Consider the following 56582-nt stretch of genomic DNA (forward strand, 5'->3'; position numbering starts at 1 on the left):
GTCAACTCGCCGGTCGCCGTCGTGGCGGGGCGGGCCGGCGCGGTGGCGGGCCGACCGGTGGGGGTGCCGGGGGGCGCTCCCGCCGGGCGGGCGGCCGCCGCGGCCCGGACCGGGGGGAACCGGGCCGGCCGGCGGGCGCGGGGGCGCCTCGGGCTGTTCCCGGGGCTCGTCGACGCGTTACCGGGCGGCCCGGCGACCGGGTCGGTGGGCCAGGTCCGACCGGTGGGCGGGCGACCGCCGGCCGTCGGGCCACCGCGTCCGCCGCACGGCGCCCGGGCGCGGCTCGACACCGCGCCAGCTCCGGCCCGACCACGCCGGGCCGTCGGGGCCGGCGCGACCGCCGCCTGAAACGCGACGTCCGGGCCGGAGCGGGCACGGGGCCACTCCGACCCGGACGTCGTCCGGGCCACCGCGTCGCGGGCGGCCATGGCCACGGGCGCGCCGGCCGGGAGACGACGCCGCGCCGAAGCGCGGCCGGGAGACGGCGCCGCGCCGAGGCGTGCCGCCGGTCGGGTCAGCGGCCGGCGAGGAACGCCAGGACACGGTCCCAGGTGAGCGCGGCGGCCGGCGCGTCGTGGTCGGGCGTGCCGGGATCGGTGAAGAGGTGCCCGGCGCCCGGGTAACGGTGCACGGTCAGCTCCGCGCCGGCCGCCGTCATCGCCCGCTGCCACTCGTCCACCTCGTCCGACGTCTCGTACTCGTCGGGGTCGGCCAGGTGCAGCCGGACCGGCAGGCCGGGGCGTACCGAGCCGGGGTCGCCGCCGGTGCCGTGCAGCAGGAGCAGCGCCGACGCCTCCGGCCGCTCGGCGAGCAGCGCCCCGGCGACGCCGGCGCCCATCGAGAAGCCGGCCAGCACGGTCTCGGCGGGCAGGTCGGCCGCCGCCGCCCGGGCCCGGTCGAGGACCGCGTCCTGGCCGATCTTCTCGAACAGCGCGAAGCCGGCCTCGACGGTCTCCGCGGCCGGCACCTCGTACAGGTCGGGGGTGGCGACCCGGTGCCCGGCGGCGCGCAGCCGGTCGGCGGCGGCCAGCACGGCGGGCCGCAGCCCGTAGACGGAGTGCAGGAGCAGGATGTGTGCCATCGCCCCATCCTGGTCCGCACCCCGGCCGGCGGACCGGCCGGCGCGCCGGTCAGTCCCGGGCGATGGTGCGGCTGCGGCCGCGGAACTCGGCGACCACCTCGCCGTCCCGCCACACCGTGACGTCGTAGATGCCGCTGCGGCCGTAGCGGACGCGCTCGGTGGCCCGGGCCTCCAGCAGGTCGCCCTCGCGGACCGGGCGGAGGAAGCTGATCTCGCCGCCGGCGGCCACGGTGGCCGGGCCGTGGCTGTTGCAGGCCAGCGCGAACGCGGTGTCGGCGAGCAGGAAGACGAAGCCGCCGTGGCCGATGGCGTGGCCGTTGAGCATGCCGGCGGTGACCCGCATCCGGGCCACCGCCGCGCCGTCGCCGGCCGACACCAGCTCGATGCCGAGCCCCTTGGACGCCACGTCGGCGTCGAACATGTCGTGGGCCGCGGTGCGGCCGTCGTCGCCCGGCACGTCAGCGCCCCTGCCGCTGGTCGACGATCCGGCGCATCTTGCCCATCGAGCGCTCCACCCCGTCCGGCTCGATGACCTGCACCGCCACGCTCACCCCGATGGTGTTCTTGACCTGCTCGACCAGGGCCTTCCCGGCCCGTTCGGCCTCGTCGGCGGCCACCCCGGCCCGCCGCTCCACCTTGACGGTGAGGGTGTCCATCCGGCCCTGCCGGTCCAGCACGCACTGGAAGTGCGGCGAGAGCGCGGGCGTACGCAGGATCAGCTCCTCGATCTGGGTCGGGAAGACGTTGACCCCGCGCACGATCATCATGTCGTCGGTCCGGCCGGTGATCTTCTCGATCCGGCGCATGGTGCGGGCGGTGCCGGGCAGCAGCCGGGTGAGGTCGCGGGTGCGGTAGCGGACCACCGGCATGGCCTCCTTGGTGAGCGAGGTGAGCACCAGCTCGCCCCGCTCGCCGTCGGGCAGCACCTCGCCGGTCACCGGGTCGATGATCTCCGGGTAGAAGTGGTCCTCCCAGAGGTGCAGGCCGTCCTTCGTCTCCACGCACTCGACGGCCACCCCGGGGCCCATCACCTCGGAGAGGCCGTAGATGTCGACGGCGTGCATGTCGAGGCGCTGCTCCATCTCCCGGCGCATGTCCTCGGTCCACGGCTCGGCGCCGAAGATGCCCACCTGGAGCGAGGTGGACCTCGGGTCGACGCCCTGGCGCTCCATCTCGTCGACGATGGCCAGCATGTAGCTGGGGGTGACCATGATGACCTCGGGCGCGAAGTCGCGGATCAGCATGACCTGCCGCTCGGTCATGCCACCGGAGACCGGGATGACCGTGCAGCCCAGCTCCTCGGCGCCGTAGTGCGCGCCGAGCCCGCCGGTGAAGAGCCCGTAGCCGTACGCCACGTGCACCCGGTCGCCGGGGCGGCCGCCGGAGGCCCGGATGGAGCGGGCCATGAGCTTCGCCCAGGTGTCCAGGTCCGCACGGGTGTAGCCGACCACGGTGGGGCGGCCCGTGGTGCCCGACGAGGCGTGCAGCCGGGCGATGCGCTCGCGGGGCACGGCGAACATGCCGAACGGGTAGTTCTCCCGCAGCTCGGCCTTGCCGGTGAACGGGAAGCGGGCCAGGTCGGCCAGGTCGCGCAGGTCGTCGGGGTGCACGCCGGCCGCCGCGAAGGCGCGCCGGTAGTGCGGCACGTTGTCGTACGCGTGCCGCAGCGACCAGCGCAACCGGTCCAGTTGCAGCGCCCGCAGCTCGTCGACGCCGGCCCGCTCGACGGGTTCCAGCTCGTCCGGACGAGGGGTGCGGTCCTGCACGGTGGCCTCCTGCGCGACGGGTCCGCCGACGCCGCGTCGCGCCGGGCGGGTGCCGATCACCGTACGCCCGTACGGCCCGTCCTGCCAGGTCAGCCCGGTCGGCATCGCCGCTCGCCGATGCGGCGGCCGGGTCGGGTCCCCCTCACGCACCCGGTCGGCCGACGCGCTCCGGCTGGAACCGCGGGACAGCGGATCAGTGGGCGGCGGGGAGCCGGTGCAGCGCGTCGACCAGCGGGGCCAGTTCGGGGGTGCGCTCGGCCTCGGCGAGCGCGTCGGCGAGCACCCGGTCGTGGGTGGGGCGGGCCCGGCCGAGCAGCTCCGAGCCGGCCGGGGTCAGCTCGGTGTAGATGCCGCGCCGGTCGTCCGCGCAGAGGACGCGGGTGAGCAGGCCGCGCTCCTCCAGCCGGGTGACCAGGCGGGTGGTGGCGCTGCCGGAGAGCGCCGCAGCCCGGGCGAGCTGCCGCATCCGCATGTGCCAGCCGTGCTGCCGGGAGAGCGCGTCGAGCACCGTGTACTCGACGACGGAGAGGTCGTGCTCGGCCTGGAGCGCGCGTTCCAGGGCGGTCTCGATCAGGCCGTGCAGCGCGGCGAGCGTACGCCAGCCCTGCGCGCGGATCTCGACTGCGTCGTCGGCGATCCCCATGGCGCCTCCTCCGGTGTGACCTGGCCGTCGCCCAGGTTACCACCCTTGCGCCGATATAAAGCGCGTGCAACCATCTCGTTGTCGGCGCGTGTAGTTGCACGCGCTTGTTGTTTTCGGACACATGGATTGGGTACGTCATGGCACACCGCACCTCGGCCCTCCCCGGCGGCCTGATCGCCCTCGCGATCGGGGCGTTCGGCATCGGGCTGACCGAGTTCGTGATCATGGGGCTGCTTCCCCAGGTAGCCGCCGACTTCGCGGTCAGCGAGTCGGTCGCCGGCTGGTTGATCTCCGGCTACGCCCTCAGCGTCGCCGTGGGCGGGGTGGCGCTCACCGCCGCCGTCACCCGGCTGCGCCGCAAGCCGGTGCTGCTCGGGCTCATGGTGCTCTTCATCGCCGGCAACCTGCTCTCCGCCCTGGCCGGCGACTACGGGACCATGCTGGCCGGCCGGATCGTCGCGGCGCTCTGCCACGGCGCGTTCTTCGGCATCGGCGCGGTGGTGGCGGCCGGTCTGGTTCCGCCGGCCCGCCGGGCCGGCGCGATCGCCCTGATGTTCACCGGCCTGACCGCCGCCAACGTCCTCGGCGTGCCGTTCGGCACCTTCCTCGGCCAGCACCTCGGCTGGCGCGCCACGTTCTGGGCGATCACCGGCATCGGGCTGGTCGCGCTCGTCGGCCTCGCCCTCCTGGTGCCCGGACGCGGCCCGGCCACCGACGCCGCCCCCACCGGCGGGCTGCGCGGCGAGCTGCGGGCGTTCACCCACACCCAGGTCTGGTTCTCGCTGGTGGTCACCGTGCTCGGGTTCGGCGGGATGTTCGGCGCGTTCACCTACATCGCGTACACGCTGACCGAGGTGAGCGGCTTCGCCGCCGGCACCGTGCCCTGGCTGCTGGTGCTCTTCGGCGTCGGGCTCTTCGCCGGCAACCTGGCCGGCGGCCGGGCCGCCGACGTGTCGCTGTCCCGGACCCTGGTCACCGTCCTCGCGGTGCTCACCCTGGTGCTGGTCGCTTTCGCGCTGACCGCCGCGAGCCCGGCGCTGACCGTGTGCTCGCTGGTGCTGATGGGCGCGTTCGGCTTCGCCACCGTGCCGCCGCTGCAGATGCGGATCATGAAGTACGCCCGCCGGGCGCCGACGCTGGCCTCCGGAGCGAACATCGCCGCGTTCAACGTCGGCAACGCGCTCGGCGCCTGGCTCGGCGGGCTGACCATCGACGCCGGCCTCGGCTTCACCGCCCCGATCTGGGCCGGCGCCGGGCTCACCCTGCTCGGCCTCGCGGTGCTGCTGGTGGCCGAGCGGCGCGCCCGGCGGACCCCGGCGGACCCGGGGGCCGCCCGCGAGCTGGCCGACGTCGCGGCCTGACGGTGTGACGGCGGCCGGCGAGGCGGGCGGCGTTATGCTCGGCGCGGCGGTGGGGCCCGCCGTCCCGGAACGCGCCGGGAGAACCGCGACACGCTCGCCAACGGTCCCTGCCAGTGATGCCCGTCCTGGTGGGAGGCACCGTGACCGGACCGTCCGAGTTCCGCGTCGACCCCGACGTCGACCTGCACGTCCCCGCCGACCGGCGGGAGCTGGCCGCGCACCCGGCGGCCGTGCTCGGCGTCATCGCGGCCGGCGGGGTGCTCGGCGCGCTGGCCCGGGCCGGGCTCCAGGCCGCGTTCCCGCACCCGCCGACCGGTTTCCCGTGGGCCACCTTCGGCGTCAACCTGAGCGGCTGCCTGCTGATCGGCGCGCTCATGGCGGTGCTCACGGCCCGCCCGCAGGGCCCGCTGGTCCGGCCGTTCCTCGGCGTCGGCGTGCTCGGCGGCTTCACCACTTTCTCCACCTACGCGGTGGACGCCCAGCGGGCGATCGCCGCCGGGGCGCCCGGCACGGCGCTGGCGTACCTGGCGGCGACCCTGGCCGGGGCGCTGCTGGCGGTGTGGACCGGGGACGCGGTGGCCGGCCGGCTGCTGGACCGGGCCGGGGTGGGGGCGGCCCGGTGACCGTCCTGCTGATCGCGCTCGGGGCGGCGCTCGGCGCGCCGCTGCGCTACCTGACCGACCGGGCCGTGCAGGCCCGCCACGACTCCCCCTTCCCCTGGGGCACCCTGACCGTCAACGTCGCCGGGTCGCTGCTGCTCGGCGCGGTGGCCGCGGCGCCCGCCCCGCCCGCGGTGACCGCCCTGGTGGGCACCGGCTTCTGCGGCGCGCTGACCACCTGGTCCACGCTCAGCTACGAGACGCTGCGGCTGCACCGCGCGGGCGCCCGCGGGTACGCCCTGGCCAACGCGCTGGGCAGCCTCGCCGCCGGCCTCGGCGCGGCCACCGTCGGCTACGCACTGGCCCGCGCCGTCACCGGCTGATCCTCCCGACCGCCGCGTTCACCCCCGCACGGGGACGGCCGCGGGCGCCGGCTCGGCCGCCACGGGCGCGGGATCGGCGGCGAGCGCCACCACCGGTCCGACCACGAACACCGCCGGTGGCCGGACCTCGTCGCGTTCCGCGAGTGCGCCGACCTCGTCCAGCCGGCACCGGGCCGTCCACTGGTCGGGGTGGCCGGCGTCCCGGACCACGAGCACCGGCGTCTCGGCCGCCCGGCCGTGGGCGAGCAGCTCGGCGGCGATCCGCCCGACCGTGTCCACCGCCATGAGCAGCACCAGCGTGCCCCGGGCCCGGGCCAGGGCGGCCCAGTCGACCAGGGAGTCCGGGTGCCCGGGCGGCAGGTGCCCGGAGACCACGGTGACCTCGTGCGCCACGCCGCGGTGGGTCACCGGCACGCCGGCCAGGGCGGGTGCGGCCACCGCGCTGCTCACCCCGGGCACCAGCACCGTCTCCACCCCGGCCGCCGCGCAGGCGAGGACCTCCTCGTGGCCGCGACCGAAGACGTACGGGTCGCCGCCCTTGAGCCGGACCACCCGTCTGCCGGCGCGGGCGTGCGCCACGAGCGTGTCGTTGATGGTGTCCTGGGCCATCGACGGGCCCCGGGGCACCTTGGCCGCGTCCACCACGAGCACGCCGGGGCGGAGGCTCCGCAGCAGTCCGGCCGGGGCGAGCCGGTCGGCCACCACCACGTCGGCGGCGTCGAGCAGCGCCCTTCCGCGTACCGTGATCAGGTCGTCCGGGCCGGGCCCACCGCCCACCACGGCGACCTGGCCGGGGCGCAACGCCGGCTCGTGGTGGTGGTCGGCGTGGTGGTGATGGTGGTCGTGGCCGTGGGCCGGGTCGTCGGGGTGGTGGTGCGGGGTCTGCGGCCGCCCCACCTTGTCGGCGAACCCGGGCAGCGCCACCCGGTACGCGCAGGTGTCGCAGTTCATCCGGATGTCCCCGCGCAGCGCCTCGGCGTGCCGTTCGAGAACCAGGTCCGCGAGGGCGTCGCAGTCGCCGATCACCTCGGCGACCCGCACGTCCAGGTCGGTACGGTCGGCGGCGAACTCCCGGCTCTGCGCCACGATCCGGTCGGGCAGCACCCCGGCGAAGAGGAAGTACGGGGCGACCACGATCCGCCGGGCGCCGAGCCGGCGCAGCCGCTCCAGCACGGCCGGCACGGACGGCTCCGCGAGGGAGACGAAGCCGGGTTCCACGCCGGCGTAGCCGCGGCCCTCCCAGAGCAGCCGGGCCACCTTTGTCACCTCGGCGTTGGCGTCCGGGTCGGTGGAGCCGCGCCCGATCAGGGCGACCCAGGTGCCGGCCCGGCCGGCGCCGTCCAGGGCGGTGTCGATGCGCTCCGCCAGCACCTCCTGGAGCAGCGGGTGCGGCCCGAGGGGCCGGCCGTAGGCGTACCGCAGGCCGGGGTGGCGCCGCTTCTCCCGGGCGAGGGCGGCCGGGATGTCACCCTTGCCGTGCCCGGCGGCGGCCAGCACCAGCGGCAGCGCCACCAGGCGGCGGTGGCCCCGCCCGGCCAGGGCGCCGACCGCGTCGGTCAGCGGCGGGCGGGACAGTTCGATGAAGCCGCCCTCGACGTCGGCGACGGCCTCCCGGCGGCGGATCCGCTCGACGAGCGCGGCGAACTGGCCGACGCCGGCGGCGCTGCGGGTGCCGTGCCCGACGATCAGCAGGGGGGTACGGTCCTTCACTTGTCCTCCAGGTACAGCAGGGCGTTGAGGGCGGCGGCGGCCACCGCGGAGCCGCCCTTCTCCCCCACGTTGGACACGGCGGGCAGGCCGCTGGCCCGCAGCGCCGCCTTGGACTCGGCCGCGCCGACGAAGCCGACCGGCAGCCCGACCACCAGCGCCGGGGCCGCGTCGAGGCCGATCAGCTCGACCAGCGCGGTGGGGGCGCAGCCGACCACCCAGACCGCGCCCGGGCCGACCCGGTCGTACGCGATCCGCACCGCGGCGGCCGAGCGGGTGATGCCGGCGGCGCGGCCCAGGTCGGCGGCGGCCGGCTCGGCGACCGGGCAGACGATCTCCCGCCCGGCCCGGGTGATGCCGGCGGCGACCATCCACACGTCGGTGACGACCGGCGCGCCGGCCCGCAGCGCGGCCAGTCCGGCGGCCAGGGCGTCCTCGTCGCAGACCAGGTCGGTGACGTAGTCGAGGTCGGCGCTGGCGTGGACCACCCGCTCGGTGACCGCCCGGGTCAGCGGCGGCAGGTGGGACAGGTCGACCCGGTCGCGCAGGATGCGGTAGGACTCCGCCTCGATGGGGTGCACCGCCCGGGTCATGAGCCGATCTCCGTTCGCGACCGCGGGGCTCGCAGACCCGGCGCACTCCTCGCGCTCACGATTCCGCCCGGCCGTAGCGGCGGTCGTGGCCGCGCAGCCGCCAGAGCAGCACGGCGCCGCCCCAGGCGAGCGCGAAGAGGCCCACCACGGCGTAGCCGAGCTGCTCGAAGTGGTCGGCGATCGAGGCGTACCCGGCCAGGGCCGTGACGCCGAGGTGGTCGGCGAGCAGCCCGGCCAGGTAGACGCTGGCGACCAGGCCGCCCACCAGCACGGTCATGGTGGTGGTGGCCAGGTTGTACCAGAGCCGCCGGGCCGGCTGCCGGTACGCCCACGAGTAGGCGCGGCTCATCAGCAGGCTGTCCGCGGTGTCCATGGCGGACATCCCGGCGGCGAAGAGCAGCGGCAGGGTGAGCAGGGCCAGCACCGGCAGCCCGCCGGCGGCGGCGGTGCTCGCCGAGAGCGCCAGCAGGGTCACCTCGCTGGCCGTCTCCAGGCCCAGCCCGAACAGGAAGCCGACCGGGGCCATGTGCCAGGAGGAGCGGACCAGGGTGCGGGCCCGGGCCCCGAGGATCCGGTGCATGAGGCCCCGGTTGAGCAGCAGGAGGTCCAGCTCGGTCTCGTCCAGCGCGCCGGCGCGCAGCCGCCGCCAGAGCCGGGCCAGTCCGGCCAGCACCGCCGCGTTGAGGGCCGCCACCAGCAGCAGGAAGCCGGTGGCCGTGACGATCGCGAAGGTGGCGCCGACCTCGCGGACACCGGCCATCCGGGCGCCGGTCAGCCGGGTGGAGGCGAGCCCCACCACCAGGGCGAGCAGCAGCACCACGGCGCTGTGCCCGAGGGCGAAGAAGAAGCCGACGCCGACCGGTCGCCGGCCCCGCAGCAGCATGAGCCGGGTCGTGTCGTCGATGGCGGCGATGTGGTCGGCGTCGAAGGCGTGCCGCACCCCCAGCACGTACGCCAGGGTGCCGGCGCCGGCCAGCCCGCCGGCCGCCACCGGCTGGTGGTTCCAGTACAGGTACAGGGTGACGCCGGCGACGTGCAACGCGGCGACCGCGCAGACGATGCCGCCGAGGCGGGCCCGCTCGGCGCGGCTCCAGCGGCCGACGGGCGGGGCGGCGGTCGGGGTCGAGGTCATCGCTTCCCTCCGGGTTCGGGGTCGACGCGGATGGCGTCCACGGGGCAGATCTCCAGGCATTCGAGGCAGCCGGTGCAGCGGTCGGTGACCCGCAGGCCGGCGGGGGTGGGGCGGATGGCGTGCGCCGGGCAGGTGAGCAGGCAGGCGCCGCAGCCCTGGCAGGGGCCGATGGTCACGACCGCCACCGGTACCCCCGGGGCGTGACCATCCGGCCGGCGACCACCCGGGTCTGCGAGCTGCCGACCACCACGACGCTGTACATGTCGACAAGCGCCGGGTCGAGGGTGGCCAGGGTGGCCAGGTGCACCCGCTCGCCGGGGCGGCTGGCGTTGCGCACCACGCCGACCGGGGTGTCCGGAGGGCGGTGCGCCGCGAAGGTCTCCAGGGCGGCGCCGAGCTGCCAGTCCCGGGTCCGGCTGCGCGGGTTGTAGAGCAGCGCCACCAGGTCGCCCTCCGCCGCCGCGGCGATCCGGCACGCGATCACCTCCCACGGGGTGTGCAGGTCGGACAGGCTCAGGTAGACGTGGTCGTGCCCGAGCGGCGCGCCGAGCAGCGCGGACGCGGCGAGGCCGGCCGTCACCCCGGGCACACCGACCACGTCGATCCGGTCGTCGGCGTACTCCAGGGCGGGGCTGGCCATCGCGTACACCCCGGCGTCACCGGAACCGACCAGGGCGACGGCGTGGCCGGCGGTGGCCTCGGCGACGGCGGCCCGGGCCCGCGCCTCCTCCGCGCCGAGCCCGCTGGCCAGCACCCGGGTGCCGGGGCGGAGCAGGTCGCGGACCTGGTCGAGGTACTGGTCCAGGCCCACCACCACGGCGGCCCGGCGCAGCTCGGCCACCGCGCGCGGGGTACGCAGGTCGGCCGCGCCGGGGCCGAGGCCGACCAGCGCGAGCCGGCCGCGCGGGGCCCGCCGGGCCACCGCCACGGTGGCCATGGCCGAGGCGGTCTTCGGCACCAGCAGCGCGCCGCCGCGGCGCAGCGCCGCGGCCTCCGCGACGCTCGGCGTGCCGACCGCGGCGCGGACCACCTCGCTGGGGTGCGGCACGTCGACCGCCGCCAGGTCCGCCGCCGGCCAGGTCTCCAGCGGTACGCCGTACGCGTCGGCGGTCGCCCGGATGCCCGCCTCGTCGGCCTTCAGGTCCACGCTGGCCAGGCAGCGCAGGCTGGCCGGGCTGAGGCCGGCGTCGGCGAGCGCCCGGCGCAGCAGGCCGGTCACCTCGGCGGCGGGCACGCCCCGGCTGGAGCCGATCCCGGCGACCAGGGACGGCGGGCGGAGCACCACGGTCCGCCCGTCGAGCGGCACGACCCGGTCGGTGACCAGGATCCGCCAGCCCTCCGCGCTCCCGCCCGTCCCGGCGGTGGCCGCTCCCCCGGCCGGCGTCGAGGTCGCCGGTCCGCCGGTGGACGCCGGGGTGGCGTCCGGGATGGTGGCCGGCGGGGGTGCGATCTCGACGCGGACGTGCGCCGGCAGGGCGGGCAGCGGCCAGGTGGCGTCGGCGACCAGCCGGACCGGCTCGCCGTCGAGGATCGCCCGGGACACGGCGGCCACCGCGCCCTCCACGGGCCAGCCGAGGGTGTCCAGACCGGGCAGGCCGACCGCGTCGGTGGCGGTGGTGACCACCGGCCGGGCGTCGAGCAGCGCGCCGACCTCGGCGGCGAGGGCGTTGGCGCCGCCGGCGTGCCCGCCGAGCAGCGCCACCGCGTGGCGGGCCGCCTCGTCGACCACCACCACGGCCGGGTCGGTCCGCTTGTCGGCGAGCAGCGGGGCGAGGATCCGGACCACCGCGCCGGTGGCCAGGAAGGCGACCACCGCGTCGTACTCCCGCCAGGCCGCCCGCAGCGCGTCGGCGACGCTCTCCGCCTCCACGAGCCGGGCGTGCGGCCAGGCCGCCGCGAGGCGGTGCGCGTGTCCGCGGCCGGCGGCGGTCGCCGCCACGAGTCCGACATGGCGGGGCCCCTTCCTGCCGCCTGCGGTGGCGAGGGGGTCCCCGGTCGACGGGTCCGAGGGTGTGGTCACGACTTCCTCCGGGTGGGCGGTCACGGGAGTTCCCCGGTGAGCAGGACGACCGGGTTGGTGGCGGCCAGGCGCAGGGAGCCGCCGGGCAGGTCGGCGAGGCGGGCGGCGGCGAGCTGGCAGCCGTCGACCGCGTAGCCGGCGGCGCGCAGCAGGTGCACGGCCGGCGCGACGCGGTCGAGGGCGGCCAGGGTGACCACCACCCGGGGCGGGCGGCGGTCGGCCACCGCGGCGAGCACGTCCGGGCCGCCCCCGCCGACGAAGACCGCGTCCGGGTCGGGCAGCCCGCCCAGGGCGCCCGGGGCCGCCCCGGTCACCACCCGGACGTCGACGCCGTGCCGGGCGGCGTTGGCCCGGATCGGCGCGTCCGGGTCGCGTTCGACGGCGAGCACCGCGGCGCCGAGCAGCGCGCACTCGATGCCGACCGAGCCGCTGCCGGCGCCGACGTCCCAGACCAGCCGGCCCAGACGGGGCCGCAACCGGGCCACCGCAAGGGCCCGCACCTCGGCCTTGGTGATCATCGAGTCCCGGTGGGCGTAGTCGGACTCGGGCAGCGCCCAACCCCCGGCGGGCGCGGCGGCGGGCTGATCGTCCGCGCGCATCGTGTCGGAGCCAGCGGTGGGCGGCCTGGCGGCGGCCGGGCGGTCGCCGGCGCGGGTTCCGTCGGCGCCGGCCGCCGGCGGCCCGGGAAGCCCGCGCGCCGCGCCCTCGGCCGGTTTCCGGGCCGTCGAGACGGTGCTCGAAGAACGGGGCGCGAGGTCGACGCGGCCTGGGACGGTTTCCGGGGCGAGGCTGAGCATCACGTGCGGATCGGCCCAGGTCCGTGCGGCGGCCTCGGCGGGGGTGGTCCAGGTGACCCGTTCGTCCGGGGTGCCGAGGTGCTCGGCGACGACCAGGCGGCGGTCCCAGCCGGCCAGGCCGGCGGCCAGTTCGGCCGCGCCCGCGCCGGGGGCGGTGAGCACCGCGACGGCGGGCAGCGCCCGGCAGGCGTTGAGCGCGGGGCGCGGGTCCCGGCCGTGCGCGGTGACCACGGCCGCGCCGTCCCAGGACAGCCCGGCGCGGGCGAACGCGGCGGCGACGCTGGAGACGGCGGGCAGCACCCGCACCGGCAGGCCGGCCGCCCGGAGCCGGCGGACGATGCCGAAGAAGCCGGGGTCGCCACTGGCCAACACCACCGCGGGGGTGCCGGCGGCGACGGCGGCGGCGAGCCGGTCCAGGGCGGGGGCGAGCGGGCCGAGCACGACCGTGGCGCAGCCCGGGGGCACCGGCACGGCGGCCAGGTGCCGGGCCGCGCCGACGACCAGCCCGGCGCCGGCCAGGGCCTCCGCGAGCGCGGGGTGCGCCGGCCGGCCGGCCGCGTCGATCCCCGCCACGAGCACGGTGGGGGTCACGCGGCCCACCGCCGCGATGGGGCGACCAGCCCGGGCGCGGTCACGCGGCCCACCGCCCGGAGGAGGCGACCACCCGGGCGCCCGCGAAGTCCACCATGGCCACGTCGACGGTGACCGCGTGGCCCGCGAAGCGGCGCAGCACCTGCCGGACCCGCCGGCAGAGCAGGTCCCCGGCGGGGCCGAGCAGGCCGGCGGCCGCCCACAGCTCGTACGCGTGCCGGCCGGTGTTGGCCGCCGCCACCGCGGCCACCAGGTCCGGGTCGCCGCCGGCCTCGGCGGTGACCGCGCCGAGCAGCGACAGGTCCACCTTGGACCGGGTGTAGTGGGTCATGAGGATGCCGGCGGCCAGCTTGGCCAGTTTGCCCGCCATGCCGACGAAGACGACCCCGGTCATCCCGTCGCCGACGGCGGCGGTGACCGCCGCGCCGGTGAAGTCGCCGACCTCGACGAAGCACACCTCGGGCAGCTCCGGCAGGAGAGCCCGGGCGGCCCGCTCGGTACGCCCACCGGTGCACAGCACCACGGTCCGCTCGCCCTGGGCGGCCATCACGTGCACGGCCTGCACCACGCTGGCCCGCCACGAGGCGGTGGAGAACGGCCGGACGATCCCGGTGGTGCCGAGGATGGAGATGCCGCCGAGGATGCCGAGGCGCCGGTTGGTGGTCTTGCGGGCCATGATCTCGCCGCGGGGCACGCTGATCACCACGCGTACCCCGGTCTCGCCGAGGTCGACCACCTCGGCGACGGCCTGGCCGATCATGCGGCGCGGGGTCTCGTTGATGGCCGGGCCGCCCACCGCCAGGCCGAGCCCCGGCCGGGTGACCGTGCCGACGCCCGGCCCGCCGTCGAGGCGCAGCCCCGGCTCGTCCCGCCAGGTGACGGTGGCGGTCAGCTCGGCGCCGTGGGTGACGTCCGGGTCGTCACCGGCGTCCTTGACCACCACGGCCTCGGCCCGCCGGGCCGGTTCCAGGTTGCAGCGGGCCACCGCGAAGCTGACCCGCCGGCCGGCGGGCAGGCCGATCTCCACCTGGCGCTGCGGCTCGCCCGTGACCAGCGCGGTCAGCGCCGCCTTGGTGGCCGCCGTGGCGCACGCGCCGGTGGTCCAGCCGGTGCGCAGCGCGGTGGGCCGGACCTTCGCCGTACGCGGCAGGTCCGGCTCCCGCAGCGGCGGCTCGGCGTACGTCACCGGCCGTCCCCGCCCGGATCGGCGCCGGGCCGGTCGACGTCGGGCCGATCGGTGCGGGCGCGGCGTAGCGCGACGCGGGCGGCCGGCTCGGCCCGGCGGTGGGTGTGGAAGTGGCCGGGGTGGTAGAGGTGCGAGCGGGTGCCGGTGGCGGCGAGCGCCGGTCCGACGAGGAACAGCGTGTGCTTCCAGAGCTTGTGCGCCTTGACCGTGGCCTCCAGCTCGCCCAGCGCGCACCGGACCACCAGCTCGTCCGGCCAGGTCGCCTGGTAGGCGACCACCACCGGGGTCTCCGGCGGGTAGCCGCCAGCCAGCAGCTCCGCCTGCGCCTGCCCGGAGCGGGCGGCGGAGAGGAACAGCGCCATGGTGGTGCCGTGCCGGGCGAACTCGCGGACCCGCTCGCCGGGCGGCATCGGCGTCTTCCCGCCTTCGAGGCGGGTGAGGATCACCGACTGGGCGACCTCGGGGATGGTCAGCTCCCGGCCGACCAGCGCGGCGACCGCGGTGAACGAGGACACCCCGGGCACCACCTCCACGGCCAGGCCGAGGGCGCGGCACAGATCGAGCTGCTCCTGCACGGCGCCCCACAGGGCCGGGTCGCCGGAGTGGATCCGGGCCACGGTGAGCCCGTCGGCGGCGGCCCGCTCGTAGAGCGGCCGGATCCCCTCGATGGGCAGCCGGGAGGAGTCGACGATCTCGGCGTCGGGGCGGGCGTGGGCGAGCACGTCGGCGTGCACCAGGCTCGCGGCCCAGATCACCACGTCGGCCTCGGCGATGACCCGGGCGGCGCGCAGGGTGAGCAGGTCGGCGGCGCCGGGTCCGGCCCCGACGAACCAGACCTTGCCGGTGGTGGTCACAGTTTTCCTCCCCGGCCGTCCCGGCGGGCCGGGACCAGCAGCGTCGACAGGTAGGGCAGGTCGCTGGCGGTGGCGTCCACCGGCCCGATCCGCTCGCCGGGCAGGCCCAGCGCCCGGCCCAGCACGGCGTCGGCGAGCCGGCCCTGCCGGCGCAGCTCGTCGACCAGGTCGGGGTGGCGGCGCCAGCCCTTGTAGACGACGACGGTGCCGGGGCCGGCGAGCGCGTCGGCGACCGGCGTGAGCCCGGCGGTGGCGGGCAGCAGGGTGAGCGGTTCGCGGCCCTCGCAGAGCGGCACACCGGCGCGGGAGGCCAGCTCCTGCATGGCGGTGATGCCGGGCACCGTGCGCACCTCGACTCCGGTCCGCCGGGCCCGGACGCCGTCGGCCAGGTAGCCGAAGGTGGAGTAGACGTTGGGGTCGCCGATGGTGGCGAAGGCGACCGATCGCGCGCCCGCGTCGACGGCGGCCACCACGGCCGCCGCCGCGGCGTCCCAGGCGCGCTCCCGGCGGGCGGTCACCCCGCCCCGGTCGTCCAGGGCGAACGGCAGCCGGCGCAACCGGTCCGCGGACACGTGCGCCCGCACGGTGGTCTCGGCCCGGCCGGGGGGCGCGGCGTGCCGGTCCAGCACGGGTACGAACACCAGGTCGGCCTCGCCCAGCAGCCGCACGGCCTTGAGCGTCAGCAGTTCGGGGTCGCCGGGTCCGACCCCGACCCCGGTCAGCACGGCACCAGGTGGGTTCACCGGCTCGCCGCCTCGACGAGCCGGCGGGCCGCGGCCGGGTGCCCGGCCCAGTGGGTGTGCAGGTAGGACGCGTGCACCCGGCCGGCCACGAAGCCGTGCGCGGCGCCGTCCCAACGCCAGGCGGGGCGGTCGCCGTGCCCGGGGTCGGTGACGGTGCGGTGGAACTCGTGCCCGCGTACCGGGTCGCCGGTCCGGTGTGCCGGGGAGTCGGCGGCGGCCACGGCGTCGCGGTAGCCGAGGGTGAGCCGGCCGGTCATCCGCGCGGTGTGGTCGAGCCGCCCGCACATCGGCACACCGTCGAGGGCGCGGCCGAGGTAGAGCAGCCCGGCGCACTCGGCGACCACCGGGCCGTCGAAGCCGGCCAGCTCGGCGCGCAGCGCGGTGTTGCCGGCCAGGGCGTCGGCGTGCAGCTCGGGGAAGCCGCCGCCGATCACCACGGCCCGGGTGCCGGGCGGCAGGGCCTCGTCGCGGAGCGGGTCGAGGGTCACCACCCGGGCGCCGGCCGCGGTGAGCAGCTCGGCGGTCTCCGCGTACGAGAAGGTGAACGCCGCCCCGCCGGCGACCGCGACGACCGGGCGGGCGGTGCCGGCGGGACCGCCGACGGCGGCAACCGGATCCCAGGCGGTCGCGGTCAGCGGCGGCGCGGTGCGGGCCAGCGCCAGCACGGCGTCGAGGTCCACCGTGGACTCCACCAGGTCGGCGAGCGCGGCCACCACGGCGACCGACTCGGGCGCGCGTTCGGCGACCGGCACCAGCCCGAGGTGGCGGGACGGGGCGGCCACCTCGGCGGCCCGCGTCACCGCGCCGAGCACAGGCACCTCCACCTCGGCGAGCGCGTCGCGCAGCAGGGTCTCGTGCCGGGGCGAGCCGACCCGGTTGAGGATCACCCCGCCGATGCCTACCGCCGGGTCGAAGGCGCGCATGCCGAGCACCACCGCGGCGGCGGAGCGGCCCTGCGCCGTGGTGTCGAGGACCAGCAGCACGGGCGCCTCGACGAGCCGGGCGACGTGCGCCGTGGAGGCGTACCCACCGCGCCCGACCGCGCCGTCGTGCAGCCCCATCACCCCCTCCACGACGGCCACGTCGGCCGGGGTGGGCACGGTCGCGCCGTGCCGCAGCAGCGGGGCGATCCGCTCCGGCCCGACCAGCCAGGGGTCGAGGTTGCGGCCGGGGCGGCCGGCGGCGAGCGCGTGGTAGCCGGGGTCGATGTAGTCGGGGCCGACCTTGTGCGGGCTGACCGTCAGGCCGCGGCGGCGCAGCGCGGCGAGCAGCCCGGTGGCCACGGTGGTCTTGCCGTGCCCGCTGGCCGGGGCGGCGACGACCAGCCGGGGCAGGGCCCAGGGCGTCACCATTCGATGCCCTTCTGGCCCTTCTGGCCGGCGTCCATCGGGTGCTTCACCTTGGTCAGCTCGGCGACCAGGTCGGCGGCCTCGACCAGCCGCGGGTCGGCGTCCCGGCCGGTGATCACCACGTGCTGGAAGCCGGGCCGGTCGCGCAGCACGGCGACCACCTCGCCGGCGTCGATCCAGCCCCACTTCATCGGGTACGTGAACTCGTCGAGCACGTAGAGCCCGTAGCGCTCGGCGGCCAGGTCGCGCTGGATCTGCCGCCACCCCTCCCGGGCGTCCTCGGCGTGGTCGGTGTCGCCGCCGCGCTGGATCCAGGACCAGCCCTCGCCCATCTTGTGCCAGCTCACCGGGGCGCCCTGTCCGGTGCGCTCGTGCACCTCGCCGAGGGCCCGGAAGGCGTTCTCCTCCCCCACCCGCCACTTGGCGCTCTTGACGAACTGGAACACGCCGATCGGCAGGCCGGCGGTCCAGGCGCGCAGCGCCAGCCCGAACGCGGCCGTCGACTTCCCCTTCATCTGTCCGGTGTGCACAATCACCAGCGGCCGGTGCCGCCGCTGCCGGGTGGTCAACCCGTCCGCGGGCACATGGCTCGGCTTCCCCTGCGGCATCAGGCAACGCTCCTCGTGGTGAGGCCGACGAGCGGGTCAGTGGCCACGTCGGCGAGGTGGTGGTGCGGGGCGTGCAGGTGGGCGGCGAGGCGGCGGGCCAGGTGCAGGCGGACCGGGCCGGACTCGCAGTCGACGACGACGCAGGGCGCGCCGGTGGCGGCGAGCACCGCGGCGGCGCGGGCGGCCCGGTCGAGCGGGCGCGGGCCGGCCGTGGCCCGGCCGTCGGTGACCACCAGCACGAGGGGGCGACGCTTCGGGTCGCGCAACCTCTCCACGCGGAGCAGGTCGGCCGCCGCCAGCAGCCCCTCGGCGAGCGGCGTACGCCCGCCGGTGGGCAGGTCGGCCAGCCGGGTCGAGGCGGCCAGCACGGACGAGGTGGCCGGGAGGAGGGTCTGCGCACCCGTGCCCCGGAAGGCGACCACGGCCACCTTGTCCCGCCGCTGGTACGCGTCGGTGAGCAGGGCCAGCACCGCGCCCTTCACGGCGGACATCCGCTCCCGGGCGCCCATCGACCCGCTGGCGTCCACCACGAACAGGACGAGGTTGCCCTCGCGCCCCTCGCGGACCGCCTCGCGCACGTCGGACGGGCGCAGCCGCAGCGGCCCGCCGCCCCGACCCCGCGCGGCCTGGTGCGGGGCGGCGGCCCGGACGGTGGCCGGCAGGTGCAGCGCCCCGGCGCGGCCGGCGGGCACGCGGGCGCCCGTGGTGCGGCCCCGCCCGGTCCGGGCCCGGGAGCGCCGGCCGGGCACGCCCTCGCCGACCCCGGGAGCGGTGAACAGCCGGGCCCGCAGCCCCCGGTCGGCAACGGCAACGGTCGCGGGCCGTCCCTCGGCGCTCCCCGGATCCCCTGGCCGGCCGCCGGCGCGGGACCGCCCGTCGCCGGACCGGCTGTCGCCGGGCCGGTCGCTGTCGGACCGGTCGTCGCCCCTCCCGTCGCCGGTGCGGCCGTTGGCCGGCCAGCGACCGTCCCGGCCGGTCCCGCGCCCGTCGTCCGGCGAACCGGGACGCCCGGTGTCGCCGGACGACCCGGACCGGTCGCGGCCGCCGGCGCCGCCCTTCCCGCGGGCCGGCCGGCCGGGACCGTCGGCCTCCGCCCCGCCCGAGCCCTCGGGACCGTCGTCCGCCCCCGACCCGCCGAAACCCCCGCCGGGCCCGCCGCCGGCACCACCGTCCGGGCCGGGCCCGCCGCCGGGTCCACCGTCCGGGCCGGGACTGCCGTCGGGCCCGCCGTCCGGGTCGTCGTCGGGGTGCTGCTCGCGGGCCCGGCGCAGTGCCTCGTCCAGGCGCTGCTCGTCCAGCCCTGGGGTGTCGAACGGGTCCCGGCGGCGGCGGTGCGGCAGGGCCAGCCGCGCCGCGACCCGGACGTCGTCGGCGGTCACCCGGTCCCGGCCCTGCCAGGCGGCGTGGGCCACGGCCGTGCGGGCGGTCACGATGTCGGCGCGCATGCCGTCCACGTCGAACGCGGCGCACACCTCGGCGATCTGCCGGAGCGCCGCGTCGGGCAGCGCCACCCGGGGCAGCCGGCGCCGGGCCGCGGCCACCCGGCGGGCCACCTCGGCGTCCGCCTCGGACCAGCCGGCGGCGAAGCCGGCCGGGTCGGCGTCGGCGGCGAGCCGGCGGCGGACCACCTCGGCGCGTACGGCCGGGTCGCGGCTGGCGGCCACCTCGACGGTGAGCCCGAACCGGTCGAGCAGCTGCGGGCGCAGCTCCCCCTCCTCCGGGTTCATGGTGCCGACCAGCAGGAACCGGGCAGCGTGGCTGACCGAGACGCCCTCCCGCTCGACGTGGCAGCGGCCCATCGCGGCGGCGTCCAGCAGCAGGTCGACCAGGTGGTCGTGGAGGAGGTTGACCTCGTCGACGTAGAGCACCCCGCGGTGGGCGGCGGCGAGCAGGCCGGGCTCGTAGGCGCGTACCCCCTCGGCGAGGGCCTTCTCCAGGTCGAGCGAGCCGACCACCCGGTCCTCGGCGGCGCCGACCGGCAGCTCGACCAGGCGGGCCGGGCGGCGCTCGGCCGCCGACCCGGCCGGGTGCGGCCCGTCCGGGCAACCCGGGTCGGGCGCGGCCGGATCGCAGGCGAAACGACAGGCCGCGACCCGGTCGACCGGGGGCAGCAGCCCGGCGAGGGCGCGGACGGCGGTGGACTTGGCGGTGCCCTTCTCGCCCCGGACCAGCACCCCGCCGACGGCCGGGCTGACCGCGTTGAGCAGCAGGGCCAGCCGCATCTCGTCCATCCCGAAGACCGCGCTGAACGGATAGCTCGTCATTGCGTCTCCTTCGTTCGCGACTGCGGGGCTCGCAAAACCGGCTCACTCCTCGCGCTCACTGCGCTTCCTTCGTTCGCGACTGCGGGGCTCGCAAAACCGGCTCACTCCTCGCGCTCACTGCCGGTCCTCCAGGTCGCCCTCGCTGGCCAGGTACGTCTCGTGCAGGCGGTCGAGGGTGGCCGGCTCGGGCGCGGCCCACAGCCCCCGGTCGGCGGCCTCCAGCAGCCGCTCGGCGATGCCGCGCAGCGCCCACGGGTTGGACCGCTCCAGGAACTCCCGGGTCTCCGGGTCGAAGAGGTACGCCTCGGCGAGCCGCTCGTACATCCAGTCGTCGACGACCCCGGCGGTGGCGTCGTAGCCGAACAGGTAGTCCACGGTGGCGGCCAGCTCGAAGGCGCCCTTGTAGCCGTGCCGGCGCATGGCGGCGATCCAGCGCGGGTTGACCACCCGGGCGCGGAACACCCGTCGCGTCTCCTCGCCGAGGGTGCGGGTGCGCACGTCGTGCGGCAGGGCCGAGTCGCCCACGTACGCGGCCGGGGAGCCGCCGGTGAGGTGGCGGACCATGGCCACCATCCCGCCGTGGTACTGGAAGTAGTCGTCGGAGTCGACGATGTCGTGCTCGCGGGTGTCCTGGTTCTTCACGGCGACGGCGATGCGGGCGAAGGAGCGTTCCATGTCGGCGCGCGCCTCCCGCCCGTCCAGCCCCGGCCCGTAGGCGTAGCCGCCCCAGACGGCGTACACCTCGGCCAGGTCGGCGTCGGTGCGCCAGTTCCGGGCGTCGATGAGTGGCAGGAGCCCGGCCCCGTACGCCCCGGGTTTGGAGCCGAAGATCCGGGCGGTGGCCCGGCGCGGGTCGCCGTGCTCGGCGACGTCGGCGTCGACGTGCGCCTTCAGGTAGTTGTCGACGGCCGGCTCGTCGAGCGCGGCGACCTGCCGGACGGCGTCGTCGATGAGGGCCACGACGTGCGGGAAGGCGTCCCGGAAGAAGCCGGAGATGCGCACGGTGACGTCGACCCGGGGGCGGCCCAGCTCGGCCAGGGGCAGCACCTCCACGCCGGTGACGCGGCGGGACCGGTCGTCCCACGTGGGACGGACGCCGAGCAGCGCCAGCACCTCGGCGATGTCGTCGCCCTGCGTGCGCATGGCGCTGGTGCCCCAGACGGTGAGCCCGACCGAGCGCGGGTACGTGCCGGTGTCGGCGAGGTGCCGGGCCAGCAGCGAGTCGGCGAGGGCCACCCCGACATCCCAGGCGTTGCGGCTGGGGATGGCCTTCGGGTCGACGGAGTAGAAGTTGCGCCCGGTGGGGAGCACGTTGACCAGCCCGCGGGTGGGCGAGCCGGACGGGCCGGGCGGGACGAACCGGCCGGCGAGCGCGCCGAGCACCCGGTCGATCTCGTCGGTGGTGCGGTCCAGCCGGGGCACCACCTCGCGGGCGGCGAAGCGGAGCACCTCGGTGGCGTCGGGCACCGGAGCGCCGACCACCTCCTCGACGACCGCGCCGGCCTTGGTGTCGTCCCAGCCGAGGGTCTCCATGCCGAGCACGAGCCGGCGGGCCAGGGCCTCGATGAGGTCGACGGCGTCGGCGGCGGTGGCGGCGGGCAAGTCGACGGCCTCGGTGAGCGCCGCCGGCACGGCGATCCGCGCGCCGGGCGCGGCGAGCAGCGCCGCCTCGTCCAGGCCGGCGTGCGCGGCGAGGGCCTGGCGCAGCCCGGGCAGCGCCCGGACCCCGCCCCAGACCTGCGGGGCGCGCAGCACGGCGAGGACCAGGTTGACCCGGGCCTCCCCGGCGGGCGCCTCGGCGAGGATGTGCAGGCCGTCGCGGATCTGCACGTCCTTGACCTCGCAGAGGTAGCCGTCGAGGTGCAGCACGAAGTCGTCGAAGTCGTCCGCGCCGGGCATCTCCGCCTGGTGCAGGTCGTGGTGCAGCTCGGCCGCGCGCACGAGGTCCCAGATCTGCCGCTGCACCGTGGGCGCCTTGGCCGGGTCGAGGGCCTGCACGGTGGCGTACTCGTCGAGGAGCTGTTCGAGCTTCGCCAGATCGCCGTAGGTCTCGGCGCGGGCCATGGGCGGCACCAGGTGGTCGACCACGACGGCGTGGGCGCGGCGCTTGGCCTGGGTGCCCTCGCCGGGGTCGTTGACGATGAACGGGTAGACCAGCGGCAGGTCGCCGAGGACCGCGTCGGGGGCGCAGTCGGCGGCCAGGCCGAGGCCCTTGCCGGGCAGCCATTCGAGGGTGCCGTGCTTGCCGAGGTGGACCACGGCGTCCGCGCCGAAGCCGCCGTCGGCGACCGGCGCGGCCAGCCACCGGTACGCGGCCAGGTAGTGATGGCTGGGCGGCAGGTCCGGGTCGTGGTAGATGGCCACGGGGTTCTCGCCGAAGCCGCGGGGCGGCTGGATGAGCAGCGCCACGTTGCCGAAGCGCAGGCCGGCGAGGACGATGTCGCCGCCGTCGGTGTAGAGCCGGCCGGGCGGCTCGCCCCAGTGCTCCCGCATCCGGTCCCGCAGCGGGACGGGGACGGCGTCGAACCAGCGCCGGTAGGTCTCCCCCGGCACCCGGGCCTCGGCGGCGGCGAGCTGGTCGGGGGTGAGCCACTCGACGTCGTGCCCGCCGGCGGCGATCAGGGCGTGGATCAGCGCGTCCCCGTCGTCCGGCACCGGAGCGTCGCCCAGGTGGTAGCCGGCCTCGGCGAGGGCGGCGAGCAGCCGGACCGCGGAGGCCGGGGTGTCCAGGCCGACCGCGTTGCCGACCCGGGAGTGCCTGGTCGGGTAGGAGCTGAGCACGACGGCCAGCCGCTTGTCGGCGTTCGGCACGTGCCGGAGCCGGGCCTGCCGGACGGCGATGCCGGCGACCCGGGCGGCGCGCTCCGGGTCGGGCTCGTAGACGGAGAGCCCGTCGGCGTCGATCCGCTTGAACGAGAACGGCACGGCGACGATGCGGCCGTCGAACTCGGGGATGGCCACCTGCATGGCGGCGTCCAACGGGGACAGCCCGGCGTCGCTGGCCGCCCACCGGTCGCGGTCGCTCGTGAGGCAGAGCGCCTGGACGATCGGCACGTCCAGGGCGGCGAGCGCGCCGACGTCCCAGGCGTCCTCGTCGCCGCCGCCGGAGGCGTCCGCGGCGACCGCCCCGCCCGCCGCGAGCACCGTCACCACGAGGGCGTCGCAGCGCGCGAAGTCCTCGAGCGGGCCCGCGCCCGGGGTGAGCCCGCGCAGCGAGCCGCAGAACACCGGCAGCGGCTGCCCGCCGGCCGCGGTGACCGCGTCGGCCAGGGTCTCGACGAAGGCGGTGTTCCCGGCCAGGGCGTGCGCCCGGTAGAAGACGATGCCGACCACGGGCCGGCCGTCGGGGGCCGGGTCGGGGCCGAGGATCCCGTGCGGCGGGGTGGGCGCGGGCGGGGCGAAGCCCTCGCCGGTGAGCAGCACCGTGTCGGAGAGGAACCGGGCCAGCTCGGCGAGGTTCTCCGGGCCGCCCTCGACCAGGTAGGCGAGCGCCTCGGCGGCCACCCCGGCGGCCACCGTGGACACCGCCATCAGCTCGGCGTCGGGCAGCGCCTCGCCGCCGAGCACGACCGTGGGCACGCCGGAGTCGAGCACCGCGGCGAGGCCGTCCGGCCACGCCTGCCGGCCGCCGAGCAGGCGTACGACGGCCAGGTCGATGCCGTCGAGCAGCGCGGGCAGGCCGTCGGCGGCGACCCGGGCGGGGTTGGCCAGCCGGTAGTCGGCGCCGCTGGCCCGGGCGGCGAGCAGGTCGGTGTCGGCGGTGGAGAGCAGCAGGATGCGCACGGACGGCTCCGGAGCGTGACGCCCGGCGGCGCGGCGGGGCCGGCGGCGGGCGGGGGCGGGTGCGGGTTCTGCGGGTACGCGGGTCCGGCGGACGGCTCACCGACACACGGTCGGCAGGGGTGCCCGGCCGGGTGCGGAACCCGGCGGGACGATCAGCGGCGGACGGCGCGGGCCCGCCCGGCGCACGGCGCGACGGCCTGCGGGGCGGCGGAGTGTGCGGTCAACGGCGCGTCAGTGCGCGCCGGCCGGATACGACGATCGTCGTCGATGGCGGAAAGGCCGTGCATCGGGGTCCTCCTCGGGTGTCCACGCCCTGGGGTTCTCCGACGGCCGAAGTATCCTGGCTCCCGGATCGACGCTCACCCCCGGCCTTCCAACCGCGCACGCACGGCCGTGACTCACGAGGGGGGATCGCTCCCCGGTGACAGTGGCGGGACCGCGCCGGAATCGCACCGGCTTCCTTCACTGCCGTCAGGCCGCGAATGCTGCCACAGCGGCGCGGCGTGGGTCAACGCCGGGTCCCCCGCCGCCGGGGCGGCCCGGAGCGGCACTCGGTAGCATCGGTCGATCGTGGACCAGGGAGCGGGGAGGAGCCGAGGGTGGCGCTGCGACATCTCGCCGGTCGGGTCTGGTTGTTCCCCGGCGATCCCGACCCGTCCGCGGTCCGCCCGACCGTGGCGGTGGTCGCCGACGACCGCGGAAGTGTGATCGTCGACGCGGGACAGAGCCCCGCCCACGCCCGGGAGGTCCGGGCCGCGCTCGCGGCCGCCGGGCTGCCGGAGCCGCGCTGGCTGGTCTACACCCACCACCACTGGGACCACGTCTGGGGCGCCTGCGCCTGGCCCGGCGTCGAGATCGTCGGGCACGAGAGCGCGGTCGGCCTGCTGCGCGCCGAGGCGGCCCGGCCGTGGAGCCACGACTACCTGGACGAGCAGGTCCGGGCGAACCCCCGGCTCGGCCCCAGCTTCCAGGCCCGGGCCCGGGCGGTCGACTCCTGGGACGGCTTCGCGATCCTGCCACCTACCCGCACCTTCACCGACGAGGTGACGCTGCCCACCGGGGTCCGGGTCCGGCACGTCGGCGGTCGGCACGCCCCGGACTCGTCGGTGGTGCTGGTGGCCGACTCGGGCGTCATGCTGCTCGGCGACTGCTGGTACCCGCCGCCGCTGCACCTGCGGGGGCCGGACGACGGCCCCGACCTGGCCATGGCCCGCGGCCTGCTCGAACACGGCCACCAGTGGTACGTCTCCAGCCACAGCGACCCGCTGACGCTGGCCGAGGCCCACGCGGCCCTGGCCGGCTGACCTGTCCTCGGTCGATGCGGGACCCGGCGGGCGATGCTGCCCGGGTCAGCGGGCGCGGCGCTCCGGGTGGGCCCGGTTCCAGGCCCGCATCCGCTCCGGGTAGCCGGTGCGGGCCGCCTCGTAGAGCGGGACCGCGTGCTTCTGCGCGATCTTCCCGGCGGCCCGGGGCGAGCCGGTGCGGCGCCGGATCCACTCACCGTCGTGGGCGATGGCCACCACGGTGGTGTCGGTGGCGGTGGTCTCCGGTTCCAGGTAGAACTCCACCCCGCGCCGGCTGGTCACGAAGTCCTCCAGCGCGGCCAGGTCGTCCCGGGTGGCCTCCCGGTCGAGCTTCGTCGGGGTCGTCGGGTCGGCGGCCCGTCGGCTGAACCAGCCCATACCCGCCTCCTCTCCTCGGCGTCCCGTCCAGTGCAGCACCCGCACCTGACAACCGGCTGGGAGCCGGGTGGGAGTCCACTGGCGGCCGGCGGGCCGACCGGTCAGCGGGTCCGCGGGCGCAGCACCGGGACCAGGGCGAGGGTGGGCAGCAGCAGGAGCGGCACCACACCGAGGGCGTGCAGGATGCCCAGGTGGTCACCGAGGAAGCCGAGCAGCGGCGGGCCGGCGAGGAAGGCCGTGTAGCCGATCATGGCGACCACGCTGACCCGGGTCGGCGCCCGGTCCTCGTCGTCGGCGGCGGCGCTCATCCCGACCGGGAAGCCGAGCGACGCGCCGACGCCCCACAGCGCCACGCCGACCACGGCGAGCGGCCCGGAGCCGGCCAGCACGGCGCACGTGGCGCCGGTGACGGCAAGCGCGATGGTGCCGAACAGCACCGGCACCCGGCCCCACCGGTCGATCGCCACGGTGCCGGCGGTCCGGCCGAGGGTCATGCCGACCACGAAGACCCCGAAGACGGCGGCGCCGGCCGCCTCGCTGACCCCGTACCCGTCGACGAACGCCACCGCCAGCCAGTCGTTCGCGCTGCCCTCGGTGAACGCCATCACCAGCACGAACAGGCCGATGAGCAGGGTGCGCGGCTCCCGCCAGGTGGCCAGCAGCGCACGCCGGTGGCGAGCCGGGTCGGTCGCGGCGGCCGTCTCGGCCGGCGCGGGCAGGAAGGCGCGGACGCCGAGCAGCGTGCCGGCCAGGACCACCGCCGCGATCACGGGCAGGTGCCAGCCGACCGGCACGCCGAGCCGGGCCGCACCCGCGCCCAGGCCGGCCCCGGCGACCGAGCCGAGGCTCCAGGCGGCGTGGAACCGGGGCATGATCGTCCGGCCGAGCCGCTTCTCCACGGCCGCGCCCTCGACGTTCATCGCCACGTCGCAGGTGCCGGAGCCGTAGCCCACGGCGAAGAGCCCGACCACGACGCCGACCAGCGAGCCACCCAGGCTGGCCGACAGGCCGGCGGTCGTCAGGCCGAGCGCGACAAGCACGGTCGAGCCGGCCACGGTGCGGGCCGGGCCGAGCCGCAGGCTGACCAGTCCGGCGGTGGACATGGCCACCAGCGCGCCGGCCGACATGGCCAGCAGCAGCAGGCCGAGCCGCCCGGCGCTGAGCCCGAGCGCCTCGCGGATGGCGGGCACCCGGGAGAACCAGGTGGCCACGGCCAGCCCGTTGAGGGCGAACACGAGTGCCACGCCGTTGCGGGCGGCCAGGACCGCCCGCGGGGTCACGGCGCGGGCCTCGGCCGGCGCGTCGATGGTGCTGCTCACCGTGGTGTGGTCCTCTCCGCGAAGTCGTCCGACGACCATCGCACACCTGAGAGCGCTACCACCACAAACGCTCCCACCCCTTACCCCGGCCGGCCCTGACCGGGCATGATGCCGACAGAACGGCCACCACGGGGAGGACCAGACATGGAGACGCCGACCAGCCGCCCGGCGACCCTCGACGACGTCGCGCGGGCGGCCGGTGTCTCTCGGGCCACCGCGTCCCGGGTGCTCGGCGGCTACGGGTTCGCCTCGGTGGACGCCCGCGAACGGGTGGGCGCCGCCGCCGACCGGCTCGGCTATGTGCCGAACGTCACGGCCCGCGCGCTGGTCCGGGGCGCCGGGGTACGCCTCGTCGTGGCGGTCTCCGGCACCGGCGCCGGCGTGCTGGACGACCCGTACGTGGACCGGCTGGTGAGCGCGGCGGCCCGGGTGTGCGCCCCGCACGGGGTCGGGGTGGCCCTGGAGTGGCTGCCGCTGGACGCCCCGGCCGGGCTGCGCCGGCTCGGCGACGACCGGAGCGTCTGCGGGGTGCTGCTGGTCAACACCACGGCGCGGGTGCTCGACGCGGTGCCCGCCGGGCTGCGCGGGCGGGTCGTCTCGATCGGCACCGGCTCGCCGGCCGTACCGTCCTTCGACGTCGACAACGCCGGCGGCGCCGACGCGGTGCTGCGCCACCTGCACGCCGGGGGCCGTCGCCGGATCGCCATGGTCACCGGCCCGCGCTGGCTGAGCTGCGCCGAGCGGTCGGTGACCGCGTACCAGGGGTTGATGCGGGCGGCCGGGCTGCCGGTGCGGCTGGTGACCGGCGACTTCACGGCCGAGCGGGGCGGCCGGGCGGCGCTGGAGGCGCTGACCCGCTGGCCGGACACCGACGCGATCTACGCGGCCAGCGACGCCACCGCGCTGGGCGTGATCGCGGCGCTGCGCGGGCGCGGGATCGGGGTGCCGCACGACGTGGCGGTGGGCGGCTTCGACGACATCCCGTACGCGGCCGTGAGCAGCCCGGCGCTGACCACGGCCACCCATCCGGTGGCCCGGATCGCCACCGCGGCGGCGACTGCGGTGCTGGACGGCCGTCCGGTGCCGCCGGTGACCGCGTTCCCCTCGACGCTGGTGGCGCGCGAGAGCGCCTGACCGGCGCGGCCGAGCGCCGGCGGAAGGCGGGCGCGGGCGGGCACGGCCGGCGGTCGAACTCGCGCCGGCGGCCGGGCGGTTGAGCGGCCCGCAGCCGGGTATCCGCCGCCCGACCCGACCGACGACAGGGGGGGCGAGGTGACCGAGCCCGCGCCGCCGCACCGGCAGCCCGAGGAGGGGTACCGGCACGGCCGGCTGACCGCCCGCCCCACCGCCGTGGCCGCGCCCGGTCCGGCCGGGCCGGCCGAGGTGCCCGATCCGGCGGGCGGACCGCCCGCGCTGCGCCACGTGCCGGCCGGCGGCACGGGACCGTACCGGCTGGTGCTGCTGCTGCACGGCGCGGGCGGCTCGGCCCGGCAGGGCCTCGACCTGCTGCTGCCGCTGGCCGACGCGCACCGGCTGCTGCTGGTCGCCCCGCAGGCCGTGGCGAGCACCTGGGACCTGATCGCCGAGGGGTACGGCCCGGACGTGGCCCGGATCGACGCGCTGCTGGCCGCGACGCTCGGCGCGTACCCGGTGGCCGGGGTCACGGTCGGCGGCTTCTCCGACGGGGCCTCGTACGCCCTCTCCCTGGGCCTGACCAACGGCGACCTGGTCGACGCGGTGCTGGCCTTCTCCCCCGGTTTCGCCGCGCCGCTGGTCACCCACGGCCGGCCCCGGCTGTTCGTCTCGCACGGCACCGACGACCGGGTGCTGCCGGTCGACGTGTGCAGCCGGCGGCTGGTGCCCCGCCTGCACACCCTCGGCTACCCGGCCGAGTACGCCGAGTTCGCCGGCGGGCACGAGGTGCCGGCGGAGATCCGGCGGCGGGCGGTGGACTGGCTGGTGGGCTGAGCCGGTTCAGTCCTCCGGCCCGGCGACCGCCGCGTCGACCCGGGTGAGCACTGTCGCGTCGTCGTCGCCCCGCACGCCGCGCAGCAGGTCGATGGCGGTGGCCCGGACCTGCCCGATGATCATGGCGAGCGGCAGGGTCTGCCCGGGGGTGAAGAGCCGCCCGGCCACCCGGACCGCGGCCAGCGCGGCGACGTCGGCCCGCTCGGCGTGCGCGTCGGCGACGGCGTCCTGCCCGGTCAGGTCGGCGGCGAGCGCGTCGCCGGCCGAGCGCACCGCCTCGGCGAGGGTCCGCACGGCGCCGCCCAGCTCGGCGGGGACCGGCGCGGGGCCCCGGGTCAGGGTGACCGCCGCGCGGGCGAGCACCCGGACGTTGCGGACCGCGTAGTCGATCTGCCGGATGGAGCCCTCCACCGAGCGCAGCCGGCCCAGGTGCCGGCGGCGGCGTACGTTGAGCCGCAGCGCCTCGCCGGCGGCCTGCACCGCGCCGCGCAGCCGCTCCACTCCGGCGTCGGCGTGCCGGGCCCGTTCGAGGGCGGCCAGCGCCGCCGCGTCGTCGGCCCGGTCGAGGGCCTCGGCGATCTCGCCGAGCACCCCGGCCAGCTCCTCGAAGGTGTGCCGGAACTCGTCGACCAGCGGGGCGAGCGGCCGGCGGGCGTCGACGAGCTGGCTGGCCACCACGGCCACCGCGCCGCCGATCAGCGCGTCGACGAACCGGAACGGGACCAGCGACTCGGTCGGCGGGGAGACCACCACCAGGTAGAGCGCGGAGACGGCGGCCTGCACCACGGTCACCGAACTGGCGCCGATCGCCACCGCCAGCGCGACGGTGAGCAGGATGACGGTGAGCACCGTCCAGGTGGTCCGCGGGCCGAGCGCCTGCACCACCAGGTCGGCGACGAGCACGCCGGCCGCGACGCCGAGCACCACCTCGACGGCCCGGCGCATCCGCTGGCCGCGGGCCTGGCCGAGCACGATCAGCGCGGCGGCCGGGGCGAAGAACGGCTGCGGGTGGCCGACCAGCCGGGTGGCGAGGATCCAGGCGACGGTGGCGGCCAGGGTGGCCTCCACCACCGGCAGCCAGCCGCGCCGCAGCCGCCCGGCCGCCTCCCGTACGGCTGCTCCGGGTCGCGGCGTGGCGTCAGACACGCCGAGCCGGAGTAGCCGACTGCCCCACCCCGCCATCGCCCCGCCTCCCTGTTCCGCCGTCCTCATCCTGCGGCCCGGCACGCCGGTCGGCAGCGGCGGGCGCCACCTTCGCACCGGTGGCGGTGGTCACGGCCGATCAGGTCCCGGTGAACGCCCGCAGCAGAGCACGCACCCCGGCCCGGAGGTCCTCCCGGCTGGCCGGCGTTCCGGGCGGCGGCGCGCTGAGCGCCCCGGCGCCGACCAGACGGTCGAAGAGCAGCCCGTCGACGAAGGCGACGAACTGGTCGCCCTGCCGGCGCGGGTCCGGCGCCCCGGCGCGGGCCAGCAGGTCCCGGGCCTGGACGCGGAGCACGGTGCCGTGGTCCAGGATCCGGCGCAGCTCGGGCCGGTGCACGGCCTCCAGCAGGCAGGCGTACCGGGCGAGGGACCGGGTGCGTCCGGTGGTCAGCCAGCGGTCGAGCACCTCGGCCACCCCGGCGGCGAGCTGGTCGAGCCCCTCCGACCCGAGCGCCGGTGCGGCCCGGGACGGCTCGGCGGGCGCCTCGGTGGGCAGCTCGTGGGCCGCCAGGTCGGCGCGGTCGAGGTCGGCCAGGCGCTGGACCACGGCCTCGATCAGCGCCTGCCGGGTCCGCAGGTACGCCGAGGTGGTGCCGGGCGGCATGGCGGCGCGCGCGTCGACGGCGCGGTGGGTCAGGGCCCGCATGCCGCCCTCGGCCAGCAGCTCCACGGCCGCGTCGGCCAGCCGGGCCACCCGGGCCGCCCGTCCGCTCACTGTCGTCCTCCTCGCCCACGTTCTACGGATGTAGTATGAACTTCTACAGGCGTAGAAAGGTGGTCGGCATGGGCGAGCCGCACGCGATCGTGGTGGGTGCCGGCATCGGCGGGCTCGCGGCGGCCCTGGCCCTGCACCGCCGGCACTGGCGGGTCACGGTGCTGGAACGCGCCGCCGAGCCGCGCGAGCTGGGCGCCGGCCTGACCCTGATGGCGAACGCGCTGCGCGGGCTCGACGCCCTCGGTGTGGGCGACGCGGTCCGCCGGCACGGCACGCCGGACTCGCCGGGCGGGCTGCGGACCAGCGACGGCCGGTGGCTGTCCCGGATCGAGGGGGCCGAGCTGGAACGGGCGCTCGGCACGGCCGCGCTCGGCATCCACCGGACCGCGCTGCACCGGCTGCTCCGCGCCGCCCTGCCGGCCTCGGCCCTGGTCACCGGCGCCGAGGTGGTCGACGTGGACGCCGACCTCCCCGCGGTGACCTACCGGCGGGACGGCGCGCCGGCCACGTTGCGGGCGGACCTGGTGGTCGGCGCCGACGGGCTGCGCAGCGTGCTGCGCCGGCAGCTCTGGCCGCACCTGCCGGCGCCGGCGTACTCCGGCTCCACGGCCTGGCGGGCGGCGATCCGGTGGACCGCGCCGGTGTCCATGGCCGTCACCTGGGGGCCGGGCCGGGAGTTCGGCACCGTCCCGCTCGGCGACGGCGGGCTCTACTGGTACGCGGCGGAGACCACCCCGCCGGGCGGGCGCGAGCCGGACGAGTTGGCGGCCGTCCGGGCCCGCTTCGGCGGCTGGCACGAGCCGATCCCCGCGCTCCTGGCGGCCACCCCGCCCGAGGCGGTGCTCCGCACCGACCTGTTCCACCTGGCCACCCCGCTGCCGTCGTACGTGCGGGGCCGGGTGACGCTGCTCGGCGACGCGGCGCACGCCATGACCCCGCACCTGGGGCAGGGCGCGGGGCAGGCCATCGAGGACGCCGTCGTGCTCGGCGCCGCCTGCGCCGGCGGGCCGGGCGACCTGGCCGGCGCGCTGGCCGGGTACGACCGGCAGCGGCGACCCCGCAGCCAGGCCGTCGCCCGGGCCTCCGCCCGCACCGCCCGGTTCGGCCAGCAGCTCCGCCACCCGGCGGCGGTCGCCCTGCGCGACGGCCTGCTGCGGCTGACCCCGTCCCGGGCGGCGCTGCGCGGCATGGCCCGGTACGCCGACTGGCAGCCGCCCCGGGGCTGAGCGGAAATGCGCGGCACACAAACTTTCAGAATATCGACCTCGTGCGTTTTCCGGGCTCGCCCGAATGGGAGAAGGGGCCGGTAAGATCGGCGACAAGCGTGTGACTGATCGCTGACTGCTGGACGTGATGGCGATCACACACACTGTGCCCATGAATACGAGACTCCGCCGCAGCCGGGCATTCCGCCTCGCGGTGTGTCTCGCCCTGGTGGCGGCACTGAGCGGCTGCATGCAACTGAACCTGGGGCTCACCGTGGACACCGACGACACGGTCACCGGCCAACTCCTGCTCACCGCCGAGAAGTCCGTGCTCAAGCGCCGGAACCCCGACGTCGCGGCGGCCTTCGCCGAGCTGCGGCAGAACATCCCCACCCTCCCCGCCGGCGCCGAGACCCGGTACGAGGATGCCAACTACTACGGCATTCAGGTCGCGTACCGGAAAACGCCCCTCTCGCAATTCACCAGCGAGAGTGTGAATCTTTCCCGGGACGGCGATCTCTACCGCTTCTCGCTCCCGCTCGATCCGAAGAAATACGGCGGAAAGGTCGCCGAACAGGATCCGCGGAACCAGCAGGCTTTCATGACCTTGATGTCGTTCGAGATCTCGGTGACGTTTCCCGGCCGGGTCCTGGACACCAACGGCACGATCAACGGCCGGTCGGTGAGCTGGAAGGTGGTCGCCAACCAGCCGAAGCCGGCCGAACTGCGGGCCGTCGCCGAGGCCCCGGCGCAACCCTCCGCCTCCGTCACCCCGGCCGCCGCGGCCGCCGGCGGCGGGTTCCCCTGGCTGCTGGTGGTCGGCGGCGTGGTCGTGCTGCTGCTGGTCGCCGTGGTCGTCGTCCTCCTGCTCCGCCGCCCCCGCGGCCCGGCCGCCGCCGCACCCGCCACCCCCACCCCCGCGCCCACTCCCCCGGCCGACCGGCCGGCCTGAGCGGGCACGACGCCGCCACCCGGGCGGCACCCGGAGCCGCAGCAGCCGGGGCCGCCGTACCACCCCACCCCGACCGCACCACCGCACCGTCGAAAAGGGGGGATCGCCGTGAACGATCTCTTCACCTGGGCCGCCCTGGGCAGCCTGACCGGCGCCAGCGCCGCCACCCTGCTCGCCACCAACGTCATCGGCGGCCTGATCGGCCCGAGCGGCGACAAGGCGCGCAAGTGGCTCGCGCTGGGCTTCGCGCTCGCCCTGTCGTACCTGACCGCCGCCTTCGCCACCGACGCCGGCCCGGAAAAGTGGATCATCGCGTTCTTCAACGGGCTGGTCATCTTCTCCGCCGCCCTCGGCATCAACCAACTGCCCCCGGGCAACCGGCAGGCGACGAACGCGTCGCCGACCCAGCTCGCGCAGGGCCGCGAGCCCCGCTACATCCGCTCCTGGGTCTGAGAGAGGTGACCCCCATGATCCTCGGCATCATCAGCGCCGCCGTCCACATCGTCCTCGGCGCCGTGCTCGGCGGGGCCGCCGGCGGCACCATCGGCCTGCTCGTGGGTGCGGTCGTCGGGCTGCTCGTCGGCGCCCCGTTCGGCTGGGCGGTCGCGTCCGCCGGCACCTACGCCGCCGACGCGAAGGGCATCTTCCTCTTCGTGGTCGACCACACCTGGAGCCTGCTCAACACCGTCGCGGGCGCGCTCTACCTGGCCCTGCACCTGGTCTTCGGGCACCAGCTCGACCGGGTGGTCTCCCAGGGCAGCGGGCGGGTCAACGTGGTCGAGGGCGTCTCGCCCCGCTACGCCACCACCATCGGCACCGTCTGCGCCGGGTCCAGCACCGGCATCCAGCGGCACGAGGACGTGCACATCCTCCAGGCGCGCCTGCTCGGCCCGCTCTACCTGCCGCTGGTCGCGCTCAACTACGTGCTGTTCACCATCGCCCCGGTGTGGCTGCTCTGGCACGACCACAGCAACGCGCCGATCAACCGGTTCACCCGCTACTTCGAGATCGGCGTCTACCCGCACGTCTGGAACGAGGCCATCGCGTACCGGATCCAGGGGACCCCGCCGCGATGACCGGCGCGATCGAGGCGGCCGTCGCGGACCTCGCGGCCTGGCTGACCGGGGCGGCGGGTCACCCCGTCCCGGTGGGCCCGCCCCGCGACGACCCCGACGGCGGCCTCACCGTCTGGCCCCTCGAACTGCGGCCGGCCCGGCAGACCGCGGGCAGCGGCGGGGCGCGCGAACCGTACCGGTTCGTGGTCCGGCTGCTGGTCAGCGGCAGCGGGCCGGCGGCGCTGCCGGCGCTCGACCGGGTCCTCGCCGCCGCCACCACCGCCGGCCAGCCCGAGGTGGTGCTGGCCGCCGGGGACCCGGCGCTCTGGCGGGCCCTCGGCGTGGCGCCCCGGCCCGCGCTGCTGCTCGACGTGCCGGCGCGGATCGACCGTCCGGCGTCCTCGGCGCCGCCGGTGCGGCAGCCGCTGCGGCTGCGGCAGCTCGCCATGCGCACCCTCGACGGCCGGGTGGTCGGGCCGGAGCGGCAGCCGCTCGCCGCCATGCGGGTCGAGCTGGTCGGCACCGCACAGGCCACCGAGACCGACGCCGGCGGCCGGTTCCGGCTGGTCGGCGTCCCGCACGACCCCGAAGCCCCGGACCGGCCGGTGCGGATCCGGCTGGTCGGCCGGGGCCGCACCCACACCGCCGACCTGGACCCCGCCGACCCCGACCCCGTCGTCGTCTGCGCCCCGGACTGACTCCTCAGGAGGACCGATGCCCACCTACTTCTCCCCCGGCATCTACGTCGAGGAGGTGCCCAGCGGCGCCCGCCCCATCGGCCCGGTCGGCACGAGCACCGCCGCGTTCGTCGGGCTCACCCCGAACCGCACCGCCCACGTCGGCCAGGCCGTCGCCGTGAACAGCTGGTCGGAGTTCCTCCGGCTCTACGCCGACGGCGAGAACCTGGAAAGCACTCCCCTCGCGCGGGCGGTCTTCGGCTTCCTCGACAACGGCGGCACCCGCTGCTGGGTGGTAAACGTCGGCGAGGGCGGCCAGCTCACCGGCACCGGCGGGAAGCGCAGCGGCCTGCAACTGCTGGAGGCCATCGACGAGATCTCCATCCTGGCCGCGCCCGGCTACCACGACCCGGTCTCGCACGAGGCGCTCATCAGCACGGCCGAGCGGCTGCGCACCATGGTCGCCATCTGCGACCCGCCGCCCGAGGTGGAGGACATCTCCCGGCTCACCCGGGTCGCCACACCGCCCCGGTCGTCCGGCAAACCCGCCGAGGGTACGCCGAAGCCCGACGACGACCCACCCGGCGGTGACCGGCCCCGGCAGTCGGACTTCGCCACCTACTACTTCCCCTGGATCCGGGTGCGCGACCCGCTCAGCGGCGATCTGGTGCTCACCCCGCCGAGCGGGCACGTGGCCGGCATCTGGGCCCGCACCGACGCCCTGCGCGGGGTGCACAAGGCGCCGGCCAACGAGCCCGTACGCGGCGCCGTCGACCTGGCGTACCGGGTCACCCGGCCGGAGCACGACGTGCTCAACCCCAAGGGCGTCAACGTGATCCGGTTCTTCGCCGGCGAGGGCATCCGCCTCTGGGGCGCCCGTACGCTCGCCGCCGAGGCCAGCGAATGGCGCTACCTGAACGTACGGCGGCTCTCCATCGCCATCGAGCAGGCCATCGCGGGCGGCACCCGGTGGATGGTGTTCGAGCCCAACGACTACACCCTGTGGCGCTCGATCCGGCGGGACATCGGCGCGTTCCTCACCCGGGTGTGGCGGGACGGCGCGCTCCTCGGCCGCACGCCCGAGGAGGCGTTCTTCGTCAAGTGCGACGAGGAGACCAACCCGGCCGACGTGCGCGACGCCGGGATGGTGGTGGCGCACATCGGCATCGCGGTGGTCAAGCCCGCGGAGTTCGTGGTGTTCAAGCTGAGCCAGTGGGCCGGCGGCACCGAGACCGAGACGATCGGAGGCTGACATGCCCACCACGGCCACCCCGCAGCCGGGCGCGCCCGTCGACCCCTACCGGGCGTACCACTTCAAGCTGCTCATCAACGGCATCACCAACGGGCACTTCACCGAGGTCAGCGGCTTCGAGGTGGCCATCCCGGCGCTGGCGTACCGGGAGGCCGGCAACGAGCGGATCCGGGCGGTCCCCGGCCAGGTCGAGTACGCCCCGGTCACCCTCCACTTCGGCCTCACCTCGTCCCGCGAGCTGTGGGACTGGGTGAACGCGGCCGCGAAGGGCACTGTGAACCGGCGCAACGTCTCGGTGGTGCTGCTCGACCCAGCCGGCACCGCCGAGGTGCTGCGCTGGAACATGATCAACGCGTGGCCGACGCGGTGGCGGGGCGCCCACCTGAACACCCTGTCCCAGGAGATCGCCATCGAGGCGCTGACCCTGGCGTACGAGGGGCTGGAGCTGGAGTCCGGCAGTGCCGCCGCCCCGACGACCGCGTGACCGGCTGGCCCGCCTGCTCCGGGCCACCGCCGACCGCCTCGCCACCGCGCCCACCGCCGCACCCTCCGGCGGCCGGCCCGACGAGCCCGCACCCCGCCGCGCCGGCGAACCCCCCGAGCACTGGCTCCGCCTGGTAGCCGCCCACGCCCCCGGCCTCCTCCACGACCTCCCCCACCCCACCCCCACCCTCCCTGTCGATCAAGAAGTTCGCGTCGGATCCGACGCCTCCGCCGACGCGAACCTCTTGATCGACGAGGAGGGGGCGGGGAGACGTGGCGGGGACGCGGGGGGCCGGGGCACGCGGGGGTTGCCGTTGCGGCCGGCGGTTCCGGGCGTGGTCGGGCGGGGTGGTGGCGCGGCCGGGTTCTTCCGGAGGAGCGGAGAGGGAAGGGTCTTCGGGGCGCGTTGGGGTCTTCGTCGGCGGGGCGGGCGGGCCGGGACGGCCGGCCCGGGCGGGCGCGCCGGCTTCGGCACGTCCGGTGCCGGCTCGGCCTGGTATCAGTCCGATCCGGGTGACGGGGCTACCGGCGGCGCACCGTGGGCGGGTGACGGGATCGCGGAACGCTCGCCCTGGTCGCGGGACGGGATCGCGGAACGCTCGCCCTGGTCGCGGGACGGGATCGCGGGCCGCTCGCCGTGGGCGGGTGACGAGGCCCCCGGTCGCGCGTCGGCCGGCGAATGGATCCGGCGGGCGGTCTCCTCGGCGGACGGGATCGGCGGGCGCGCTTCCTTCTCGGGCGACGATGCGGGCCGGCACGGATCCACCGGGCGCGGCGAGCCGGGCCGACGCTGGCCGCTCGACATCGGATGGGGACCGGGCCGATCCGAGTCCGCAGGGCGCGGAACCTTCCCCGACCTGCGGGATGCGCCGTCGGTCAGCGATGCCGGCCACGGTGGGTCGTGGGGCGATGGCCTCGCACCGGCCGGGTGGTCGTTCCAGGCCGCCGGAACGCAGCGGTCGCGAGGTGGGCGCGCCGCAACCGGTGCTTCCGCCGAGTCGTCGTCCGGCCGGACCGACACCCGGGCGGGATCGACGCTTGGCCGGACCGACACCCGGGCAAGATCGACGCTTGGCCGGACCGACGCGCCGGCGGGATCGGCGTCCGCCCGGAACGGCGCCCGACGGGGGCCCGCCCTGGCGGGATCGTCGGCCGGCGCCTTGTCGGGATCGGCGTCGGGTGGGGCCGGTGCCCGGCCTGGAAGCGACCGGTCGGGGTGGGACGTCGCCGCGGACAGCGAGTCGGGAACCGCCGGCCGGGCGACCCGGGTGCCTTCGTCGTCGGACGCAGGCGCACCCGCATCCGCCGTCCCGCTCGCCGGCCATGCCACCGGCCGCACGCGGAACGGACGGCCCGGCGACGCACCGGGGGCCGGCACCGGCGGGACGACCACGGCCGGTGGCCGGGACCTTCGGGTGCGTCTGTTGTCGCTGGGACGACAACTGGCGCACCCGAATCCGATCGCCCCCGCGGCGCGGACCGGAAACGGCCGGGATGGCTGGCCGGCTTCGGACCGTCCAGGCTGGATCGGAGCAGTGGCCGGGCCGTGGCCCGCGTTGCCGGCCGAGGCCGGCGAGCAGGCCGGCGAGCAGGCCGGCGAGCAGGCCGGTGACCGGGCCGGTGACTGGGCCGTCGACAGCGCCCGCCACGAGGCCGGCGGCGCGCCGAGGCGGGATCCGTGGCCGGCGCTGCCCGACGACCGGAGGCTGTGGGCGCCGGTGGTCACGGCGGGCGACGCCGACCGGCTGGCCCGGCTCGACCGCGAACAGGCGGGTGACTGATGGAACGGGTCGCCTTCCTCGTGGACGAGTCCGGCACCCGGGTGGACTGCCTGCTCAACCCGGAGACCGTGCAGGTCACCCGGCTGGCCGGGGTACGCCCCCGGGGCGCACCGGACGGGCAGCTCACCGGGGCCGGTCTCGCCGACGACCCGCTGGTCTTCACCGGCGGCGGGCGTACCGAACTGGTGTTGGACCTGCTCTTCGACACCGACTTCGTGGAGTCGCCGGCACGCCCCGAGGACGTCCGCGCGCTCACCCGTCCGCTGTGGATGCTGGCCGAGAACTCCGCCGTCGAGCACGGCTGGCTCCGGCCCCCGCTGGTCCGGCTGGTCTGGGGCAAGACCTGGAACGTGCCGGGCGTCATCGTCGCGATCGCGGAACGCTTCGACGCGTTCACCCTCACCGGCACCCCGCGCCGCTCCTGGCTGCGGCTCAAGCTGGTCCGCGTGGCCGAGACCGCCGAGGCGGCGCAGGCGGGCTTCGAGGAGGAACTGGCCGCGGCGAGCACGCCGACCGTGCCGCCCGGGTCGGCGGTGGTCGCCGCCGCGGACGGGGCGGCCGAGCCGGGCTGGTCCGGGGTCCGCTTCGACCTGCTCGCGCACGACGCGCTCGGTTCGCCGCTGCGCTGGCGGCTGCTCGCCGAGCACAACCGGATCAGCGACCCGCTCACCGTGCCGGCCGGCACCGCCCTGGCCGTGCCCACCACCACGACCGCCCCGTCGCCTCCGAGCGGCCCGAGCGGGACGGGAGGTGCGCCGTGATCCGAGCCGGCGCCACGACGGCCGGCGGCACCCCGACCGGGACGGGAGGTGCGCCGTGATCCGGGCCGCCGCCGTGACGATCGACGGCGCACCGCTGACCGACCCCCGACGGCTGCGTGGCGTCCGGGTCGCCGCCCGCCTCGACCAGCCGACCCAGTGCGAGCTCACCCTGGCCACGGCTCCGGGCACCGCCGCCCTGGACCCCCCGGTACGCCCCGGCGCCGCCCTCGACCTGCGCCTGGAGGGCCAGCCCGACGCGCTGTTCACCGGGGAGGTGACCGCCGTCGAGGTGGAGTACGCCGGCGACGGCGCGGCGCTGCTGCGCATGCGGGCGTACGACCCGTTGCACCGGCTGCGCAAGCGGCAGGAGCTGCGGGTGTTCGAGTCGGTGACGGCCGCCGAGCTGGCCGGGGTGCTCTGCGCCGACCTGGGGCTCACCGTCGACGCGGACACCGACGGGCCGCGACTGGACCGGCTGCTCCAGCACCGGCACACCGACCTGGAGCTGCTCCACGAGGTGGCCGGCCGGGCCGGCCTGCACCTGACGGTGGAGGGCGACCGGCTGCGCCTGCTGACCCTCGACGGTCACGGCGACCCGGTCCCGCTCACCCTCGGCGGGAACGTGCACGCGCTGCGGATCGCGGAGAACCTGGACCGGGCCGGCGGGGGCTGCGCCGTGCTGGGCTGGCACCCGCAGCGCGCCGAGCCGCTGCGCCAGGAGGCCGGCGAGGCCCGCTCGGGGCGGCGCATCCCGCTGTGCCCGGACCCGGGCGGGGTGGGCGCGGACGGGGTGCGCACGGCCGTCGACCAGCCGGGCCGCAGCGACGACGAGCTGGCCGCCCTGGCCCAGGCCGGTGTGGACGCCCGGGTCGCGGCGCTGGTCACGGCGGAGGGCACGGCCGAGGGTGATCCGGCGCTGCGCCCGGGCCGGCGGATCGCGCTGGCCGGCGTGCCCGACCCGGTCGCCGGGGTGTACGTGCTCACCGAGGTGGTGCACACGCTCGACGCGAACGGGCACCTGACGCGCTTCTCCACGGTCCCGCCCGCGCCGCCGCCCGCCGCGCCCGTGGCGGCCACGGTCACGCTCGGCACGGTCACCGACGTGGACGACCCGGACGGGCTGGGCCGGGCCCGGGTGACGCTGCCCGCGTACGGGGACCTGGACGCCGGCTGGCTCGCCGTGCTGTGCCCGGGCGCGGGTCGGGGCAAGGGCATCGTGGCGCTGCCCGACCCGGAGGACACCGTGCTGGTGGCGCTGCCCGGCGGCGAGCCGGCCTCGGGCGTGGTGCTCGGCTCGCTGTTCGGCGCGGTCGAGCCGTACGACGCGGGGATCGTGTCGGGGCGGTCCCGCCGCTGGTCGATGCGGACCGGCACCGGCCAGTCGATCGTCATCGACGACGACGGGCGCGCCCTGCGGCTGGCCACCGACGGCGGCAGCTTCGTGGAGCTACGTCCCGAGCTGACCACTGTGCACGCGGCCGGCGACCTGGTGCTCTCGGCGCCGGGCCGGGCCATGGTGGTGCGCGCCCGCACCGTCGACTTCCTGCACGCGGAGGCGGCCGAGGACGCCGAGACCGCCGCCGCCCAGGCCCGTACCCTCGCCCGCGCCCACGGAGGTGGCTGATGCGCTGGATCCACCGCGACTCGCTGATCACCTGCGACCACGACGGCCGGGTGGCCAACCGCCCCTCGCAGCGGTGGGTGACCGTGCGGGGCGTGCCGGTGCTTGTCGAGGCCGACCCGGAGGGGCGGGACGTCACCGCGTGCCCCAACTACGGACCGACCATCAAGCCCTGCGCGAAGACGCTGCGGGTGACCGTCGGCTACAGCGCCTGGCTGCGGGTGGACGGCCACCGGGTGGTGCTGTCGAACCTGGACGGGCTGACCGACGGCACCCCGCCCGGGCTGGTCCACCACACCGTCCGCGACCCGCGGCAGACCTTCCTGGGGGCGGACGCATGAGGGCCTTCCGTTTCGTGGGCGCCGGCTTCGACGCGGGTCGCGCCGGCGGTCTCGCGCTGACCGCCGCCGGCGGCCTGGCCATGACCGAGGGCGACGAGACCGTACGCCAGGCGCTGTTCCTGCTGTTGTCGACCACGCCGGGCGAGCGGCTGATGCGCCCCGGGTACGGCTCCCGGCTGCACCGGCTGGTCTTCGCGCCCAACGACGACACCACGGCCGGCCTGGCCATCCACTACGTCCGGCAGGCGATCCGGCGCTGGGAGCCCCGGGTCGAGGTGCTCGACGTGGACGCCGGGCCGGACCCCGACGACCCGTGGCGGCTGGTGATCCGGCTGGACTACCGGGTGCGGGCCAGCCTCTCCCCCGGCCAGTTGGTCTTCTCCGTCGACCTGCTTCCCGTCGACGACGAACCCGGCGAGGAGGCGACCACATGACGCTGCCGGTGCCGCACCTGGACGACCGCGCCTTCCTCGACCTGGTCACCGAGGCGCGGGAACGCATCCGCCGGTCCTGCCCGGACTGGACGGACCTCTCCGCGCACGACCCGGGGATGGCGCTGCTGGAGGCGTTCGCCTACCTCACCGAGGTGATGATCTACCGGCTGAACCAGTTGCCGGAGAAGGCGTACGTGGCCTTCCTCAACCTGCTCGGGGTGACCCGGCACCCGCCGGCCGCCGCCTGGGCGGACGTCCGCTTCACCCGGACCGGCCCGGACCGGGGCGCGGTCCGCGTCCCGGCCGGCACCCGGGTCGCCGCCGCCCGCGGCGCGGACCCCCGGCCGGTCGTCTTCGTGACCACCGAACCGGCCGTGCTGCCCGCCGGCGAGACCGAGGTGACGGTACGCGTGCACCACTGCGAGCCGGTCGAGGCGGAGCTGCTGGGCACCGGCACCGGACAGGCCGGGCAGGTGTTCCGGGTGGCCCGGGCGCCGCTGGCCCGGACCACCGAGGCGCTGGACCTGCTGCTCGGCGTGGAGGTGCCGACCGGGTCCGTGGAGCTGGGCGCGGCGGCGCGGGAGCACGAGGGCCGCACGTACGAGATCTGGCGGCCGGTGGACAGCTTCGCCGGCGTCGGCCCGCAGGCCAAGGTCTACCTGGTCGACCGGGCCTCCGGGGTGGTCACCTTCGCCCCCGCGCTGGACCTGCGGCCGGCGGACGGGGCCGGGCCGGGTGTCGAGGGGGCGCCCGGCCCGGTCGCGGCGGTGCCGCCGGCCGGCCGGCAGGTCCGGCTCTGGTACCGGTGCGGCGGCGGGCCGGCCGGGAACGTGGCGGCCGGGACGCTGACCAGCCTGCGCGACCCGCTGCCCGGGCTGAGGGTGGACAACCCGGCGCCGGCCGCCGGCGGCCGGGACCTGGAGTCGCTGGAGTCGGCCCTGGCGCGCGGGCCGTACGAGTTCTTCGCCCAGCAGCGCGCGGTGACCGCCCGGGACTACGAGATCCTCGCCGCCGGCTCCGGTGCGGTGGCCCGGGCCCGGGCGTTCACCCGCGCGGCGGTCTACAGCTTCGCCCGCCCCGGGGAGGTCGAGGTGGTGCTGGTGCCGTACGTCCCGGAGCAGACCCGCCCCGGCGGCCGGCTGCCGGTGGCGGTGCTGCGGGAGCACGAGGTCGAGGAGGCCCGCCGCCGGGTGGAGGCCGACCTGGAGCGGCGCCGGGCGCTCGGCACGGCGGTGCGGGCCGGCTGGGCGCGCTACAAGGCGGTGTCCGTCCGGGCCCGGGTGGTGGTCCGCCGCGAGGAGGACGTGGACGCGGTCCGCCGGCGCATCCACGACCGGCTGCACCAGACGCTGAGCCCGCTGCCCACCCCGCTCAACCCGGCCGGCTGGGCGTTCGGCGAGCCGCTGCGCGCCTCCAACGTGTACCGGCTGCTGGAGCACGCCGAGCCGGGCGTGCGCTACGTCGAGTCGGTCCGTTTCGTGGTCGACGAGGCGCCGGACGCCCAGGTGCGGGCCGTGGCCGTCGACCAGTACCAGCCGGGCACCTGGTACGCCGGGCGCGGCCCGGTGCTGTTCCGCTCCACGAACGCCGGGGCGGGCTGGGAGCCGGCCGGCCGGTTCGACGGCGAGAGCGTGGTCCGGGTGGTGCCCGCCCCCGCCCCGGTCCGCCCCGGCGTGGTGCCCCGGGCCGGTTCGGTGGCCGTGGTGACCACGCGCGACGCCGGCGGCTCCCGGGTCCGGCTGAGCACCGACCTGGGCGAGACCTGGACGCTGCTCACCGACCTGGACTCCGGCGTCCGCGACCTGGCCTGGATCGACCGGGACGGCGCCGGGGCGCTGCTGCTGGCCACCGACGCCGGCCTGTACGAGGTGTCCCTGCTGCCCGGCGCCGTGCCGTTGCAGATCCTGGTCGACCCGGCCGACGCCGACCGCGGCTTCTACGCGGTCCGGTCGTTCGTCTCCGAACGCGGCGCGCCCGGCGTGGCGGTGGCGGCACAGGCCGGCTTCGGTGTCTACCTGTCCACCGCGGCCGGCCGCCCCGGCAGCTTCGCCCACGTGGGGCTGGCCAACGTGGACAACCGGGTGCTCGCCGTGCAGTACGACGGCCCGGCCACCCTGCTGTGGAGCGGCGCCGGCGAGCCGGACCCGAAGAAGCCCGGGCAGGGCTGCCACCGCACCCGGCTGTTCGAGTCCGACGTGAAGTGGCAGTCGATGGCGAGCGGCTGGATCGGCGGCACCTGCCGGGACCTGGCGTTCAGCGGCACCCTGGCGCTGGCCGCCACCCAGAGCGGCGGCGTGGTCCGACTGGACACCCTGGCCGCGCAGCCGCAGTGGCAGCCCGTGTCGGTCAACTGCGGGCTGCCGCTGCGCGACCGGACCCGGTTCGTCCCGGTCGACGCGATCGCCGCCACCGTGCCCACCGGCGCCGGCGGGGCCGGCCGACTGATCCTGGCCGGCGGCGAGCGCGGGGTGTACCGCAGCGGCGACGCGGAGGACTGGACGGCCAGCGCCAACCAGGCCACCGCCGACGTGGTCACCGTCCCCGGCACCTGGCTGCTCTGCTCCGGCGAGCACGACATCGAGGTGGTGCGGCAGGATGCGCCGAGCGGCGATTGAGCGGCTGCTGCCGGCCGCGTACCAGCGGGCCGCCGGCCCGGGCAGCGTGCTGGGCGCGCTGCTGGACGTGATGGAGGCGCTGCACGCCCCGGACGAGGCGGTGCTCGCCGACGTGGACGCGCTGTTCGCGCCGTACCGGACGCCGGACGGGTTCGTGGCCTACCTGACCCGGTGGGTGGCCATGGACCACGTGGTCGCCGCGCCCCGCGCGGACGCGCCGCTCCCGCTGCCGCTGGGCCGGCTGCGCGACCTGGTGGCCCACGGCGCGCTGCTGGCCCGGTGGCGGGGCACCCCGTACGGGATGCGCACCGCCCTGGAGCTGGCCACCGGGGTGACCGGGTTCGTGCTGGACGAGCCGGCCGACCGGCCGTTCCACGTGGTGGTCCGGGTGCCGCCGGCCGCCGCCGACCGGCTCGCCCTCGTCACCCGCATCGTCGAGGCGGAGAAGCCCGCCGCGGTCACCGTCGAGGTGACCACCGACCCGGCCGCCGACCCCGCCCCGGAGCCGCCCGGAGACGGCGCCGGCGGCCAGCAGCCGACCGACACCGGCGACCCGGAGCCGACCGATGCCCCCGTCGCCGACCAGCAGCCGCCCGGCACCGAGCCACCCGATGCCGGCCCCGGCGACCAGGAGGGCGCGGCCACCGGGGTGGCGTCCGTCCGGGCGGTCGGCCGGGCGCACGTGCCGTCCCCCGCACCACCGGACCAGCCGTCAGAGGAGCCGTCATGACCACCGAATGGACCGTCGTCGCCGCCGCCGAGCAGTTCACCCTGGACGCGCGCAACTGCGGCGAGCTGACCTTCACCGTCTCCAACCCGGGCGAGGCGCCGGACACCGTGGTCTTCGACGTGGCGCCCGGCGAGGGCACCCAGCGCGGCTGGTTCACCGTGGCCGAGCCGCAGCGGGTGGTGCCCGGGCAGGGCTCGGTGTCGTTCCTGGTGCGGCTCGCCGTGCCGCCCGGCACGCCGCCCCGGCGCTACGACCTGACCGGGTTCGCGTACTCGGCGAACACCGCGCCGGAGGAGAGTTCCCGGTCCAGCGGCCGGGTGACGTACGACGTGCGGGCGGTCGTAGCCCCGAAGCGGGCGCCGTGGCCGTGGCTCGCGGCCGCGGCGGCGCTGCTGCTGGTGGTGGCCGGGACGGTGGTCTGGCTGGTGACCCGGGGTGGGGATCCGGCGCCCCCGCCCCGGGCCGAGGTGGTGACCGTGGAGGCGGAGAGCCTGGTCGGCGGCGCGGCGGTGCAGTCCACCACGGCGGCGCGGGCGCAGGTGGTGTCCCAGGCGAACTGCTGCGAGGTGGTCTGGTCCGGGGACGCCCAGCTCTTCTTCCTGGGCCGGGCCGTGGGTGACCGGGTGACCGTCTCCGTGGACCTGCCCGCGGACGGCACCTGGCGGCTGTCCGCCGTGCGCACCACCTCGTTCGACTACGCCAACACCATCTGGCTGGTCGACGGCCGGCAGGTCGGCGACACCTTCTTCGGTTTCACCCCGACGGTGGTGCGCACCGACTTCGGGGACGTGGGCACCGTGGAGCTGGCCCGGGGGCCGCACAAGCTGACCCTGGTGGCGGTGAGCAAGACGCAGGGCACCGACCGGTACTTCGCCGGGGTCGACCAGATCCGGTTCACCCAGCTCCTCCAGCCGTGAGCGGGCGGCAGAAGGTGCTGCTGGCGGCCCTGGCCGGGCTGCTGGTGGTGCTCTACGTGGTGGCGGTGGGCGGCGGCCGGCACGACCGGGGCGACCCGGCCGCGGGGCCGGGCTGGCTGGCCCGGTTCGGCGGGGACGCCGGCGCGGTGAACCCGGCGACGGTGACCGTGGCGTGCGTGCCGCCGGCCAACGAGCCGAGCCCGTCCGCCGAGGGCGTGGTGGTGGCCTTCGGCACCGCCTGCCGGCTCCGGGTGGCCGATCCGGGCGGCCTGCGCAGCCTGGTGCTGCGCAGCGCGGCGCCGTTCGTGGTGACCGCCCCGGCGCCGGGGGACGCCGACGTCACGGTCACCGACGAGGTGACACCCGGCGAGGACGGCACGGCGGTGGCGAAGGTGGCGGTCGACGGCGAGACCGAGGTCGTCCTGCGGTGCCCGGGAGGTGGCGGATGCGCGGTCACCGTCGCCCGGTCCTGAGCGGACACGGGCCCGGCCGGCCGGTGCCGGCCGGTGAGGAGGCGCGACATGGGTGAGCTGCGCAAACCGTTCCTGCTGCTGGCGCTGCTCGCCATCGCGCTGGTGGTGGGGCTGGAGCTGGGGGCGGCGGCGCTCACCGGCGGCGGGGACGCCGGGGGCGCGCTGCGGGACAGCGCCGGGCAGCTCGGCGTCGAACTGGGCGACGTGGGCTCGGTGACCGAGCCGTCCGGCCGGGGCACCGGTTACCTGGCGCTCATCGACGTGGTGGCGCTGTGGACCACCGGGCTGTTCAGCCTGAGCCTCGTGGTGCCGGACCGGATCCAGGGCCGGGTGCAGGGCGTCGCCACCCTGGTCTTCTCGATCCTGCTGCTGCTCGCCTCGCTGGTCCTGCTGGTCGTCGCCTTCGTCGAGCTGACCGTGATGGTCTCGCTGTTCCTGGCGGCGCCGTTCGGCACGCTGGCGTACCTGGCGGTGTGGGGGTTCTTCCCGGTCGGCGACGCGGCCGTGCTGCTCGGCCTGGTGCTGCTGCTCAAGCTCGTCTGGGCGGCGCTGCTGCTGGCCGCCCAGCCGCGTTTCCTCCAGAACAAGGGCCTCGTGCTGCTGGCGCTGACCACCCTGCTGTGCACGGTGGTGCTGGAGTTCCTGCACCAGCTGGTGCCGGGGATCCTGGTCAGCATCACCGACGACCTGGGCGCGGTGGTCTTCGCCGTGGTGGCGCTGATCTGGGCGCTGGTCCTGCTGATCGGCTCCATCCCCGCCATCGTCAAGGCCGTCCGCACCACGGCGACCACCTCCCGCCCCACCGCCCGCTCCGGGTGAACGCCGCCTCCACCGATCAGGCAAGGGCTTTCCCGGCGGCGCTGCGGTAGCCTCTCGGCCACCGGGGTGTGCGAGGGGGTGCGCATGGCGACGCTGGCCGACGTCGCCCGTCGGGCGGGCGTCTCCCCCGCGACCGCGTCGCGGGTCATCAACGGCAGCAGCAAGCCGGTCGCCGACGAGCTGCGCGAGCGGGTGCTGAAGGCCGTGGCCGAGCTGCGGTACGTGCCGAACGCGCACGCCCAGCTGCTGGCCCGGCCGCAGCGCAGCGTGGTCGGCGTGCTCGTGCACGACGTCTCCGACCCGTACTTCGCCGAGGTGACCCGGGGGCTGCAACGGGTCGCCACCGAGCGGGGCCGGCTGGTCATCATCTGCAACAGCTACCGCGACCCGGAGCGGGAGCTGGAGTACGTCGACCTGCTCCGCGCCCAGCAGGTCGCCGCCATCGTGCTGGCCGGCTCCGGCTACCACGACCCCACGGTCAACGCCCTGCTCGACGAGCGGCTCGCCGCGTACGCGGCCACCGGCGGGCGGGTGGCGGTGATCGGCCGGCACCGGCACCGGGGCGACGCCGTGCTGCCGGCCAATGAGGAGGGCGCCCGCCTGCTCGGCGCGGAGCTGCGCCGGCTCGGGCACCGGGCGGTAGGCGTGCTCGCCGGCCCGCGCTCCCTCACCACCACGAGCGACCGGATCGCCGGGCTCGGCGCCGGCCTGGGCGAGCCGCTGCCGGAGGCGTCGATCCGGTACGCGGACTTCACCCGGGACGGCGGGTCCCGGGCCGCGGCGGAGCTGCTGGACGTCGCGCCGGGGCTGACCGCGATCGTGGCGCTGAACGACTCGATGGCCGTCGGCGCGCTGAACCTGCTCCGCGCCCGCGGGGTGCGGGTGCCGGCGGAGGTCTCCGTGGTCGGTTTCGACGACATGCCGATCGCCGCCGACGTGACCCCGGCGCTGACCACGGTCCGGCTTCCCCTCGCGGAACTCGGCGCGCGGGCGATGACCCTGGCGCTGGAGCCGGCCGACGGGCGGGACCGGGTGGAGAGCCTCCCCGCCGAACTGGTCCGGCGGGACAGCCTCGGCCCCGCCCCGACCTGACCGGCTCGGCCCCCGCCCGCTCAGCTCGGCCCGGCCGACCGGACACGCCCGGGACGCCCCGGCCCAGCCGGCCGGCCTCAGTCCTGGCCGGCGGCGAGGGCGGCGAGGCGCGGGATCTGGCGCGGGTCGGCCAGCGCCGACCCGACCGCCACCACCCGCGCCCCGGCGGCCAGGAAGTCGCGGGCGTTGTCGGCGTCGATCCCGCCGGTGGCCACGAACCGCGCCTCGGGCAGCGGCCCGGCGACCGCCCGGAACCAGGCCGGGCCGAGGCTGACCGCCGGGAACGCCTTCAACCACACCAGGCCGTGGTCGAGGGCCTGCTGTGCCTCGGTGGGGGTGGCCACGCCGGGCAGGTGCGGGATTCCGTAGCTGACCGCCGCGTCGGCGACCGCGAGGTCCAGGCCGGGGGCGACGGTGAACGCGGCGCCCGCGCCGGCGGCCTGCCGGACCTGGGCGGGGGTGCGGACCGTGCCGGCGCCGACCAGGCGGTCCCGCCGCCGGCCGGCGTCCACGGCGGCGCGCAGCACGAGGACCGCGTCGGGGGTGCGGATCGGCACCTCCACCACGTCGATGCCGACGTCCCAGGCCCGCTCGGCGAGCCGGACGGTCTCGTCGGGCGGCAGGTCGCGCAGGATCACCATCACCCGGGCGGGGCCGAAGACCGGCGCGAAGTCGTGCCCGTTCACCCTGTGCTCCCTCCACCGTGGCCGCTGCCGGCCGCATTCTGCACCGTGCGGGCGACGTCGGGCCGCCCCGACGGCGGACCGGCGAGGTCCGCGGGCACGAGGGCGGCCCACTGCGTGTCGGTCAGCGCCAGCGCGCGGGCCGTCCAGGCCGGATCGGGCGGCGGCGCGGTGTCGCCGGCGGCGGCCAGCGCGGGGGCCGCGGTGAGGTGCCCGAGCCGCAGGCAGGCCGGCAGGTCGAGGCCGCGCAGCAGCCCGGCCAGGAAGCCGGCGGCGAAGGCGTCCCCCGCCCCGACCGGCTCGCGGACCGGCGCCGGCAGCGCCGGCACGAACACCCCCGTCCCGGTACGCGGCACCGCGGTCGCACCGACCGGGCCGTCCTTGACCACGACGAGTTCCGGTCCGGGCAGCAGCGCGCGGACGGCGAACGGCGTGGTGACGCCCCAGAGGGCGGCCGCCTCGTCCAGCCCGACCAGCACCACGTCGGCCCGGTCGGCCAGGTCGCGCAGCACCGGGGCGGCCCGGCCCGCCGGCCAGAGCGGGGCTCGGTGGTTGACGTCGAAGCTGATCCGGGCGGCCGGCAGCGGGCGGGCGGTGAGCGCGTGTTCCACCAGGTCGCGGCAGCTCGGGGAGAGCGCCGGGGTGATCCCGGTGAGGTGCAGCAGCCGCACCCCGGCCAGCCGCGGGTCGTCGAGGGCGCGGGCGGTCAGCCGGGACGCGGCCGAGCCGGCGCGGTGGTAGTGCACCCGGGTGCCGTCCGGGCCGGGGTCCTTGAGGTAGACGCCGGTGGGCGCGGCCGGGTCGACGGTGACCAGGGTGGTGTCCACCCCGGCGGCGGCGATCTCGCGGAGCACCCGGCGGCCGAACGGGTCGTCGCCGACCCGGCTCACCCAGGCGGCGCGGTGGCCGAGCCGGGCCAGTCCCATGGCCACGTTGGACTCGGCGCCGCCCACCCCGACGGCGAGCCGGTCGGCGTTCTCCAGCGGGGTCGCGGCGGCCGGGGCGAGCACCACCATGGTCTCGCCGACGCAGGCCACCTCCGGTCCGGTCACCCGGACACCGCCGGGGCGAGCCGGGCGGCCACCGCCGCCCGGTCGAGCCGGCCGTCGGCGACCAGCACCCGGTGCCGGTTGCGCCGGGGCTGTCCGGCGGCGACCACGGCCGGCCGGTCGAAGGCGTACGCCACGCAGACGCCCGGGTACATCGCGGTCCGCACGAACCACCGGTCGCCGGGCCCCAGCCCCGTGAAGACCAGGGTGTACGCCCCGCCGCCCGGCCCCACGCCGGTGAGCGCCAGCCACTCCGCGGCGCCGCCGTTGACCGTCTCCTCCCCCTCGGCGTCCCCGGTGAACACCCGGGGTTCCCCGGCCGCGACGGCCCGCCAGAAGAAGCCGCCGTAGCCGGCGCCGCCGGGGCGGCCGTTGGTGGCCGGGCTGCCCAGGTGAACGTCCCGACCGGTGGCGGCCGTGAGGGTGGCGTCGACGTCGAGCCACCAGGCGTCGGGGCCGGCCGGGGTGGCGGTGAGCCGGCGCCGCTCGCGCAGCAGCGGCCGCCCGGCCCGGTCCCGCCACTCCAGGTCGTGGTCGAGCCGGTCGGGGGCCCGGTCCCGCCAGCCGGTGTGCGCGATGACGCCGTGGTCGTCCCGCCAGGTGTAGCCGGCGTCCCGGACGTAGGTGCGCCCGCCCCAGAGGTTGGCGCCGTCGACGTCCTGCACGGCGAGGGAGGCGCCCAGGTGCCAGACGTGGTCGGCGGGGAGCGCGTCGGTGACCGGGGTGCCGGCCCGGGTCCGCACGGGGTGCAGGTACGGCCGCGGCCCGTGCCGCGCGTCCAGGTCCGGGTGGACCACGTACCGGGCGACCTCGGTGCCGGCCACGACCAGGCGCGGTTCGGCGGTCACGGCGCCTCCGGGCGGGGAAGCGGGCGGCGGGCGGCGACCGCGTGCAGGGCGGCCAGGGTGTAGCCGGCGAGGATGGGCACGGCGACCGGGGTGACCAGCACGGCGAGGAGCCCGGCCAGGCAGCACACGCCCGAGGCGGCGGCCCAGGTGCCGGGCCGCTGCGCGCAGGTGCCGGCCGCCGCGCGGGCCGCCGCCCGCCAGCCCCGGCCACCGGTGCGCCCGACGGCGACGGCGACCAGGCCGGCGTACCCGAGCAGGGCGGCGGCGACCGCGGCCGTGAGGGCCGTGGCGGGCCCGCCGCCGGGCACCCGGCCGCCGGCCAGGGCGAGCAGGTCGGCCGCGAGCGCGCCGGCCGCGGCGAGCACGACGGCGCTGACCGCCAGCCCGGCGGGGAGCGCCCGGCCGAACCGGGCGAGCGTGGTCCGGGCGGCCGGCCAGCTGCCGGTGACGCTGCGGTCGTGCAGCGCGGCGCTGGCCGTGGCGACCGCCGGGGCGAGGGTGAGCAGCGGCAGCGCCGCCAGGGCCACGGCGAAGCCGAGCAGCGCCAGGTCGCTCGCCTCGCGCGCGGTGTCCCGCCAGTCCCGGCGGGGCGGCTCGGCGCTCATCCCTTCAGTCCGCTGGTGTTGATGCCCTCGACCAGCATCCGCTGGAAGGCGAGGAAGAACAGGAACACCGGCAGCAGGGACAGCACCGACATGGCGAACATCGGGCCGACCGCGCTCTGGCTGGTGGAGTCGATGAACAGGGTCAGTGCCACCGGCACGGTGTAGTCGTCCAGGTTGGACAGAAAGACCAGCTGCCGGAAGAAGTCGTTCCAGGTCCAGATGAACGAGAAGATCGCGGTGGTGACCAGCGCGGGGCGGCTGAGCGGCAGGATGACGTGCCGGAAGACGCCGTACGGGGACGCGCCGTCGATCTTGGCGGCCTCGTCCAGCTCGCGCGGGATGCCCCGCATGAACTGCACCATGAGGAAGACGAAGAACGCCTCGGTGGCCAGGAAGTGCGGGATGAGCAGCGGCAGGTACGGCCAGTCGCCGCCGACCAGGCCGAGGCTGCGGAACAGGATGTACTGCGGCACGATGAGCACGTGCCCGGGCAGCAGCAGGGTGCCGATCATGACGGTGAACCAGACCTTGCGCAGCCGGAACCGCAGCCGCCCGAGGGCGTACGCGGCGAGCAGGCAGGACAGCGCGTTGCCGACCACGGTGAGCAGGCTGACCATGGCGCTGTTGAGGAAGAACCGGCCGAAGCCGACGTCGAAGTTGGTCCACCCGTCGGCGTAGTTGCCGGGGGTGAACCGCTCAGGCAGCAGCCCGACGTTGTTGACGATCTCCGCCTGGCTCTTCACCGAGGTGCCGACCATCCAGACCAGCGGGTAGAGCACCACCGCGACGATCACGACCAGCACCAGCAGGCGCACGGCCTGCCGGCTGCCGCCGGCACGGCGGCGGGCGGGAGCGAGTGCGGTCATCGGTCCTCCTCCCCGTCCGAGTAGTGCACCCAGAACCGGCCGGTGCTGAAGAAGACGGCCGTGATGAGCGCGATGGCGACCAGGAACACCCAGGCCATCGCGGAGGCGTAGCCCATCTCCAGGTCGGTGAAGCCGGAGATGTAGAGCTTGAGCGTGTACATCAGGGTGGAGTCGACGGGGCCGCCGGTGCCGTTGCTGAGCACGAACGCGGCGGTGAAGCCCTGGAAGCCGTGGATGGTCTCCAGCACCAGGTTGAAGAAGATCACCGGCGAGAGCATCGGCAGGGTGACCGCCCGGAACCGCCGCCAGGTGCCGGCGCCGTCGACGGCCGCCGCCTCGTACAGCTCGGTGGGGATCTGCTTGAGCCCGGCCAGGAAGATCACCATGGGCGCGCCGAACTGCCAGACGGCCAGCACCATGAGCGTTTCGAGGGCCCAGTCGGGGTCGCTGACCCAGGGCAGCCCCTCGATGCCGAACAGGGCGAGGAACGAGTTGAACGCGCCGTCCCGGTTGAACATGTTCACCCAGACGATGGCCAGCGCCACGCTGCCGCCGAGCAGCGACGGCAGGTAGAACAGGCCGCGGAACAGCCCGACGCCGCGCCACGTCCGGTTGAGCAGCAGCGCCACGCCGAGCGCCGCAGCCAGCTTGAGGGGCACGGCCACCAGCGCGAAGGTCAGCGTCACCCGCACCGCGTGCCAGTAGGACGGGTCGCCGGTGAACATCCGCTCGTAGTTGGCCAGCCCCACCCAGCGCACCTCGGACAGCGGGGTGAGGATGTCGTAGTCGGTGAAGCTCAGCCAGAGCGAGAGCAGCATGGGGATCGCCGTGATGCCCATCAGTCCGATGAGCCAGGGCGAGAGGAAGACGTATCCCGCCAGACCTTCGCCGAGCCGGGCCCGGCCGGCCCCGCGCCGCGTGCGGCGGGGGCCGGCCGGTCCGGTGCGTCCGGTCCGGTCGGGCGCCGTGGTGAGGGCCACGGGCCGGCTCCTTTCCGTCGGCTCGGTCAGCCGATCGCGGACTTGCAGGCGGCCAGGAACTGCTCGGCCGCCTGGGCGGGGGTGGCCCGGCCGTACTGGGCGTTCTCGGCGGCCTTGGTCAGCTCGGACTTCACCTTGCTGTGCCCCTTGATCGGCACCTGCGGCGACTCGCCGAACTTCTGCGCGAGGTCGGACTCGACCTGGATGGACTGCTTCATGGCCGGGTCGGTGGCGGTCTCGCTGACCTTGGCCCGCAGGTCGAGGTTGGACGGCAGGCCGCGGTCGGTGCCGAGCAGGGCGACCGCCTCCGGGTCGTTGTTCAGGAAGTTGATCACGTCGACGGCGACGTCCCGGTGCTTGCTGCCCTTGAACACCGACCAGTACATGGAGGCCCGGGCCCACTGGGCGCTCGGGTCACCCGGGTACGCCACGACGCCCAGCTCGTCCTTGGTGTTCTTCTTCAGGTCCGGCATCTGGTTGGCCCAGACCCAGGAGGTCGCCGCCTTGCCGGTGACCACCAGCTGCTTGGTGATGTCGGTGGCGTTGCCCTCGTGGATCACGTCGGGTGTGGGGGTGGCGCCCCGGTCGCGGGCGCCCTTCCACAGGTCGAACCACTTCGTCACGTCCTCGGCCGTGAAGCCGAGTTCCTTGCCGTCGTAAAGGTCCTTGCCCTGCTGGCGCAGCCAGACCCAGAACGCCTTGTAGTCGGCGCTCGGGTCCTGGGTGCCGGGCACCTTCGTCTTCTTCGCCACCTGTTCGGCCCAGGCGATGTGCTGCTCCCAGGTCATCCCGGTGGTCGGCTCGGGCAGGCCGTGCTTCTGCAACAGGGTCTTGTTGTAGACGAGGCCCTGGGTGTTCTCCCCGGCGGCCACGCCGGCGAGCTTGCCGTCGACCACGCCGTACTGCAGGAGGCTCTTGGGGAACTTCGACACGTCGAGCTTGCCGGAGTCCGTGTAGCTGGTCAGGTCCAGGGTGGTGCTGCGGCCGGCGTACTCGGCGAGGTAGTTGTCGTCGATCTGGAACAGGTCGGGCGGGTTGCCGCCGGCGGTCAGGGTGGCCAGCTTGTCGAAGTAGCCCTGGTTGGCCTGCCAGGTCTTCTCGAAGGTCACCTCGGGGTGCTTCTTCGTGTAGAGGGCCAGGGCGTCCTCGGTGAGCTTGGCACGGGCGTCGCCACCCCACCAGAAGACCGAGAGCTTGACCGGGCCGTCGTCGCCGGCCTCGTCGCCGCCGCAGGCCGCGGCGCCCAGGGCGAGCGGCGCGGCCAGCGCGACGGCGGCCAGGCCGCGCACGAATCGACGTCGGGTCAGGGGGGTACGGTGATTCCGCCCGGCGGGCACGCCGGCGGTGGGGGACGTTGCGGGGTGCATCTGCGCTCACTCCTCGGCTGTGGGAGGCGACGACGTCACCGGCGGCCGTCCACGGGTCGCCCGGGTCCGCACGGCGATGCGGGCCCGGGCCACCACGTCAGGCCCCGGTGCCGTCCCGGCCGGGCGGTGGGACGGGCCCGGTCGAGTCGCGGACGACCAGTTCGGTCTGGAGCATTACCTGTGCGGTGGTGCGACGGTCGCCGGCCGTTGCGCCCCGGCCCCGGGCGCCGCGGGGCGCGTCGGAGTCGTGTTGCAGCAGCATGTCGACGGCCGTCCGGCCGGCGGCCGCGGTCGGCGTGGCCACCGTCGTCAACTTGGGCCGGGTCAGCCGGCTCAGCGCGATGTCGTCGACGCCGACGACGCTGACGTCCTGCGGGACCCGGAGCCCGAGCGCGTCGAGCCCCTCGATGAGGCCGATCGCCATGAGGTCGTTGTAGGCGAGCACGGCGGTGACGCCGCTGCGGCGGACCTGGTCCGCCACGGCGCCGCCGCCGGTCTCGGTGGGGTGGTTGGGGCCCAGGACGGTCAGCTCCGCGCCGCCGGCCCGGGCGGCGGCGCCGGCGGCCCGGCGGATCTCCCGGTTGGTCCACGAGCCGCGCGGGCCGCCGAGCAGCGCGATCCGCCGGTGGCCCAGGCCGAGCAGGTGCTCGATCGCCAGCCGGGCCCCCTGGCCGACGTCCATCATCACGCAGGGCAGGCCGGCGACCTGGCGGTTTATCACCACCACCGGAACCTCCCGGCTGACCTGCTCGATGAGGCTGTTGCTCATCCGGGGGCTGCACAGCAGCACCCCGTCGACCTGCTTGGCCAGGGCGTGGACCAGCTCCTCCTCGGCGGCCTGGTCCTCGTTGGTGTCGGCCACGAACACGTGGTAGTCGCGGTGCCGCGCCTGCCCCTCGGCCGCCTTGATCAGCGGCGGGAAGAACGGGTTCGCGATGTCGGCGACGATCAGGCCGATGTTGTGCGTACGGCCGGTGATGAGGGCGCGGGCGGCCCGGTTCGGCCGGTAGCCGAGGTCCTCCGCGCAGGCCAGCACCCGGACCCGGGTCTCCGGGTTGACCAGGTGCGGGGCCGAGAACGTGCGGGACACGGTGGAGATGTGCACGCCCGAGGCCCGCGCGACGTCCCGGATGGTGGCTGGCACGGCGGGCTCCTCGTCCGATGTGGTGGCGGTCACGTGGGTGCCGCCAATTAATGCAAACGGTTGCTCCACTGTCAACGGGAGTTTGTTGCGGATCGATTGCGGTACCGCTCCCAGCACCCGTTCTTTGCCCTATAAAAGCGGATATAGGTAACCGGTTTGGCATCGACCGTTGACGCGGTCTTCGCCGGCGTGGTTTCTTCGGCTGCAAACCTTTGCAGCTCTCCGGGGAGGCCGACGCCATGTCACCACCCGCCCGGGAACGGGTCCGGCACGCCCTGGTCGGCGCCGGGGCCCGGGCCGAGATGTTCGTCCGCGCGCTCGCCCTCGACCACGCCGACACCGCCGAGCTGGTCGCCCTCGCCGACGTCAACCAGGCGCGGATGGACGCGCACAACCGCTGGCTGGCCGAGCTGGGCCACCCGCCGGTGCCCACGTACCGGGCCGCGGACTTCACCGCGATGCTGGCCAAGGAGCGGGTCGACGTGGTGCTGGTGACCACCGTGGACGTCACCCACGACGAGTACGTGACGGCCGCCCTGCGGGCCGGCTGCGACGTGGTCACCGAGAAGCCCATGACCGTCGACGCCCCCCGCTGCCGGCGGATCCTCGACGCGGTCGCCGAGACCGGGCGCCGGGTCACCGTCGCCTTCAACTACCGCTACAACCCCTTGCACGAGCAGGTCCGCCGGCTGCTCGCCGACGGGGCGGTCGGCGAGATCGGCTCGGTGCACTTCGAGTGGCTGCTCGACGTCCGCCACGGCGCGGACTACTTCCGCCGCTGGCACCGGGACAAGGCCACCTCGGGCGGCCTGCTCGTGCACAAGGCCAGCCACCACTTCGACCTGGTCAACTGGTGGCTGGACGCCCGCCCGGTCGAGGTGCACGCGGCCGGCCGGCTGTTCTTCTACGGCGAGTCCGGCCGCCGGCACGGCTACGCCCGCGACTACGACCGGGCGCACGGCTCCCCCGCCGCCGCCGACGACCCGTTCGCGCTGCGGCTGGCCGAGCACCCCCGGCTGCGCGAGCTGTACCTGGACGCCGAGGCCGAGGACGGCTACCAGCGCGACCGCAACGTCTTCGCCCCGGGCGTCACCATCGAGGACGACCTCGCCGTGCTGGCCCGCTACTCCACCGGCGCGACCATGACCTACCACCTGACCGCCTACGCCCCCTGGGAGGGCTACCGGGTGATGGTCAACGGCAGCCGGGGCCGTCTCGAACTCGACGTGACCGAGAGCGACCACGTCTCCCCCGCCGGGGCCGGCGCGCTCAAGGGCGCCGCCCTGCACGGCGACGAGGCGGCGGTCGAGCACGGCGCGGCCCGGCTCACCCTGCGGCCGTTCTGGGCGCCACCCGTGGACGTCCCCGTCGACGGCTGGATCCGGCGGGGCCACGGCGGCGCGGACGCCCGGATGACGCGGGTGCTGCTCGGCGGCGAGCCCGACCCCCTCGGCCGGGCGGCCACCGCGTACGACGGGGCGCTCG

The 56582-nt window shown here is 76.5% G+C and carries 52 protein-coding genes, 3 pseudogenes and 1 riboswitch (1 of these 56 running past the window's edge); of the genes and pseudogenes, 26 read left to right on the forward strand and 29 right to left on the reverse strand.

The window, feature by feature from the left end:
• Positions 1-348 (forward strand): annotated as a pseudogene (locus tag NLX85_RS24185) (hypothetical protein); the annotation flags it as partial.
• 166 nt (positions 349-514) lie between these two features.
• Here the strand turns inward: NLX85_RS24185 and NLX85_RS24190 are convergent.
• From NLX85_RS24190 to NLX85_RS24205, 4 genes are all read right to left on the reverse strand, one after another.
• The gene (locus NLX85_RS24190) at positions 515-1081 is read right to left on the reverse strand and encodes a dienelactone hydrolase family protein (protein WP_254338831.1); all 567 of its coding nucleotides are present in this window, start codon (positions 1079-1081) and stop codon (positions 515-517) included.
• Between the two features lie 49 nt (positions 1082-1130).
• Entirely contained in the window at positions 1131-1502 is a 372-nt protein-coding gene (gene paaI, locus NLX85_RS24195) for a hydroxyphenylacetyl-CoA thioesterase PaaI (protein ID WP_254339429.1), read from the reverse strand.
• A 37-nt stretch (positions 1503-1539) separates the two neighbouring features.
• Positions 1540-2847: a phenylacetate--CoA ligase PaaK gene (gene paaK / locus NLX85_RS24200; RefSeq protein ID WP_308210828.1), complete on the reverse strand. Its 1308-nt coding sequence runs from the start codon at positions 2845-2847 to the stop codon at positions 1540-1542.
• Between the two features lie 193 nt (positions 2848-3040).
• Positions 3041-3490, reverse strand: a complete 450-nt coding sequence (locus NLX85_RS24205) for a MarR family winged helix-turn-helix transcriptional regulator (RefSeq protein WP_254338835.1) — start codon at positions 3488-3490, stop codon at positions 3041-3043.
• Positions 3491-3627: 137 nt separating this feature from the next.
• Between NLX85_RS24205 and NLX85_RS24210 the strand changes: the two genes are divergently transcribed.
• The 3 genes from NLX85_RS24210 (at position 3628) to crcB (ending at position 5833) form a co-directional block, all read left to right on the forward strand.
• Positions 3628-4851, forward strand: a complete 1224-nt coding sequence (locus tag NLX85_RS24210; RefSeq protein WP_254338837.1) for an MFS transporter — start codon at positions 3628-3630, stop codon at positions 4849-4851.
• A 128-nt stretch (positions 4852-4979) separates the two neighbouring features.
• The gene (locus tag NLX85_RS24215) at positions 4980-5474 is read left to right on the forward strand and encodes a CrcB family protein (protein WP_254339430.1); all 495 of its coding nucleotides are present in this window, start codon (positions 4980-4982) and stop codon (positions 5472-5474) included.
• A complete protein-coding gene (gene crcB, locus NLX85_RS24220; protein WP_254338839.1) occupies positions 5471-5833 on the forward strand; it encodes a fluoride efflux transporter CrcB in 363 nt (120 codons plus the stop codon). The genes NLX85_RS24215 and crcB overlap by 4 nt, the downstream gene beginning before the upstream one ends.
• An 18-nt stretch (positions 5834-5851) precedes the next feature.
• Here crcB and cobA read toward each other — a convergent pair whose 3' ends face one another.
• The 13 genes and pseudogenes from cobA to cobN form a co-directional block, all read right to left on the reverse strand.
• On the reverse strand, positions 5852-7543 hold the full coding sequence (gene cobA / locus NLX85_RS24225) for a uroporphyrinogen-III C-methyltransferase (RefSeq protein ID WP_254338840.1): 1692 nt from the start codon (positions 7541-7543) through the stop codon (positions 5852-5854).
• Positions 7540-8133: a precorrin-8X methylmutase gene (locus NLX85_RS24230; protein WP_254338842.1), complete on the reverse strand. Its 594-nt coding sequence runs from the start codon at positions 8131-8133 to the stop codon at positions 7540-7542. Before NLX85_RS24230 ends, cobA begins: the two co-directional genes overlap by 4 nt.
• A 55-nt stretch (positions 8134-8188) precedes the next feature.
• On the reverse strand, positions 8189-9265 hold the full coding sequence (locus NLX85_RS24235) for a HoxN/HupN/NixA family nickel/cobalt transporter (protein WP_254338844.1): 1077 nt from the start codon (positions 9263-9265) through the stop codon (positions 8189-8191).
• A 26-nt stretch (positions 9266-9291) separates the two neighbouring features.
• Positions 9292-9450: pseudogene (locus tag NLX85_RS24240) on the reverse strand (4Fe-4S binding protein); the annotation flags it as partial.
• Positions 9438-11204: a precorrin-3B C(17)-methyltransferase gene (gene cobJ, locus NLX85_RS24245; protein WP_254339431.1), complete on the reverse strand. Its 1767-nt coding sequence runs from the start codon at positions 11202-11204 to the stop codon at positions 9438-9440. The pseudogene NLX85_RS24240 and the gene cobJ, both read right to left, overlap by 13 nt.
• A gap of 101 nt (positions 11205-11305) precedes the next feature.
• On the reverse strand, positions 11306-12691 hold the full coding sequence (gene cbiE, locus NLX85_RS24250; protein WP_374628438.1) for a precorrin-6y C5,15-methyltransferase (decarboxylating) subunit CbiE: 1386 nt from the start codon (positions 12689-12691) through the stop codon (positions 11306-11308).
• Positions 12692-12713: 22 nt separating this feature from the next.
• Positions 12714-13859 carry a cobalt-precorrin-5B (C(1))-methyltransferase gene (locus tag NLX85_RS24255; RefSeq protein WP_254338846.1) on the reverse strand — a complete coding sequence of 382 codons (1146 nt, stop codon included), beginning with the start codon at positions 13857-13859 and terminating at the stop codon, positions 12714-12716.
• On the reverse strand, positions 13856-14713 hold the full coding sequence (gene cobM, locus NLX85_RS24260; protein ID WP_254338848.1) for a precorrin-4 C(11)-methyltransferase: 858 nt from the start codon (positions 14711-14713) through the stop codon (positions 13856-13858). The genes NLX85_RS24255 and cobM overlap by 4 nt, the downstream gene beginning before the upstream one ends.
• Positions 14710-15456 carry a precorrin-2 C(20)-methyltransferase gene (gene cobI / locus NLX85_RS24265; protein ID WP_254338850.1) on the reverse strand — a complete coding sequence of 249 codons (747 nt, stop codon included), beginning with the start codon at positions 15454-15456 and terminating at the stop codon, positions 14710-14712. Before cobI ends, cobM begins: the two co-directional genes overlap by 4 nt.
• The gene (locus NLX85_RS24270) at positions 15453-16808 is read right to left on the reverse strand and encodes a cobyrinate a,c-diamide synthase (protein WP_254338852.1); all 1356 of its coding nucleotides are present in this window, start codon (positions 16806-16808) and stop codon (positions 15453-15455) included. The genes cobI and NLX85_RS24270 overlap by 4 nt, the downstream gene beginning before the upstream one ends.
• Complete coding sequence (gene cobO / locus NLX85_RS24275) at positions 16802-17413, reverse strand: cob(I)yrinic acid a,c-diamide adenosyltransferase (RefSeq protein WP_254338854.1); 612 nt, start codon at positions 17411-17413, stop codon at positions 16802-16804. Before cobO ends, NLX85_RS24270 begins: the two co-directional genes overlap by 7 nt.
• Positions 17413-19736 (reverse strand): annotated as a pseudogene (locus tag NLX85_RS24280) (VWA domain-containing protein). Before NLX85_RS24280 ends, cobO begins: the two are co-directional and overlap by 1 nt.
• 55 nt (positions 19737-19791) lie before the next feature.
• Positions 19792-23460 (reverse strand): cobaltochelatase subunit CobN, encoded by a 3669-nt coding sequence (gene cobN / locus NLX85_RS24285; RefSeq protein ID WP_254338856.1) that lies wholly within the window; start codon positions 23458-23460, stop codon positions 19792-19794.
• A 333-nt stretch (positions 23461-23793) separates the two neighbouring features.
• Positions 23794-23923, reverse strand: a riboswitch (cobalamin riboswitch).
• A 136-nt stretch (positions 23924-24059) separates the two neighbouring features.
• Here cobN and NLX85_RS24290 point away from each other — a divergent pair.
• Positions 24060-24764 carry an MBL fold metallo-hydrolase gene (locus NLX85_RS24290; RefSeq protein WP_254338858.1) on the forward strand — a complete coding sequence of 235 codons (705 nt, stop codon included), beginning with the start codon at positions 24060-24062 and terminating at the stop codon, positions 24762-24764.
• Positions 24765-24809: 45 nt separating this feature from the next.
• Here NLX85_RS24290 and NLX85_RS24295 read toward each other — a convergent pair whose 3' ends face one another.
• Positions 24810-25142, reverse strand: a complete 333-nt coding sequence (locus tag NLX85_RS24295; RefSeq protein WP_254338860.1) for a hypothetical protein — start codon at positions 25140-25142, stop codon at positions 24810-24812.
• A gap of 101 nt (positions 25143-25243) precedes the next feature.
• Complete coding sequence (locus NLX85_RS24300; protein ID WP_374628324.1) at positions 25244-26500, reverse strand: MFS transporter; 1257 nt, start codon at positions 26498-26500, stop codon at positions 25244-25246.
• A 105-nt stretch (positions 26501-26605) separates the two neighbouring features.
• Between NLX85_RS24300 and NLX85_RS24305 the strand changes: the two genes are divergently transcribed.
• Both NLX85_RS24305 and NLX85_RS24310 read left to right on the forward strand, forming a co-directional pair.
• Positions 26606-27595 carry a LacI family DNA-binding transcriptional regulator gene (locus tag NLX85_RS24305; protein WP_254338864.1) on the forward strand — a complete coding sequence of 330 codons (990 nt, stop codon included), beginning with the start codon at positions 26606-26608 and terminating at the stop codon, positions 27593-27595.
• A gap of 138 nt (positions 27596-27733) precedes the next feature.
• Positions 27734-28429 (forward strand): alpha/beta hydrolase, encoded by a 696-nt coding sequence (locus NLX85_RS24310; protein ID WP_254338866.1) that lies wholly within the window; start codon positions 27734-27736, stop codon positions 28427-28429.
• A 6-nt stretch (positions 28430-28435) separates the two neighbouring features.
• On the opposite strand, the gene NLX85_RS24315 is transcribed toward NLX85_RS24310, so the two are convergent.
• Both NLX85_RS24315 and NLX85_RS24320 read right to left on the reverse strand, forming a co-directional pair.
• Complete coding sequence (locus NLX85_RS24315; protein ID WP_254338868.1) at positions 28436-29575, reverse strand: aromatic acid exporter family protein; 1140 nt, start codon at positions 29573-29575, stop codon at positions 28436-28438.
• A gap of 136 nt (positions 29576-29711) precedes the next feature.
• Entirely contained in the window at positions 29712-30347 is a 636-nt protein-coding gene (locus NLX85_RS24320; protein ID WP_254338869.1) for a TetR/AcrR family transcriptional regulator, read from the reverse strand.
• A 68-nt stretch (positions 30348-30415) separates the two neighbouring features.
• On the opposite strand from NLX85_RS24320, the gene NLX85_RS24325 reads away from it, so the two are divergent.
• From NLX85_RS24325 to NLX85_RS24410, 18 genes are all read left to right on the forward strand, one after another.
• The gene (locus tag NLX85_RS24325; RefSeq protein WP_254338871.1) at positions 30416-31573 is read left to right on the forward strand and encodes an FAD-dependent oxidoreductase; all 1158 of its coding nucleotides are present in this window, start codon (positions 30416-30418) and stop codon (positions 31571-31573) included.
• Between the two features lie 151 nt (positions 31574-31724).
• On the forward strand, positions 31725-32504 hold the full coding sequence (locus NLX85_RS24330) for a DUF3153 domain-containing protein (protein WP_254338873.1): 780 nt from the start codon (positions 31725-31727) through the stop codon (positions 32502-32504).
• 108 nt (positions 32505-32612) lie between these two features.
• Entirely contained in the window at positions 32613-32957 is a 345-nt protein-coding gene (locus NLX85_RS24335; RefSeq protein ID WP_254338875.1) for a hypothetical protein, read from the forward strand.
• Between the two features lie 14 nt (positions 32958-32971).
• Positions 32972-33580, forward strand: a complete 609-nt coding sequence (locus NLX85_RS24340) for a glycine zipper family protein (protein ID WP_254338877.1) — start codon at positions 32972-32974, stop codon at positions 33578-33580.
• The gene (locus tag NLX85_RS24345) at positions 33577-34257 is read left to right on the forward strand and encodes a carboxypeptidase-like regulatory domain-containing protein (RefSeq protein ID WP_254338879.1); all 681 of its coding nucleotides are present in this window, start codon (positions 33577-33579) and stop codon (positions 34255-34257) included. Before NLX85_RS24340 ends, NLX85_RS24345 begins: the two co-directional genes overlap by 4 nt.
• 16 nt (positions 34258-34273) lie before the next feature.
• Positions 34274-35488, forward strand: a complete 1215-nt coding sequence (locus NLX85_RS24350; protein ID WP_254338881.1) for a phage tail sheath subtilisin-like domain-containing protein — start codon at positions 34274-34276, stop codon at positions 35486-35488.
• A 1-nt stretch (position 35489) separates the two neighbouring features.
• Positions 35490-35972 carry a phage tail protein gene (locus tag NLX85_RS24355; RefSeq protein WP_091305749.1) on the forward strand — a complete coding sequence of 161 codons (483 nt, stop codon included), beginning with the start codon at positions 35490-35492 and terminating at the stop codon, positions 35970-35972.
• A gap of 1534 nt (positions 35973-37506) precedes the next feature.
• Positions 37507-37752 (forward strand): hypothetical protein, encoded by a 246-nt coding sequence (locus NLX85_RS24360; protein WP_254338883.1) that lies wholly within the window; start codon positions 37507-37509, stop codon positions 37750-37752.
• Entirely contained in the window at positions 37752-38513 is a 762-nt protein-coding gene (locus NLX85_RS24365) for a hypothetical protein (protein ID WP_254338885.1), read from the forward strand. The genes NLX85_RS24360 and NLX85_RS24365 overlap by 1 nt, the downstream gene beginning before the upstream one ends.
• Positions 38514-38568: 55 nt before the next feature.
• Complete coding sequence (locus NLX85_RS24370) at positions 38569-40137, forward strand: phage baseplate assembly protein V (RefSeq protein WP_254338887.1); 1569 nt, start codon at positions 38569-38571, stop codon at positions 40135-40137.
• Entirely contained in the window at positions 40137-40475 is a 339-nt protein-coding gene (locus NLX85_RS24375; protein WP_254338889.1) for a hypothetical protein, read from the forward strand. Before NLX85_RS24370 ends, NLX85_RS24375 begins: the two co-directional genes overlap by 1 nt.
• Complete coding sequence (locus NLX85_RS24380; protein ID WP_254338891.1) at positions 40472-40909, forward strand: GPW/gp25 family protein; 438 nt, start codon at positions 40472-40474, stop codon at positions 40907-40909. The genes NLX85_RS24375 and NLX85_RS24380 overlap by 4 nt, the downstream gene beginning before the upstream one ends.
• Positions 40906-43524, forward strand: coding sequence for a putative baseplate assembly protein (locus tag NLX85_RS24385; protein WP_254338893.1), 2619 nt, complete (start codon positions 40906-40908; stop codon positions 43522-43524). Before NLX85_RS24380 ends, NLX85_RS24385 begins: the two co-directional genes overlap by 4 nt.
• Positions 43505-44254 (forward strand): phage tail protein, encoded by a 750-nt coding sequence (locus tag NLX85_RS24390; RefSeq protein ID WP_254338895.1) that lies wholly within the window; start codon positions 43505-43507, stop codon positions 44252-44254. Before NLX85_RS24385 ends, NLX85_RS24390 begins: the two co-directional genes overlap by 20 nt.
• The gene (locus NLX85_RS24395) at positions 44251-45171 is read left to right on the forward strand and encodes a hypothetical protein (protein ID WP_254338897.1); all 921 of its coding nucleotides are present in this window, start codon (positions 44251-44253) and stop codon (positions 45169-45171) included. The genes NLX85_RS24390 and NLX85_RS24395 overlap by 4 nt, the downstream gene beginning before the upstream one ends.
• On the forward strand, positions 45168-45644 hold the full coding sequence (locus NLX85_RS24400; protein WP_254338899.1) for a hypothetical protein: 477 nt from the start codon (positions 45168-45170) through the stop codon (positions 45642-45644). Before NLX85_RS24395 ends, NLX85_RS24400 begins: the two co-directional genes overlap by 4 nt.
• Before the next feature lie 48 nt (positions 45645-45692).
• Positions 45693-46463, forward strand: coding sequence for a hypothetical protein (locus NLX85_RS24405; RefSeq protein ID WP_254338901.1), 771 nt, complete (start codon positions 45693-45695; stop codon positions 46461-46463).
• An 84-nt stretch (positions 46464-46547) separates the two neighbouring features.
• Positions 46548-47555 (forward strand): LacI family DNA-binding transcriptional regulator, encoded by a 1008-nt coding sequence (locus NLX85_RS24410; RefSeq protein ID WP_254338903.1) that lies wholly within the window; start codon positions 46548-46550, stop codon positions 47553-47555.
• 77 nt (positions 47556-47632) lie between these two features.
• On the opposite strand, the gene NLX85_RS24415 is transcribed toward NLX85_RS24410, so the two are convergent.
• The 8 genes from NLX85_RS24415 to NLX85_RS24450 form a co-directional block, all read right to left on the reverse strand.
• Complete coding sequence (locus NLX85_RS24415; RefSeq protein ID WP_254338904.1) at positions 47633-48241, reverse strand: bifunctional 4-hydroxy-2-oxoglutarate aldolase/2-dehydro-3-deoxy-phosphogluconate aldolase; 609 nt, start codon at positions 48239-48241, stop codon at positions 47633-47635.
• Entirely contained in the window at positions 48238-49290 is a 1053-nt protein-coding gene (locus tag NLX85_RS24420; protein ID WP_254338905.1) for a PfkB family carbohydrate kinase, read from the reverse strand. The genes NLX85_RS24415 and NLX85_RS24420 overlap by 4 nt, the downstream gene beginning before the upstream one ends.
• Complete coding sequence (locus tag NLX85_RS24425) at positions 49287-50135, reverse strand: DUF6807 family protein (RefSeq protein ID WP_254338906.1); 849 nt, start codon at positions 50133-50135, stop codon at positions 49287-49289. Before NLX85_RS24425 ends, NLX85_RS24420 begins: the two co-directional genes overlap by 4 nt.
• Entirely contained in the window at positions 50132-50740 is a 609-nt protein-coding gene (locus NLX85_RS24430; protein WP_254338907.1) for a hypothetical protein, read from the reverse strand. Before NLX85_RS24430 ends, NLX85_RS24425 begins: the two co-directional genes overlap by 4 nt.
• The gene (locus NLX85_RS24435) at positions 50737-51606 is read right to left on the reverse strand and encodes a carbohydrate ABC transporter permease (RefSeq protein ID WP_254338908.1); all 870 of its coding nucleotides are present in this window, start codon (positions 51604-51606) and stop codon (positions 50737-50739) included. Before NLX85_RS24435 ends, NLX85_RS24430 begins: the two co-directional genes overlap by 4 nt.
• The gene (locus NLX85_RS24440; protein ID WP_254338909.1) at positions 51603-52586 is read right to left on the reverse strand and encodes a carbohydrate ABC transporter permease; all 984 of its coding nucleotides are present in this window, start codon (positions 52584-52586) and stop codon (positions 51603-51605) included. Before NLX85_RS24440 ends, NLX85_RS24435 begins: the two co-directional genes overlap by 4 nt.
• A 26-nt stretch (positions 52587-52612) precedes the next feature.
• Positions 52613-53953 carry an ABC transporter substrate-binding protein gene (locus tag NLX85_RS24445; RefSeq protein ID WP_254338910.1) on the reverse strand — a complete coding sequence of 447 codons (1341 nt, stop codon included), beginning with the start codon at positions 53951-53953 and terminating at the stop codon, positions 52613-52615.
• A 97-nt stretch (positions 53954-54050) separates the two neighbouring features.
• Positions 54051-55097, reverse strand: coding sequence for a LacI family DNA-binding transcriptional regulator (locus NLX85_RS24450; protein WP_254338911.1), 1047 nt, complete (start codon positions 55095-55097; stop codon positions 54051-54053).
• Positions 55098-55336: 239 nt separating this feature from the next.
• Between NLX85_RS24450 and NLX85_RS24455 the strand changes: the two genes are divergently transcribed.
• A protein-coding gene (locus NLX85_RS24455; RefSeq protein WP_254338912.1) for a Gfo/Idh/MocA family protein crosses the window boundary here: on the forward strand, positions 55337-56582 show its 5' portion. Its footprint extends 83 nt past the window's final position; the window shows 1246 of its 1329 coding nt (coding positions 1-1246); its start codon is at positions 55337-55339; its stop codon lies off the right edge, out of view.

This window comes from Micromonospora sp. A3M-1-15, from assembly GCF_024213425.1.
GTDB classification, from domain to species: Bacteria; Actinomycetota; Actinomycetes; order Mycobacteriales; family Micromonosporaceae; genus Micromonospora; species Micromonospora chersina.

Bases quoted from the DNA above. Each gene is read 5' to 3' on its own strand.
- NLX85_RS24190 (WP_254338831.1), bottom strand. From the start codon at position 1,081: ATGGCACACATCCTGCTCCTGCACTCCGTCTACGGGCTGCGGCCCGCC.
- paaI (WP_254339429.1), bottom strand. From the start codon at position 1,502: ATGTTCGACGCCGACGTGGCGTCCAAGGGGCTCGGCATCGAGCTGGTG.
- NLX85_RS24205 (WP_254338835.1), bottom strand. From the start codon at position 3,490: ATGGGGATCGCCGACGACGCAGTCGAGATCCGCGCGCAGGGCTGGCGT.
- NLX85_RS24210 (WP_254338837.1), top strand. From the start codon at position 3,628: ATGGCACACCGCACCTCGGCCCTCCCCGGCGGCCTGATCGCCCTCGCG.
- NLX85_RS24230 (WP_254338842.1), bottom strand. From the start codon at position 8,133: ATGACCCGGGCGGTGCACCCCATCGAGGCGGAGTCCTACCGCATCCTG.
- NLX85_RS24235 (WP_254338844.1), bottom strand. From the start codon at position 9,265: ATGACCTCGACCCCGACCGCCGCCCCGCCCGTCGGCCGCTGGAGCCGC.
- NLX85_RS24270 (WP_254338852.1), bottom strand. From the start codon at position 16,808: ATGGTGACGCCCTGGGCCCTGCCCCGGCTGGTCGTCGCCGCCCCGGCC.
- cobO (WP_254338854.1), bottom strand. From the start codon at position 17,413: ATGCCGCAGGGGAAGCCGAGCCATGTGCCCGCGGACGGGTTGACCACC.
- NLX85_RS24295 (WP_254338860.1), bottom strand. From the start codon at position 25,142: ATGGGCTGGTTCAGCCGACGGGCCGCCGACCCGACGACCCCGACGAAG.
- NLX85_RS24300 (WP_374628324.1), bottom strand. From the start codon at position 26,500: ATGGTCGTCGGACGACTTCGCGGAGAGGACCACACCACGGTGAGCAGC.
- NLX85_RS24305 (WP_254338864.1), top strand. From the start codon at position 26,606: ATGGAGACGCCGACCAGCCGCCCGGCGACCCTCGACGACGTCGCGCGG.
- NLX85_RS24325 (WP_254338871.1), top strand. From the start codon at position 30,416: ATGGGCGAGCCGCACGCGATCGTGGTGGGTGCCGGCATCGGCGGGCTC.
- NLX85_RS24330 (WP_254338873.1), top strand. From the start codon at position 31,725: ATGAATACGAGACTCCGCCGCAGCCGGGCATTCCGCCTCGCGGTGTGT.
- NLX85_RS24340 (WP_254338877.1), top strand. From the start codon at position 32,972: ATGATCCTCGGCATCATCAGCGCCGCCGTCCACATCGTCCTCGGCGCC.
- NLX85_RS24345 (WP_254338879.1), top strand. From the start codon at position 33,577: ATGACCGGCGCGATCGAGGCGGCCGTCGCGGACCTCGCGGCCTGGCTG.
- NLX85_RS24350 (WP_254338881.1), top strand. From the start codon at position 34,274: ATGCCCACCTACTTCTCCCCCGGCATCTACGTCGAGGAGGTGCCCAGC.
- NLX85_RS24355 (WP_091305749.1), top strand. From the start codon at position 35,490: ATGCCCACCACGGCCACCCCGCAGCCGGGCGCGCCCGTCGACCCCTAC.
- NLX85_RS24365 (WP_254338885.1), top strand. From the start codon at position 37,752: ATGGAACGGGTCGCCTTCCTCGTGGACGAGTCCGGCACCCGGGTGGAC.
- NLX85_RS24375 (WP_254338889.1), top strand. From the start codon at position 40,137: ATGCGCTGGATCCACCGCGACTCGCTGATCACCTGCGACCACGACGGC.
- NLX85_RS24380 (WP_254338891.1), top strand. From the start codon at position 40,472: ATGAGGGCCTTCCGTTTCGTGGGCGCCGGCTTCGACGCGGGTCGCGCC.
- NLX85_RS24385 (WP_254338893.1), top strand. From the start codon at position 40,906: ATGACGCTGCCGGTGCCGCACCTGGACGACCGCGCCTTCCTCGACCTG.
- NLX85_RS24390 (WP_254338895.1), top strand. From the start codon at position 43,505: ATGCGCCGAGCGGCGATTGAGCGGCTGCTGCCGGCCGCGTACCAGCGG.
- NLX85_RS24395 (WP_254338897.1), top strand. From the start codon at position 44,251: ATGACCACCGAATGGACCGTCGTCGCCGCCGCCGAGCAGTTCACCCTG.
- NLX85_RS24405 (WP_254338901.1), top strand. From the start codon at position 45,693: ATGGGTGAGCTGCGCAAACCGTTCCTGCTGCTGGCGCTGCTCGCCATC.
- NLX85_RS24410 (WP_254338903.1), top strand. From the start codon at position 46,548: ATGGCGACGCTGGCCGACGTCGCCCGTCGGGCGGGCGTCTCCCCCGCG.
- NLX85_RS24430 (WP_254338907.1), bottom strand. From the start codon at position 50,740: ATGAGCGCCGAGCCGCCCCGCCGGGACTGGCGGGACACCGCGCGCGAG.
- NLX85_RS24435 (WP_254338908.1), bottom strand. From the start codon at position 51,606: ATGACCGCACTCGCTCCCGCCCGCCGCCGTGCCGGCGGCAGCCGGCAG.
- NLX85_RS24445 (WP_254338910.1), bottom strand. From the start codon at position 53,953: ATGCACCCCGCAACGTCCCCCACCGCCGGCGTGCCCGCCGGGCGGAAT.